Raw genomic sequence first — 54,690 nt, forward strand, 5'->3', positions numbered from 1 at the left:
TTGGAGGTACTCAGGCGGCCTGATTATCAAATCACGGAGAAAGAATTGCTGGCGGCCTGGGTATTATTCGCCAATCAGTTGCTCAAATATGGCTATGCTATGGCTGATTTATGAGGGGATCCTTCAGGGTTCTGTGCTCGAATCGATATTGACTGCTCGTTTAGCAGCATCTAAATTCCTTGAAACAAATTTAGATGCCGATTTACAGCAGGCGCTGATGGCTATTGATTTAGCTAAGGGAGAGCGTCTTTCTGCCTTAAAAACTGTGGCAATAGATCTAGATGCACAATCAAAATTATTACAATTTACCAGCAGCATTGACAATTATGCGTCTTCGTTAAAGTCAGTTTATAGCACTATTAGCGAAAGAAACGATATTGTGCAAAATCAACTCGACCGTATCGGTGCTGATGTTGCGCGCCAAACTGAAGATATCAAATTAACCATCCAAAAAAGGCAAGATGCCCTTGGTCCTATTGTTAAAGCACAGAATGAGCAGACCCTTACCACTGTTATTAGTGTATCTATCGCCGCTATTTTGATCGGCATTTTCTTGGCATGGTTTTTAGTGAAGTTAATTAAAAAACCGTTGGGCGGAGAACCTCGTGATATGGAAACGATTGCGCGCGCAATCGCTAACGGAGACTTAACGGTAGAGCTAAAACAGCGTGAAAATGCGACGGGGGTTTATAAGGCGATGATTGATATGATTGATAGTCTTACTTCTGTGATTGCTCAGGTTCGAAGTGGTGCAGATAATTTGTCTAGTGCTTCTTCACAGGTCAGTAGTACCGCTCAAAGTCTAAGCCAAGGAGCAACAGAGCAGGCTGCTAGTGTCGAAGAGACGACCAGTGCCGTTGAAGAGTTAAATGCATCTGTCCAGCAGAACTCCGAAAATGCTAGGGTTACCAATAATATGGCAACGGTAGCCGCTGAAGAAGCACGACAAGGTGGAATAGCGGTAGAACAAACCGTTGCCGCAATGAAACAGATTGCGGCGAAAATTAGCCTAATAGAAGACATTGCATATAAAACTAATCTATTAAGTCTCAATGCGGCCATTGAGGCGGCCCGTGCTGGTGAACATGGTAAAGGCTTTACCGTTGTCGCCTCCGAGGTTAGAAAATTAGCTGAAAACAGCAGCTTAACGGCACAAGAAATTAATAAACTAGCCAGTGAAAGTGTTGGTATTGCTGAAAATGCTGGCCGTTTGATCGCTAATATTGTGCCTAATATCCAAAAAACATCTGATTTGGTTCAGGAAATTAGTTCCTCCTCTGAGGAACAAGCTATTGGGATCAGCCAGATTAATGACTCTATGTTACAGCTTGATAAAGCCACACAGCAGAATGCATCTGCGTCAGAAGAGTTAGCCGCGACATCAGAGGAGTTAAACGGTCAGGCTAATCAACTACTTGACGCAGTAGAGTTTTTTAAACTTGCCATCAGTAGTGAAAGATCTCATCAAGGTAAATCAACAGTAATGGCAGCTTCTGGGCGTAAGACAGCCAAAGCTAAGCAACATGTTGAACGTACCGATTTCGAACGATTCTGATAGGGGCCTATCATGAATCAATTAGTGAATGAGATAAAGGCCAATTCAGTGGGAGATATTACCCAATATCTTACCTTTCAGTCAGGGAATGATACCTTTGCAATTGGTATTTTAGATGTAAAAGAGATCATTGAAATTGAAGGCATTACGCGGGTGCCTATGATGCCAGAATTTTTGTGCGGTATTATTAATTTACGAGGTAAGGTCGTTCCTGTTATTGATTTGTCAAAAAGGCTAGGGCGTCTGACAACGGTCATCTCAAAAAAAAGTTGTATTGTATTGGTAGAAGTCAGTCACGAAGATGAGCAGCAAACCATTGGGATGTTAGTGGATGAAGTGAATGAAATCCTTGAAATTGATGATGAACATACACAGCCGCCACCGGATTTTGGTGCCGATCTCAGAGTTGACTTCATTCGCGCAATGGGGCGAGTTGGCGAACATTTTATGATATTACTTGATATCAATTATGTGCTGTCGGTGGCCGACATTAGTGCAATTAGCCAACTCAATTTTCATGCAGCTGATGCCACTGATGAAGCACTATGAAGTCCTCACCGTTGCAGCTTGAACATACCGCCTTAACGCAAAGGGAATTTGAACATATCCGGCAATTTTTGTATGAGGAGGCCGGTATATTCTTGAGCGACATTAAAAAATCATTGGTGGCTAGTCGATTATGTCGACGCCTAAAAGAAACCGGTTATGAAAACTATGGAGATTACTTTGAGTTCGTCAAAAAACACTCTGAACATATTGAATATCATCATTTTATAGATGCTTTGACGACCAATGAAACGTTCTTTTTTCGTGAAATAGAGCATTTTGAATTTGTTAAACACCTAATAAAAACACATCCACAAAAAAAAAGCTGGCAGGTATGGTCAGCAGCTTGTTCATCTGGAGAGGAGGCTTACAGCTTAGCCATGCTGTTGGCGGATCATTTAGGGATTGATGGTCACTGGCAAGTGCAGGGGTCTGATATTAGCCAGCGGGTGCTAGCGAAGGCTGAAATGGCACATTATCCCCTTGAACGTAATGACGCCATCGGCTTTGAGAGATTACAGAAGTATTGCTTAAAGGGGGTGGGTAAGCAAAACGGTACATTTTTAATTGACCAAAGCTTAAAGAGTAAAGTTAGCTTTTTTGCGATGAATCTGACTCAATCCTGTGAAAGTGTCGGGATGTGCGACTTAATCTTTATTCGTAATGTAATGATTTATTTTGATGCTGAGTCTAAGCAAAGGGTCATAAACCATGTAATAAAGCAGTTGAAAGTCGGTGGTTATTTGTTTATTTCACATACCGAATCCTTGATGCACGTAAAACATGGGTTAAAGCAGATTAAACCTTCTATCTATCAAAGGATTTGATGTGGAAAAGATAGCCTTAAATCAAAGAACAGTAATCATGATTGGCCCTGGTGAGCATTATGTGACGGCGAAAAACGAAGTCATAAAGACATTATTGGGCTCATGTGTGGCAGTATGTTTATTTGATCCCAAGGCTCAGGTCATTGGAATGAATCACTTTTTATTGGCTGCTGATCGGCGCAAGCTTACACATTTTCTTGATTCTCGCGCAGGTTACTATGGTGTTCATGCCATGGAGATCTTAATCAATGCCATGCTAAAGTTAGGAGCACAGCGGCAATATTTGCAGAGTAAAATATTTGGAGGCGCGAATGTTTTATCTTTGTGTGCTGACAATATCCTTAATCACTATGATATTGGCGGGATGAATATTGATTTTGTTAGACAGTTTCTACAACGTGAACGAATCCCTGTTATTAGTGAAGATCTTGGAGGCCATTCTGGTCGAATAATTTATTTCGATCCGTCGGATTATTCGGTGTATCGCAGTTTAATCGAGAATAAATATGAAGAAATTGCGTCACTTCAGGATGAAGAATACCGATATTTTAATAAAGCGAGTGAAGATATGCGTACCTCTAATAACTCGGTGGTGATTTGGTCGGATTAACAAGACTTAAGGGGGCTTTGTGATTAATGTCGCCATAGTCGATGACTCAGCAGTTGTCAGACAAGTGATCAGCAGCATGTTAGCTAACCAGCCTGATATTACCTTATTAGGCTGTGCTCGGGATCCGTTGTTTGCGCTTAAATTATTTGAACAGCAATGGCCCGATGTCATTATTCTTGATATTGAAATGCCAAGAATGGATGGCATTACTTTCTTAAAAAAAGTGATGGCTGAAAGGCCAACCCCTGTCGTGATTTGCTCAACACTCACTGAGCAAGGTGCTTCAGTGACTATTGCTGCACTTGCCGCGGGAGCGGTTGATATCATTACTAAACCTAAATTAGGATTGAAGGGATTTTTGGAGGAATCACAAGCCCGTTTACTCCAGTCCGTGCGTGCTGCAGCTAAAGCATCAGTATCAAAATTGCGTGTTAATACCCCCACAAAAATGCCTGTCGCCGCGAAACATAACGCCGATGTAGTGTTAACATCAACAAACCATGCGCTACACCAAACCACGGATCGGGTTGTTGCACTCGGAACTTCAACGGGTGGAACCCATGCACTTGAGTGCGTGTTAACGGCATTGCCACGTACAAGTGCCGGTATTGTTGTTGTCCAACATATGCCAGAGCATTTTACGGCGGCCTTTGCTAGTAGGTTAAATAGTTTATGTGAAATGGAAGTGAAAGAAGCCGAAGATAACGATAGAGTGATGCCGGGTCTTGTGCTCATTGCTAACGGCGGCAAGCACATGCTGCTACAACGTAGTGGTGCTCAATATCGTGTTCAGCTTAAGGACGGACCGTTGGTCAGTCGGCATCGCCCCTCGGTTGATGTGTTGTTTCGTTCAGTCGCTAATGCTGCGGGTAAAAATGCCCTAGGCATAATTATGACTGGTATGGGGGACGATGGTGCTCGGGGTTTGCTAGATATGCATCATGCTGGAGCCACAACATTGGCACAGGATGAAGCCAGTTGTGTGGTTTATGGTATGCCAAAAGAGGCTGTGAAGCTCGGCGCAGTCAGTCGGCAGGTTGCTTTAAGCAATATTGCTGAGGAAATTATTGCATTTACCAAAGAATAAAAAAGCCAGTGCGGACACTGGCTTTCTCTGACGAAAAAAGGCGGTTATACGCGCTTTTTAAATTCGCCAGTACGGGTATCGATTTCAATCTTGTCGCCAACTTTCACAAAGTCAGCCACGCTGATAGTGCCGCCACCAGTGATAGTTGCTGGCTTCATTACTTTACCTGAAGTATCGCCACGAGCTGATGGCTCAGTGTAGATCACTTCACGTACGATAGTGGTTGGCATTTCTACAGAAATTGCTTTGCCTTCGTAGAAAGTCACTTGGCAAGTTTCTTCCATACCGTCAACGATGTAAGCTGCTGCATCACCTAAGTTTTCAGCTTCTACGTCGTATTGGTTGTATTCTGCATCCATGAATACATACATAGGATCAGCAAAGTAAGAATAAGTACAATCCAGACGATCTAGGATAATATCGTCTAACTTATCTTCACCTTTAAAAGTGGTTTCAGTACCAGAGTTAAGCAGTAAGTTTTTCAGCTTTAACTTAACGATGGCAGCGTTACGGCCAGAACGAGTTGTTTCTGTTTTCTGTACAACCCATGGGCTGCCTTCAAACATGATCACGTTACCAGGACGGATTTCATGAGCAGTTTTCATTACACAATTTCCTATATGTCGATTTTCTATATCAGCGCAGCATCTTAGCTTTTTTTCACAAATTGGACTAGCCGAGTTGCAAGATCTGCAGCATTTATTGCGTCAATTGGCCATTCTTTAGCATGTTGTAAGAGTGGCAAACAGACTGGATTTAGGTTTTGCCAGTGAGTTTTCACGGCGGATTGCTCTCCTTGGTTAAATGCAACGTTCAATTTAGACCAAGTGTCAGCAATATCAGGGGGCAGATTATCGCAGTAAAGTCGAATAAAAGCTTCTAATTTTATTAGATGATAATCATCTTCTTGCGGATAAATATGCCAAATAAAAGGTTTTGCCGCCCATTGGGCCCGTAAGAAGCTATCTTCACCGCGGACAATATTAACGTCGCAGCTCCATAGCAGGCGGTCAAATCCCTGTTGATCGGTCATCGGCAAGATATGCAGGGTTAAATTCCCCAGTTTAATTTGCTGCCCAGGTATTAATTCCTCTATAGGGCAGGGCAATATGTGCTGCAAACTGTTTAAGCTGCGGCCTTTGGGGATAAGGGCGTGAATTTTTCCATCGCGTTTGGCCGTGGCTTGCCAGAGTTCACATATGGCAGGGAGCGACTCGGTTTCATAACTAAAGACGCTATAGACAGTATCTTGCGCTTCAATATCCTTAAGACCAAGACGCTCAAATAATTGCAGCTTATTGGCGCTATCCTGTTGCCATGAATCGCGCTCGGCAAATAGCTCCCGCTCACAAATCAGTCCACCCGTCTTAGGTGTAAAGCCCGGGAAAAAGAAATACTTTCTAATGCCGCTTGCCTGCATCGAGGGTAAACCATGGCAGCCATCGACCCAATCTTCAGCGCTTAAATACTCTAAATTAAGCCATAAAGGCACAGATTTTGGTGTTTTAATATGCAGTTCAGCAAGTTGTTGCTTCACTACATCGGGTAATTCGCAGGCGAAGGCTTCAATTAACACTTCGCCTGGCTCATATACCAAAGGTAAGGGCGTAGTCCAATGAAGGATAGTCACGCCATGAAAAATCTGGCAAGTGAGGTTAGAGTCAAGGGCCGGTAAAATATGCGAAAAACTGTTTAAGTCATCGACCCAAAGCTTAATAGGGATCTGATATTCATTGACTAACTGTTTGGCTAAACGCCAAGTAACGCCAATATCACCGTAGTTATCGACGACAGTACAGAAGATATCCCAGTGGGGATGTTGGGGAGCTACCATTGGAAATATCGCTTTAATTTACGTGGAGAACAAATGTAAAAAAAGCGGCATTGGGCCACTTTTTTTACACAGCTCACTCGATGAAACTAGGCTTAGTCTTCGAGTTCTGCTAAACACATTTCTTCGTAGATTTGTTTGACCCAAGCATCAACACGCTCTTCGGTCAGCTCTGGTTGACGGTCTTCGTCAATCCCTAAACCGATGAAGTGATCGTCATCCACTAAGCCTTTAGAAGCTTCGAAGTTGTAACCTGCAGTAGGCCAATGTCCAATGATAATACCACCACGGGCTTGAACGATATCGCCAATCATGCCCATGGCATCGAGGAAATATTCCGCGTAGTCTTCTTGATCACCACAACCGAAAATAGCAACCAGTTTGTCTGTAAAATCAATCTGTTCTAACTCAGGAAAAAAGTCATCCCAGTCACACTGTGCTTCACCATAATACCAGGTTGGGATACCGAACAGCAGCAGGTCGTATTCTGCGATCTGTTCTTTGGTACTTTTGGCGATATCTTTCACCTCAACCATTTTCTTACCCAGTTTCTTCTGGATCATCTTGGCGACAGCTTCGGTGTTGCCTGTGTCGCTACCGAAAAAAAGACCTACAGTTGCCATTGTCTATCCTTTATGTCTAGTTCACTTATACGTTAATCTTGCTGCTATCGATTGCTCAGCATTCTATTTTTTGCTGAAGAATTAATTCGATTAACTGGCTTCGGCTGATGTTACTGGCCAATGCCCGCTCATTCAAGGCGTCATATAAATCTTGTGACACCTTTAACTCTATTCGCTTTAATCCTTTGGCTTTATCCCGCTGGATCTGGTTGCGCTTATTGACCTTAAGTTGCTGGCTACGGGACAAAGGATTGCTACGTGGGCGTCCCCGTCGCTTTTCATTGGCAAAAAGGTCAATGGTCGTTCTATCTGTTGCTTCTTTTGCCATGTTCTTATTGTTTAACCGATGCCTGAACCTTCCCAAGACATCTGGATAATACCTTTTGCAATAAACCCGGCGCAGCCGAGAAATAACACTAACCAAACAATAAATCGACCGAATTTCGGTACGTTACCTTGTTTTAGCACATCGTGGATGGCCATGCCGATAAAGAAAAATATCGCGGCAAAAAACAGGTTCAAGCCGATGGTCTCAATTTGTTCCATGTACTGAGATAACATACTTTCTTAGTCCTCTAGAGTGTTCTAAGGCTAAAAGAGGCGCGAATATATCACATCAACAAGGTGTCGGCTATATGATTTAGGTCGAGAATCGTTGTCATTTACACCGTGTGTTTGTCAATAAATTCAGACACAATCCGGTTAAAAATGGTAGGTTTTTGCGCATGTAACCAATGGCCACACCCTTCAAGGGTTTTTGCTTGTGCCAATGGGAATTGTGTCATGATGGCATTTCTATGTTCACCAGTGACATAGTTTGAGTCTCCTCCGCGGATAAAGAGGCTGGGGCCGTGGTAAGTTTGGCGCTTTTCTTCTACAAGATTATGCCAACCAATAATATTGGGATAACACGCTTTTAAGCCGCTTAAATTCATTTTCCAACGAAAGCCTGTCTCAGTCCGTTGCAAATTTTTGAGAAGAAATTGGGCTGTCGCTTCATCAATGCCGCTATGGGTTAAATGGGCCAAGGCAAAACGGCGATCGGTGTGGCCTTCAAGTGGCAAACTTTCGAGTGCGGCAAATACCGCATCATGGCGTGGCTGATAAGCAACTGGGGCAATATCAGCGGCAACCATGCTGATGATGCGTTCTGGATAGGCTAGGGCCGTTGCCATGGCAATTTTCCCACCCATGGAATGTCCCATAATATGCACGCGCTCAAGCTTGAGATCATCGAGTAAATCCACCATCGCTTTCGCTAAGCTTGGGTAATCCATCTGTTGCCAATGTTCACTTAAGCCGTGATTAGGTACATCAACGCGGATGACTTGATGATGGGTTTCGATAACTTGACCTAAGCCTTTAAGATTATCTAAATTGCCAAAGAGACCATGGATAAGGAGGACAGCTTCTCCTTGACCAGAAGATACAAAATTCATGGAATAGCCTGTGCTATGGTACCTAACGTTGCGCGAATTGTGCCTTCAATGCGTTAAGTTTGACAAGTCTTGTGGCGGTTTTGAAATTAAGAACCTTCAACTTGCTGGCTTTTTCAGCGATTAACATCGTTGTGCTAATTTGATGTGCGATTTCACGCATTTTTAGATTAATGATGCTTTATCAGATTGATAGAGATAGATACACTGAGGCAACGATCGCACAGATCCTTTGCTAGGATCGCCTGTGGTGCACTTTTTCGGTAAGCCTATCGAATAACAAAGGATAATAAGGTTATGAAATACATCGAAGTGGATGAAGAGCTCTATCGTCATATTGCCAGCAAAACGGAACGTATTGGTGAGAGTGCCTCTGATATTCTCCGTCGATTACTCGGCCTGTCCGTCGATGCGGTTGAACAGTCACAGCCACAGTCGATCAGCCAACCGAGTTTAGAGGTGGTAACGCCTGAGCCACAGAGCGTTCCGCAAGTAGAAAGCTTCGAGTCTGTCATCGATTTTAATCAATTGGTTGATGAACATAAGTTAGAACAACAAAAAGGCGCGGTGGGCCGCTTCTTATTTTTGCTCGAGAGCTTGTATCAACTTAACAAAGCCCAGTTTTCGCAAATTTTACAGATCCAAGGGCGCGATCGTCTCTACTTTGCGCGCTCTCGTGAGGAGTTACTCAAGGCTAGCGCCACCGCAAATCCGAAGGAAATCGGTAATACCGGATTTTGGGTAACGACCAACAACAATACTGCAAAAAAACGGACAATTTTAGCCGAGGCCTTGGTGCAATTGGGCTGTGATGCCCAAATCGCCAACGGCATTGCCGAACGCGTATAACGACTTATCGACGCCGCAATGATGCGGCGTTTCCATTTAATAACCGATTTTCCAGTAGGAGAGGATCAGGTGGCAATACATCAACGGGCAGGACAAACCGCGAGTCAGACGGATCTGGTGAATATTCCAAAGCTGATGAGCCATTATTACAGCATCAAACCCAATGTGGATGCTGCCGAGCAGCGTGTGACATTCGGGACCTCAGGCCATCGCGGAACTGCATTTCAAGGGAGCTTTAACCAAGACCATATTTGGGCGATTACCCAAGCCGTTGTCGATTATCGCCAATCGGTGAATATCGAAGGCCCGCTGTTTTTAGGTATCGATACCCACGCTTTATCTTATGCGGCTTACGTGTCGGCGATTGAAGTGTTAGCGGCCAATAAGGTGACTGTGCATATCCAGCAACATGATGGTTTTACGCCAACGCCTGTGGTGTCACATGCGATTATTTGTGCAAATCGCGAGGCGGCACTAAGTGGTGCCGCGTTAAGCGATGGTTTGATTATTACGCCATCCCACAATCCACCGCAGGATGGTGGGATTAAATACAATCCACCCCATGGTGGCCCTGCTGAAGGTAATATCACTGCGTGGATTGAGTCCCGCGCAAATGATTACCTGCGCGCAGCGCTCAAGGGCGTTAATAAGCTCGCTTATGCAGATGCATTGGCTTCGGGTTATGTGCATGCCATCGATTTGATCTCCCCATATGTCGCGGATTTAGTCAATGTGGTCGATATGCATGCTATCGCTAAGGCTAAACTTAAGCTGGGTGTCGATCCATTAGGCGGCTCCGGTATTCATTATTGGGCACCGATTGCCAAGCACTATGGCATTGATATCACTTTAGTTAACGATAAGGTCGATCCAAGCTTCAGCTTTATGTCATTGGATAAGGACGGCAAGATCCGCATGGATTGCTCTTCTCCCTATGCGATGGCAGGTTTACTGGCCCATAAAGAATCCTTCGATTTATGTGTGGGTAACGATCCTGACTACGATAGACACGGCATCGTGTGTCCGGGCACCGGGCTGATGGACCCCAACCACTATTTAGCAGTAGCGATTGATTATCTGCTAACCCACAGACCAGAGTGGAGCGATAGCTTAGCCATTGGTAAGACATTGGTATCGAGCGCGCTTATCGATAAAATCTGTGCCTTCCATGGCAAAAAATTACTCGAAGTCCCCGTTGGCTTTAAGTGGTTTGTCGATGGATTAGCTGAGGCAACCATTGCCTTTGGCGGTGAGGAGAGTGCGGGCGCCGCGTTCCTGCGCCGTGATGGCACGACTTGGTGTACTGACAAGGACGGTTTTATTTTAGTGCTGCTCGCAGCCGAAATGCTTGCGGTCACAGGTAAAACGCCGGGGCAACGCCATCAAGAATTAGTGGCGCAATTTGGTCAAAGCTTCTACAAGCGTATCGACAGCCCAATTAGCCTTGAGAACAAAGCCAAATTTGCCAAGCTTAATGCCGAGACCTTAAACGCCACTACGCTGGCGGGTGAGAACATTGAGGCTGTATTGACCCATGCACCTGGCAATAATGCTTCAATTGGTGGCATTAAAGTGACCACGGCCAATGGTTGGTTTGCTGCGCGGCCATCGGGCACTGAGGCGTTATTCAAGATTTACGGTGAGAGCTTTATCAGTGAGCAACATCTTGCCGATATCATTAAGGACGCACAAGCCCTGATCGATAAGGCCCTCAGCGCCTGATTTAGCGTTTACGCATTCTTTTTACCGATAAAAAAACGCACTCATTGAAATCCTATGAGTGCGTTTTTATTTGCAGCGATTGTAAGATCAAATTATTCAGGTTTGAGCTGAATCGCTAAGCCTAGTACTCGATATGGCAACTCGGTAAGTTATTCTTATCGATATAGTTTTGATGATATTCCTCTGCCACATGGAATTGCTGTAACGGCACAATCTCAGTGACGATATGACGCAATCCCCAACGACCTGAACGGGCAAAGGCCAGTTTTGAGGCTTCTGCCGCCGCTTTTTGCTCACGATCATGGAAGAAAATGGTACTGCGGTATTGAGTACCAATATCGCCGCCCTGCATATTGAGCGTGGTCGGGTTGTGGTTTTTCCAAAACACATCCAGTAACTCGTCGTAGCTGACAATCGCAGGGTCAAATTCTACTTGCACGACTTCAGCATGGCCTGTCTTACCTTTTTTGACTTCCTCATAGGTGGTCGCTTCGTTATTGCCACCCATATAGCCGCAGGTCGCGTTGGTCACGCCGTTGACTTGTCTAAAGAAATACTCCACGCCCCAAAAACAGCCGGCACCGAAAGTTGCTAACGCCATGATAAATCCTGATAGAAGTCTAGATGGCTAAGGATTGTGATAAAACTCATGCCTAAAAGCAAGTGTGTCGACAAAATTAATCCTATGTCGACCAAATGCGGCTAAGATGCTGTTGTTTTGCCGCGAAATGCGCTTGTTTGACCAGAATGACGGAGTAACGGCCCAAAAACTTGTGTTAGTATGGATGCGCTTTTTAAGGCGGGTAGCGATAAGTGCCATGAAACAGGCAGTTATTGCCATCACTCCCGTCTTTAACACGCTATTATAAGGAGAATTCTGTGTTACAAGCTCTGTTAGATTCGAAGGATTTTCTCGCGCTGACCCTCGCTAATCCTGAAACCCTCGGAGAGGAGTTTAGTTTCGCCTTAGGGGAACATACTCGAGTCGAGGTGTGGGACACGGGCGTCATCGTTTTTGAGCCTGCACAAGCCCAAGGTAAGGATGTCATTCTCTCCTGCGGTGTCCACGGCAATGAAACCGCCCCCATCGAACTCTGCAATACCTTAATCAAACAGCTTCTCCAACAAAAAATCATCGCCAAACAACGCACGCTCTTTCTTATTGGTAACCCTTTAGCGATTAATAACGGCACTCGCATTATCGACGAGAACATGAATCGTCTGTTTAGTGGCGAGCATTCAAATCCACCGGGATTAGTGAATCCTGAGCGGGTGCGGGCGAAAAAATTAGAAGCCTATGTTGACCGCTTCTTTAAGGGCGCAGCCTCAGGGCGCCAGCGAATTCACTACGATTTACACACGGCGATGCGGGCGTCAAAACACGAAAAGTTTGCGATTTATCCCTATCGTCCCGGCCGTGCTTACAGCGCCGAGCAAATCATGTTTTTAGCGGCCAGTGGCGTCGATACTGTGTTATTTCACCATGAGCCGACAACCACCTTTAGCTATTTTTCCTCCGAGCAGTATGGCGCCGATGCCTTTACCATTGAATTAGGTAAGGTGTATCCCATGGGCCAAAACGATATGACGCGTTTTATTGCCGCCCAAGAGATGTTTATGCGCCTTATCACAGACAAACCCTTAGCGCTTGAGCCATTCTCAGCGGATAAGGTGAATCTGTATCAAGTGTGTCGGGTGATTAACAAACATTTTGATGATTTTGAATTTACCTTCGCGACCGATGTCGAAAACTTCCGAGCTTTCCCTAAAGGCTTTGTATTGGCCCGAGAGGGTGGACAGGAAATTAAAGTCGAACAGGAATTTGAAGCGATTGTCTTCCCCAATGCCAAGGTGCCCATCGGCAATCGCACTGTGATTTGCCTGATCCCTTCAGTCGCGCCAGATGTTCGCTAGTTTTGTAAAGCATTATATACATGCCCACAGGGGATTAGTTGTCGTTTGAACTGTGCCAACGGTTGATAGGTAGTTTACGTTAACGTAATGTTCATCCGGCATATTCGTATAAATTAGGCGCAGTGGTTCTTCTGCTGCGTAACGAGATAACAAGAGCACAATATGAGCAAAGCAACACTCAACACTGATACAGTGCACCGTGTCGGCTTCTTGGATAAGGTATCGCTTCACATTCCTATCCTTCGAATTCTACAAGCAGATGGCACTACCTATGAAACCGCGGTTTTGCCTGTAATAGATGAAGCCTTAGCCACCAAAATTTACGATACTTGCGTATTCACGCGGGTACTCGATGAACGTATGCTTGGCGCACAGCGTCAGGGACGGATCAGCTTCTATATGACCTGCACCGGTGAAGAAGCAGCGATCGTCGGTAGCGTGGCCGCACTTGATCAAGAAGATGTGATCCTCGCGCAATACCGTGAACATGCTGCGCTACGTTATCGCGGCTTTACCACTGAACAGTTTATGAACCAAATGTTCAGCAATGAGAAGGACTTAGGTAAAGGTCGCCAGATGCCAATCCACTATGGCAGCGCGGCGTTAAACTACCAAACCATCTCATCGCCATTGGCCACGCAAATCCCGCAAGCGACAGGTGTCGGTTATAGCCTGAAAATGCAGGGCAAACGTAATGTTGCTGTCTGTTATTTCGGTGAAGGCGCTGCGTCTGAAGGCGATTTCCATGCCGGATTGAATATGGCGGCGGTGTTAAAATGCCCCGTGATTTTCTTCTGCCGTAACAATGGTTATGCCATTTCTACCCCAACGGAAGAGCAATTTGCCGGTAACGGTATTGCCAGTCGTGGCGTGGGTTACGGCATGCACACCATTCGCGTCGACGGTAACGATATGCTGGCTGTTTTGGCCGCAACTCAACAAGCGCGTGCCTATGCGATTGAGCACAATGCCCCCGTGTTGATTGAAGCTATGACTTATCGTCTTGGCGCCCACTCATCTTCTGACGATCCTTCGGGTTATCGCTCAAAAGAAGAAGAGGCGAAATGGCAACAACACGATCCAGTCAAACGCTTTAAGTTGTGGCTGATTAATAAAGGCTGGTTAGCCGAGGCTGATGATGCCCAGCGTTACGAAAAGTACCGTGAAGAAGTGTTAGCCGCCGTTAAAGTCGCGGAAAAATTACCTATCCCTATGCTGGATGAGATTATTGAAGACGTGTACGACAAGCCAACGCCAGCGCTTAAAAAGCAACTGAGCGATCTTAAAGAACACATCAAAAAATATCCGCAATCCTATCCCAAAAGTGCAGGGAGGCTATAAGCCGTGGCAGAAATGAATATGTTACAGGCCGTCAATGAGGCCTTGTCAATCGCCATGCAAGCTGATGAGCGCATGGTGGTGTTTGGTGAAGACGTTGGCCACTTTGGCGGCGTGTTTCGCGCAACTTCTGGTTTGCAGGAAAAGTTTGGTCGCAGCCGCTGCTTTAACACGCCACTGACTGAGCAAGGTATTGCGGGTTTTGCCAACGGGTTAGCCTCTAATGGTATGACTGCCGTAGCGGAAATCCAGTTTGCTGATTACATCTTTCCAGCGTTTGACCAGATCGTAAACGAGTCGGCTAAATTCCGTTACCGCAGCGGTAATGAGTTTAATGTGGGAAGTCTAGTGTTCCGCACACCCTATGGTGGCGGTATTGCGGGCGGCCATTATCATTCACAATCGCCAGAAGCCTATTTTACCCAAACCCCAGGCTTAAAAGTGGTTGTGCCGCGTAATCCTGCTCAAGCCAAAGGTTTATTATTAGCCTCTATTCGCGATAAAAACCCGGTGGTGTTCTTCGAGCCTAAGCGTTTATACCGTGCTTCTGTGGGAGAAGTCCCTGCGGGCGATTATGAAATCGAGCTGGGTAAAGCCGAAGTGGTGCGTGAAGGGAAAGATATCACCTTAGTCGCTTGGGGCGCACAGATGGAAATCATCGAAAAAGCGGCCGACATGGCAGCAAAAGAGGGGATTTCCTGCGAAATTATCGACCTGCGTACACTCGCGCCTTGGGATGTAGATACCGTTGCCGATTCTGTGAAGAAGACAGGCCGCTTACTGATCAACCATGAAGCACCATTAACGGGTGGTTTTGCGGGTGAAATTGCGGCCACCATTCAGCAGGAGTGTTTCTTGTATTTAGAATCACCCATCAGCCGTGTATGTGGTCTAGATACCCCATATCCACTGGTCCACGAAAAAGAATATATGCCCGATGCGCTCAAAACTTTTGAAGCCATTAAGGCATCAGTGAACTTCTAGGAGTCCGGTATGATTAAAGATTTTATTTTGCCGGACATTGGTGAAGGCGTTGTCGAGTGCGAACTCGTCGAGTGGTTGGTGCAAGAGGGCGACACGATTGTGGAAGATCAGCCCATCGCCGATGTGATGACCGACAAAGCCTTAGTGCAAATTCCGGCGCCTTTTGCAGGAGTCGTGACTAAGTTGTATTACGCCAAAGGCGATATTGCTAAGGTGCATGCACCGCTGTATGCCGTGCAGGTTGAGTCTGACGAAGCTGCGCCTGTTGCTGCGTCTCAACCTGAAGCACACACATCTACTCAAGCATCTGCAAGCCAAGCCAGCGTGGCGGGTACCAGCGTCGAAGAGTTCCTGCTGCCCGATATTGGTGAAGGGATTGTTGAGTGTGAACTGGTCGAATGGTTAGTCCAAGAAGGCGATACTGTGGTGGAAGACCAACCCATCGCCGATGTGATGACTGATAAAGCCTTAGTGCAAATCCCCGCCATCAAAGCGGGCAAAATTGTCAAGTTGCACTACCGTAAGGGCCAGTTAGCGAAAGTACATGCGCCACTATTTGCGATTGAGGTTGAAGGTGGCGTTAGTGCGCCGGTCAGCCATGCACAGGAAGCAAGCGTCGGCGCTGCGAATACCGCTCCAGCAGCTTGTTCGAGTGCAAGTGTGGTGCAAGAGTCTGCTCGCCAAGGTAAAGCCTTAGCCAGCCCAGCCGTTCGCCGTATGGCACGTGCCTTAGATATCGATTTAAGTCGCGTACCTGGTAGTGGCAAACATGGCCGTGTGTATAAGGAAGACATTACTCGCTTCCAAGCACAGGGCGGCGCTGTGCCTGCCGTTGCGCCAGTGGTTGTAGCACCGACTCAATCAGGTGTGACTCAATCAACCGTCTCTAACGTCGTGGCAAGTTCTGCACGGGGTGACATTGTTGAGCCTATCCGTGGCGTGAAAGCCGTGATGGCGAAAATGATGGTCGAATCGGTATCAACCATTCCACACTTCACCTATTGCGAAGAGTTTGATTTGACAGACTTAGTCGCACTGCGTGAAAGCATGAAGGCCAAGTATTCCTCCGACGAAGTTAAGCTGACCATGATGCCATTCTTTATGAAGGCCATGTCGTTAGCCTTAACGCAGTTCCCTGTGCTTAACAGCCAAGTGAATGCCGATTGTACGGAAATCACCTACAAGGCACGTCATAACATAGGTATGGCGGTCGACTCTAAGGTGGGATTATTGGTACCAAACGTCAAGGATGTACAAGATAAGAGCATCCTTGACGTTGCGGCCGAGATCACCCGCTTAACCAATGCCGCCCGTAGCGGCCGTGTTGCGCCGGCGGATCTTAAAGACGGCACCATTTCGATTTCGAATATTGGCGCCTTAGGTGGCACAGTCGCAACACCAATTATCAATAAGCCAGAGGTGGCGATTGTTGCGCTTGGTAAGTTGCAAACCTTGCCGCGCTTTAATGCGAAAGGTGAAGTCGAAGCGCGCCAGATCATGCAAGTGAGTTGGTCTGGCGATCACCGCGTTATCGATGGCGGCACCATTGCTCGTTTCTGTAACCTTTGGAAACAATACCTTGAGCAACCGCAGGATATGCTATTAGCCATGCGTTAGTCGGCTGTCAGCCAATACTTACAGCCAATCCGGCAAAAAAGGACGCAATTTAGCGTCCTTTTTTATTCGCAGGCCATAAATGGGTTAATCTTTTGATCCCAATTACGTATAATTCGCGAACGTTGTTATCCTGATGGATTTGTTATGAGCCCCAGCCCATTTGCCCCAACAATCGAAACTATTGATTATCCGTTTCCGCCTAAGCCAATTCCTCTGTCCGATGCCGAAAAGGCGGACTACAAGGCACGTATCAAGCAGCTGCTGATTGAAAAGGATGCGGTATTGGTTGCCCATTATTATACCGACCCTGAAATTCAAGCGTTGGCTGAAGAAACTGGTGGGTGTGTTTCAGACTCACTTGAAATGGCGCGCTTTGGCCGCGATCATCCCGCAAAGACGTTAATCGTCGCTGGGGTGAAGTTTATGGGTGAAACTGCCAAAATCTTAAGCCCAGAAAAAACCATTCTGATGCCAACCTTGGAGGCGACCTGTTCATTAGACTTAGGTTGCCCCATCGATAAATTCAGCGCCTTCTGTGATGCGCACCCAGACCATACCGTGGTTGTTTACGCCAACACGTCTGCGGCGGTAAAAGCCCGTGCCGATTGGGTGGTGACCTCGAGTATTGCCCTTGAAATTGTTGAGCATTTAGACAGCGAAGGCAAAAAAATCATTTGGGGCCCAGACCGTCACTTAGGCAGCTATATTGCCAAACAAACGGGCGCCGAGATGCTGATGTGGCAGGGCGACTGTATCGTTCACGATGAGTTTAAAGCGAATGCCCTGCGTGATCTGAAAAGCGTTTATCCCGACGCAGCAATTTTGGTACACCCAGAATCACCCGCGAGTGTGGTGGCGATGGCGGATGCTGTCGGCTCCACCAGTCAGTTGATCAAAGCTGCGCAAACCATGCCTAACGAGCGTTTTATTGTCGCGACCGATCGCGGTATTTTTTACAAAATGCAACAAGCGGCGCCGGGTAAAACATTGATAGAAGCGCCTACTGGTGGTAACGGTGCCACCTGTAAGAGCTGTGCCCACTGTCCTTGGATGGCAATGAATGGCTTAAAAGCCATTGAAGCGTCATTAAGTGATAGCGACAAAACCACCCATGAGATCTTTGTTGATGAAGACTTGCGAGTGAAAGCGTTAATCCCGCTGACCCGTATGCTCGATTTCGCTAAAACGCTCAATATGAAAGTGAAGGGTAATGCCTAAGCGCTTTTAGTCGCACATCGAGTTTCAACATTAATATCCCCGCTTTGCGGGGATATTTTTTTAATTGCAGTTGCCATACGGAAAATAACAAAAAGCCCTGCATTTGCAGGGCTTTAGCTAAATCGCTAATCGAGATTATTTAGCGTTCATTAACGTAACCGCGTTATCTAACATACGGTTACTGAAGCCCCATTCGTTATCGTACCAAGCCATTACTTTGACTAAACGGCCGTTAACACGGGTTTGCGTCGCATCGAAGTTAGATGAAAACGCATTGTGGTTAAAGTCGATAGATACCAATGGCTCTTTGTTGACGGCCAATACTTCGCTCAGTGGTGCTACGCTTGCTGCACGCTCGATGATGGCGTTAACTTCTTCAACGGTTGTGTCACGTGATGCAATGAAAGATAAATCCACTAAAGACACGTTAACAGTCGGTACACGTACCGCTAAACCATCGAATTTACCTTGTAATTCAGGCACAACTAAACCTACTGCAGCCGCAGCGCCAGTTTTAGTTGGGATCATCGACAGTGCCGCTGCGCGGGCACGGCGTAAATCTGTGTGGTATACGTCAGATAAACGTTGGTCGTTGGTATACGCGTGGATGGTGGTCATCAGACCTGATTCGATACCAATTTCGTCATTTAACGGCTTAGCGAAAGGCGCTAAGCAGTTAGTGGTACATGACGCGTTAGAGATAACGGTCATATCCGCGGTCAACACATTGTTGTTCACACCGTAAACGACGGTTGCATCAACGTTTTTGCCTGGTGCAGAGATAATCACTTTCTTTGCGCCAGCGGCTAAATGCGGTTGAACAGAATCTTTAGAAGTGAAGATACCGGTACATTCAAATACCACGTCTACTTGTAGGTCGCCCCAAGGTAATTTGCCTGGATCGCGCTCTTGGAAAGTGAGGATCTTGTCACCGTTAACATAAATTGCTTCAGCATCATGTTCAACTTTGGCATTGAAACGACCATGTACAGAATCGTATTTTGTCAGGTGAGCGTTGATTGAAGCGTCGCCTAAATCGTTGATGGCAACAATTTTGATTGGGTAAGCTTTTTCGCTTTCGTACAGGGCGCGTAATACGTTTCTACCGATACGGCCGTAACCATTTATTGCAACACGGATAGTCATCTTATATCCCTCTGGTGATTATAAAATTCAACTGGTAGTAAAATTACCAAACTGACAGCTATCGTCAAGTTAATTCGGCTATTTTGCCGGGATTTGGTTAACAAATTAGGTGTTTTTTTTACATTGCTCGCGAAAACACCTTTTTTAGCACTGCATTTGGATAAAAAATTACAAGATGGCAAACATTTTGCCGACGTTACTTAAGGCCCAAGCTTTAAGGCGAGTTTGGCTTCTCTGGTTCGACGGGAGTTGCCGCTGGCGGTGTTATCTCTGTCTGAGGTGGAGCAAGCCAGAGCGCAACCGGACTAGTCGAATAGAGGCCATCTTCTAACGCATTGATCAAGTTCTGGGCGTATTCATCTAATCTTGTCGCCAGCGTTTTGTTGCCACCGATTAAGGCTAGCATCTTATCTTCAGAATACTTCTGCTGCGTAAGTAGTAAATTGGCTTTTGTCAGCATGTAAGTTTTTTCTAGCGCTTGGGTTTGGCGATAGGCTGCAGCGAGCCCAAGCAACCAATTTGGATCAAAGTCAGCGTATTGGATCTCTGCAAACACAGTAAGGTAGAGTTGTTGCGCTTTGATGGCATTACGGTTGCTGTAGTAGGTGGCTATTTGCGCTAAAAGAAATGGCTCAGTGACTTCGCCAGCATTTTCTTGTGCCAAGAGTCGGTTTAATGCATCCGTGTCACCAAAACGTGTCCATTGATAATAAGACATAAACGGGTCTTGGCGCTCGCGGGTTTCATCCTGCAACTGACTCAAATTTTGTGTACTTAGTCGAAAGGCTCTTGCTCTATCAGCTGTGCGGCTTGTATGGATAATATGCTGAACACCCGAGGCCAATTCAATACATCGACTATAGTCCTCGAGGTAAGTTAACTGTTGATAGAGTTGCTTGCCTGTTGGATTTTTATTGTCCTTTAGGTCGTATCGACTTTGGATCAACTTTGTTTTTTCGGCTAAACACCAGCCATCCTTATGCAAATCGGCACAAATTTCAGGATTATTTTTACAAATCGTTTCGATTTTTCGGCCATTATCACAACCGAAAAGGCTTATCGCGAGGGTAAATGATGTAATTATTACTAGATTTTGTCTCAAAATACGCTCCAAAATGCAATTTTCTCTAATAAAATTACAGATTTACAGAAAATATCTTACTAGCAAGCTGGGTCAGTTTTCATTACAATGGCGCCGACCAAAACAGAGGGTTTTCCCTAAAACCTACATAAGATTATTGGTCTTTTCGTCATGTTACTCAAACCTTTCAATATATTTTATTGAAAAGTGAGATAAAGGATCTGTAAATGAGCGCTGATAAACACCTACAAAGTTGGCAAGAACGTTTTGAAATGGCAGAGGCAATGCAACCTTTGCTGGGCAAGTTATACCGTAACCAAGGCGTCGAAGTTGTGGTTTATGGTAAGCCATTACTCAATGCTTCTACTATTGAGATTATTAAAGCGCACCGTTTAGTTCGTCGTCATGTCGGCGAGAAATTACGTTTACGCGAGAGTTTCCCGTTTGTTCAAGCCTTAAGCAGACTCGCTGTTAAACAATGTAAAGTGGATATTGGTAAGCTTGCTGTCAAATACTGGGCTGAACATACCGATACCAACGAAATTGAAAGCTATATGGCACGCGAATTAGCGGCTGCGATTGATCATGCTGATGATATCGCTCCGCGTGATGTGGTGTTGTATGGTTTTGGTCGTATTGGCCGCTTATTAGCGCGCTTACTGATCGAACGTACTGGTCGCAGCAACAAGTTAAGACTGCGTGCAATCGTATTACGTGGTGGTAAGAAGGGCGATTTAGAAAAACGCGCAAGCTTACTGCGTCGTGACTCTGTTCATGGTCCATTTAACGGTTCTGTTGAAGTGGATGAAGAGAACAACGCTATCATCGCTAACGGTACTTATATCCAAGTGATTTACGCAAACTCACCAGATGAAGTGGATTACACTAAATACGGTATTACAGATGCCTTAGTGGTAGACAACACGGGTATTTGGAAAGACGAAGCAGGCCTTGGCTTACACTTGAAGAGCCCTGGTGCAAGCAAAGTGTTACTGACAGCACCAGCAAAAGGCGCCATCAAGAACATCGTTTACGGTGTGAACGAAGGCGACATTACGCCAGAAGACATCATTGTGTCTGCAGCGAGCTGCACCACTAACGCCATTACACCAGTACTGAAAGCGGTAAATGATAAGTACGGTATCGAGAATGGTCACGTTGAGACGATTCACTCATATACAAACGATCAAAACCTGATCGACAACTACCACAGTGCTGACCGTCGCGGTCGCAGTGCACCATTAAACATGGTGATCACTGAAACGGGCGCAGCGAAAGCCGTCGCTAAAGCTCTGCCAGTATTAGCGGGCAAACTGACAGGCAACGCGATTCGCGTGCCAACGCCAAACGTGTCTATGGCAATCATCAGCATGAACTTAAATGCTGAGACCAACAAAGACGAATTGAACGAATACCTAAAAGACACGGCGCTGCAATCACCCTTGCAGAACCAAATCGACTACACAGACTCAACTGAAATCGTATCGAGCGACTTAGTCGGTTCTCGCTACGCGGGTGTGGTTGATTCTCAAGCGACCATCGCCGAAGGTAAACGCGCCATTCTGTACGTATGGTATGACAACGAATTTGGTTACAGCTGCCAAGTAGTCGGTGTGATGCAAACGATGTTAGGCTTAACAACGCTGTCTCTGCCTGCTTAATTGCGACAGACAGAAGTACAACAGAGAAAGCGCCTGAGAGGGCGCTTTTTTATACTTCAATTATGTTGAATAACAATTTATCTGGACATTGTTATTGAGCAAATCCGTGAATTGTTGATTCTATCGGCAAGTTTATATCGCTATGGCTGAATATTGGGCAAACAGTGTGGTTAAGCGCAATATTTCAAATTTGTTGATTGACTCTGAAGGTTAAATCGGTAGAATGCCAATCCGCAGTCAGGGGAAAGCGTAGTAACGTTACTCTATGACATCGATGCGACATTAGCTCAGTTGGTAGAGCGATACCTTGCCAAGGTATAGGTCATCGGTTCGAACCCGATATGTCGCTCCAACTCTTTACGAGTTTGGAAATTTGGCGCGATGGCAGAATGGCTATGCTGCGGATTGCAAATCCGTCGATCTCGGTTCGACTCCGGGTCGCGCCTCCATAGATTAAAGTATTAATGATACGATTACTGTCGTTAATATAAAGAGTTTGCCCGAGTGGTGGAATCGGTAGACACAAGGGATTTAAAATCCCTCGCTGGTAACAGCGTGCCAGTTCAAGTCTGGCCTCGGGTACCATAACATAAAAAAGGCCTAACATTTGTTAGGCCTTTTTTATTGGCAATAATTTCAAGTTCATAACTTTAAAGCCACTCTTGAAGCGATAGTGAACTGCCTCTAAAAAATCATATTTTTCAAAAAATTCAGCTTTCACATAAATGATCTCTCATTTAGTTGTTATTTATTTTAATCAATCCATAATAGCCAAACTATTTCCTTAAGAAGCGGTAATAGGCGCTATTACCTCTCTTAAGACAGTGGTATAAATAAGCCGAATTTTCCCCCTACACGTGAACATTTAGGATAAGTAGTCATGATTTTCTCTCAGGTAGTACTCGCACCCGCCGATCCCATACTTGGTTTAACCGATACATTTAAGGCCGATCCGCGCCAAGATAAAGTCAACCTTGGTGTTGGCATTTATAAGGATGAAGCAGGGCAGACTCCAGTATTACAATCAGTGAAGAAAGCTGAAGCCCTATTGCTTGAGCAAGAGAAAACTAAAAACTATTTAGGGATAGAAGGGGTTCAAACCTATAATCGCGTAGTACAAGAGCTGCTATTTGGTGAAGGTAGTGATCTCGTGACTTCTGGCCGAGCAGCAACGGCCCAAGCGCCTGGTGGTACAGGTGCACTGCGTATTGCTGCCGAGTTCTTATTGCGTAATACCCCATCGCGCACTGTGTGGGTAAGTAATCCAACTTGGGCAAACCATCAAAATATTTTTGAAACTGCGGGTTTGACGGTTAAAGAATACGGTTACTACAACGCCAGTGCCCACGATATTGATTTTGATGGCATGATGACAGATCTCGCCAATGCACAGGCGGGTGACATTATTCTACTGCACGGTTGCTGTCATAACCCAACGGGTATTGATTTAACGTTAACCCAATGGGAATTAGTCGCTAATCTCTGTGCGGACAAGCAATTAGTTCCATTATTCGACTTTGCATACCAAGGTTTTGGTGCTGGTATTGAAGAAGATGCAGCTGGTTTACGCTTAGTTGCGTCAAAAGTACCAGAACTATTAGTGGCAAACTCATTTTCTAAAAACTTTGGTTTGTATAATGAACGTATCGGCGCCGTGACTGTGGTTGCACAAAATGCCGATGAAGCGGTGCGTGCATTTAGCCAAGTGAAACGTACTATTCGTGCAAATTACTCAAATCCACCAGCCCATGGCGCGTTAATTGTGAGTACGATTCTGAGTGATGCATCATTGAAAGCCCTTTGGGTACAAGAGCTGACCGAAATGCGTGAACGTATTGCCGAGATGCGTACTCTGTTCGTACAAAGCTTAAAAGATGAAGGTGTGACTCAAGACTTTAGCTTTATTTCCCGCCAAAACGGTATGTTTAGCTTCTCTGGCTTAAACAAAGCGCAGGTTGCCCGTTTGAAAGACGAGTTCGGCATTTATATCGTTGGCTCGGGTCGCATTAGTGTGGCGGGTATGACCAAAACTAATATGCCTGTGATCTGTAAGGCGATTGCTCAAATCCTCTAACTTAAAAGAGGCTTACGAAAAGGACAGCTTAGGCTGTCCTTTTACTTTTATGCGGTCGATAAACTTAAGTATTATGGTTTATCAGTATAGAGAACAATTACGAAGCTAATGTTTCTAAAGGTAATTCTGACTTTATCCGCAGTATGGCGTTAAGCGCATCACGCAGACTAGCCTGATCATGCAATTGCGGATTATGACGATTTTTTAAGGGAAAATAATTAACTAGGGTGCCTAAACGCACTTGTTCCGAATGTCGCAGCACTTTAGTGATCACGGGTTTACCAATTACTTGATGGCACCAGGCTATGCGCTGCTCAATACTAAACTGGCCTGCTGGCGAAGTTTCTTCATTAAGATTATCGATAAAGACTACGGGCGCGGTTGTCATTGCTAATGCTTTAGCAAAGCAGGGTAATAAGAGAGGTGGCATCACACTCGTAAGAAAACTGCCAGGTCCCAAGATAATCAGATCCGCGCGGCAAATGGCTTCACAGGCTTCGGCTGTCGCATCAACTTGTGGCTCAAGGCATAGTGCAATGGGAGCTTCATTCATCTTGTCGACATTCACTTCACCAAACACTTTTGATCCGGACGCTCGTAATGCCACCAAATGGGTTGGTTGCTCCGACATCGGAATGATATTGGTCTCAATTTTAAGCATATGCCGAATAAGATTGACGGCTTCGAGGGGCCTAACGCACAACTTATCTAAGGCGAGCAACATCAAATTACCTAGATTATGACCACTGAGTTCAGTTTCGCCTTGAAAGCGATACTCAAATAATTGTGAGCCGACAGAAGGACGATGAGCAAGTTGGGACAAACAATTGCGCAAATCACCCCAAGCAATGCAGTCCTGCTCGGCTCTTAATCGACCTGTAGAACCACCATTATCCGTCGTAGCAACAATACCTGTGAGACGATTGCCTAGAAAATCGAGTGATGAAAGTACACGTCCAAGACCGTGACCGCCACCGATTGCCACTACATGATTGAATTGGTTTAAGATTTGCTGCATGAGGCTTCCTTCCTGAATACCCGTAAAATCCTATCCTGTTATCAACTCGGATAAACTCAGTTTGTTACTGCCGAGGCTAACGGAACCTTAGTATAAAAGCTCAGTCAAAAGCATGCACTAAAAATTCTCACGCATTCTAATACTTAAGCGCCAGATCGCATTTTAGATATGTGTGAATGCAGGATTGGGAAGAATTGTTGTTTTTGCATCCAAATTTCGTGAATTTCAAGATATGACATATAATCTGGCGCTTATTTTGCCACTAGTAACTCAACATCGAAGGTGACTTATTGAAAACTGGTAGAATTGGTTCGTTTACACTCGCGTTAGCCCTAGTGATCTCGGCGATTTTTTCGTTGAGATTGTGGCTCATTCCTACAACGAATGAGCCTGAATCTATTGTTAACCAATTGGAAAACGCCGTTGAGCCTGTTACACAAGTTCCTGACTTTTCTGCCATCAGTGATGTAGCAGAAAAAAAACGTGCTTTTTTTAACTTTTTGAGGCCGATTGTTCAACAACAAAACGCCATTATTGCCACTGAACGTGAATTTATCATTGATATGTTGGCAGTATTAGATAATGGCAATACGTTGTCCGAATCACAGTTAGCGCAGCTCAATCAATTATTTGATAAATATCAATATGCTGCCCGCAGTGTCGATACTAAATCCCTTAACAGCCTACTCAAACGGGTTGATATTATTCCAGAATCGATGGTGCTGATCCAAGCGGCTAATGAATCTGGGTGGGGCAGTTCTCGTTTTGCTCGTGAAGGTTTTAATTTCTTTGGTGAATGGTGTTTTAGTCATGGCTGCGGCATTGTGCCTTCTTCGCGAGGCTCAGGTAAAATACACGAAGTAGAAATATTTCCATCGGTAGACGCTTCAGTTTCCTCCTATATGCGTAATTTAAACTCGAACACAGCATATGCCTTGTTTCGCTCAATTCGAGCCGATTTACGTGCTCAGGAGGCCGAATTGAGTGCCGACCAACTTATCTATGGATTAGTGAATTATTCTGAAAGGCAAGAAGCTTATATCGATGAATTACTCGATATGTTACGTCATAATGAAAAATATTTGGTGAAGGCGGATGTATAAAAAATGGTTGTTAGTGGGAGTTTGCTTGTTTGTATCAAATGTGCAGGCAGAAACAATTTCCCTTGAATATAAAGGGTTTTATGACAGATTAAAGCAGGTCAATAAGGGCAGTTATCAGTTAGTCGAAGTGGCCTTTAGTGTACCAATGCTGCCTAACTGCCATATTCAGAGTGGTACCATTTCGAGTGAATTAAATTCAACGCCACTCACTTATACATCTGCGCAACGTTTGTTTATTCCCTTTGATGATGCACTGAAAGACCAGCGGGCATTAGTAAATCTAGAGTTTGAGGGTAAGGCTGAAGGCTGTGGAATTGCGATGCAAGTGCGCTCGAAGCAAACACAAGTTCAATATGATCAAGAACGCTTACAGCAAATTGCTAATGAAATGGATGACTTACTAGGGGCTATGCAGGGCTTCCCGATGCGTTACTTTAAGGATCCTATTGCAGGATTAAATTTTGAATTTGCTCAAGATCAAACTGTTACCGTGACGCTCGATGGGCGTGAACAACAGGTGAATACCAGCTTTAAGCTGAGCGTTGAGCAGATCAATAGTTTGACATCATTGCAATTTAGCCATGTGCCGACCGTATTAAGTCCTTGGGTTAAGTAACAATAGATTGCTATAAAAAAGCCCACGTCAGTGGGCTTTTTTATGCTTGTCGCATTTACGCTTCGTACACGTTGACGATATTGATGCGTTTTGCCGCATCTAAATCGATATGGCCGTTGTTAGCAATATCGAGAAAATCAAAGGCGGGCAGTTCGGCTTCGGCCACATCCCCCTTCATTGGCGCATTGGGATTGCGTTTCAACGATACAAAGTCAAATTGGTCACGGTCAACACCCTGTGAAGGAGCTGTATTTTGCATAGCAGTGAAAATGGTTTCAATACGGCCAGGATATAGTCTATCCCACTGATTGAGCATGTCTTTCACCGCTTGACGCTTGAGGTTTTCCTGCGAACCACAAAGGTTACAGGGAATGATCGGGAATTTTTTCAATTCCGCATATTCTTCTAAATCCTTTTCGCGGCAATAGGCGAGTGGACGAATAACCACGTTTGCGCCATCGTCCGAGAGCAACTTAGGTGGCATTGCTTTCATCTTGCCGCCGTAGAACATGTTGAGGAACATGGTCTCAATAATATCGTCTCTGTGGTGGCCTAGGGCGATTTTGGTTGCGCCAATGCGCTGGGCAAAGCCATAGAGCGTACCACGACGCAGGCGAGAGCACAGCGAGCAAGTGGTTTTGCCTTCAGGGATCTTTTCTTTCACAATCGAGTAAGTGTCTTTCTCGAGGATGTGATAGGGAATATTTAAGCTGTCTAAATAGGCTGGCAGTATATCTTCAGGGAAACCTGGCTGCTTTTGATCTAAGTTAACGGCAATAATTTCGAACTCTACGGGCGCGCGCTGCTGTAGATTAAGCAGAATATCCAGCATGGCGTAACTGTCTTTACCGCCACTTAAGCAGCACATGACTCGGTCGCCATCTTCAATCATGTTGTAATCGGCGATGGCACTACCCACTTCACGGCGCAGGCGCTTCTGTAATTTATTCAGACGGGTAATTTGTTTTTTTGATAATTCTTCAGGCATTTGACTCGCCGTAACTTCAGACATAGCTTCCAACATAAAAAAAGCGCCCAGTAACTCAGTTTCAGGGCGCGTATTATTCCAGCTATCGACGGCGGGGTAAAGAGCGGCGTGCGTTATGCCTCTTCAAGCGGCGATTTATAACCATCGGGTTTGATAGCTAATAAATCACAATTGATACTATCGATAACATGTTCAGCTGTGTTGCCAATGAGTGCTGCTGAAAAGCCTGTACGACCGACTGTACCTAAAATAACTAATTCAGCATCGAGCTGCTCAGCAAGCTCAGGGATCACATCCTCTGGCAAGCCTTCTTTTACGTGGCAGTGCAGGGTATCGATACCATAGGCATTGGCAAGGTATTGCACTCGTTGCTCATGTTGCATGCGAATGGTGTCGTTATAGGTTTGTGCATCGAAATCAGGCAGTTCAATGGCAAGATTCACCGGTGTGCCGGGATATCCATTGACTAAGTGCACTTCGGCGGCAAATTTTGCGGCTAAATCCTTGGCATGTTCAATAATCTTGCCGTTTAGCATCTGATGATCGGTGTCTTCGGTTGCCACGTTGACGGCGCAGAGGATTTTACCCGCTTCAGGCCAATCATGATCTTTAACCATCAACACAGGCACTGGCGCTTTACGCATTAAATGCCAATCGGTTGGGGTAAAAATGACGGCCTTTAACTTGTCGTGGGCGTGGGTGCCTTTGACGATCAAATCATATTGCCCTGCAATCGCATGGTTGATGATGCTTTCAAATGGGCGATTGTGCCAAATAACTTGAGTATCAATATCGAGTTGCAGGTGGTTATAGGCGGTCAGCAGATCTTGGATCCACGCCAGACGCTGATCAATCACACCTTGGCGCATGGCTTCGCGCTCTTGGCTCGATAGAATCGATGTCATTTCGTAGGAGAAGTCAAAAATAGAGAGAAACACAGTCACATGGGCGTTACTTTTACTGGCCAAGGTCACCGCTCGGGCGAGTGCAACTTGATGCTCTGTCGTGGGGTCGACTACTACCAGTATTTTTTGATAATCCTTCATAACATGTTCCTTTAGTCATAGGCTCATGTTCATCATGAGCCTTTGGCAATTATCTGTATTGTTCTAGATCAAAACTCTTTTCAAAACCAGTGCCTAGCGCATTAATTACGAATATTAAAGCACAAACGCAGGAAGGTGTGACTTATCTGGCGATCCTGGCATTACCTGCCAAGAGATTCAGTTCGTGGTGGTCAAGGATAGTGATGTACTTGCCTTTTACTTCAATCAAACCTGACTTTTGGAAACGGCCTAACAAGCGGCTGATGGTTTCTACGGTTAAGCCAAGGTAGTTACCAATGTCACCACGGGTCATGGTTAAACGGAATTCTTTCGGAGAAAAACCACGGTTGCCAAATCGGTTAGCAAGATTGCTGATAAACGCGGCGAGGCGCTCTTCAGCGTTTTTCTTGCTCAGCAATAAAATCATTTCTTGATCGCTCATGATTTCATTGCTCATTAAGCGCATGATTTGTTGGCGTAACTTGGGCATGCTGCCTGAAAGCTCATCGAGAATATTGAAGGGGATTTCACATACCATGGAGGTTTCTAAGGCTTGGGCAAAACTCTGGTGGGATTGAGCGTGAATACCGTCAAAACCAATCACATCGCCCGCTAAATGGAAACCGGTGATCTGTTCATCGCCTTGTTCGGTGATCGTGTAACTTTTTATGGTGCCTGAGCGGATCGCAAAGAGTGATTTTAAAGGATCACCCGATTTAAAAATCTGTTCGCCTTTTTGAATAGGTTTCTTACGCTCAATAATGTCATCGAGTTGATCGAGTTCATTTGCATTGAGGGTGAATGGGATACAAAGGGTTCCCATACTGCAATCGTGACAATGAATTGCGCACCCACTGGCGGCGGGACGACGGTTTTTATTCTGCTCTATTGTCATGTCGGTTCTCAAGTTAATCCACTGCAGCCATGTTAAACCAATTCATTCGCTTGGGCTAGTTTAGCTGCGACAGGGCGATATATAAAGTTTGTGCACCAAAGGCAATTAAAAGTAAGCCACTCAATAATCTAACGGTTTTTTGCTGTACCCAATTGGCTAAGCGTTTGGCCGCCAATCCTGCACTGAGTAGTGCAGGGAGTGTACCCAAACCAAATGCCAGCATAATCAAGGCGCCTTGACTGGCAGAACCTGCCGCTACAGACCAAGTTAAGGTGCTATATACCAGTCCGCAGGGCAGCCATCCCCATATCAATCCCGCGGTGATGGCTTGCATTGGCGTAGTGATTGGCACCAGACGTTGTGCTATGGGTTTCAAATAACGCCACAATACCTGACCAAGGCGTTCAATTTGTACTATTCCGATCCAAATTTTTGCAATGTAAAGCCCGGTTGCAATCATCATGACGCCGGCGATGATCCGGAGAATTAATAGGTAGCTATCTAGCTCAAATAAGTGCCCAAGCATGGCAGATGAACCGCCGACTAAAGCGCCCGCGAGGGTATAACTGACAATCCGCCCAAGGTTATAACTTAATAAGTAAGTGAGTTGATGGGCTAAGTGGTTTCCTTGCTTAGGATTAGCAAGCTGAGAGGAAAAGGCGCCAACAAGGCCACCACACATGCCAAAGCAGTGAGCGGCTCCCATTAGACCAACGAGAAACGCACCCATTACATTGTATTCAATCACAGTGCCAGTCACTGAGGCATGCCTTTGTCTTGAGATTCCTGTTGCTTGATGCTCGCAGGATTAGGTTTGTCGGCATCTTCATCGAATAGAATTGAGACACTTTGGCGGTCTAAATCATCGAATTGTTCGGATTTTACCGCCCAAAAGAACACGGCTACAGCGATCAACACAAAGATCATCGCAATAGGGATAAGTACATAAATGATGCTCATTAGCTAAGCCTATTTTATTGTTATATTTTAATTCGTAATAATCTCAAACTGTTACCCACAACTATCAGTGAGCTTGTCGACATACCGATAGCGGCAATATAAGGTGCAACATGGCCGGTTACCGCTAAAGGTAAAATGAGCGCGTTGTAACCTAATGCCCAAGCGAGATTTTGGCGAATAATGTGTGTGGTCAGTTTAGCAACCCTCACCGCTTGGGTGAAGCGGGAGAGGTGATCGCCAAGCAAAATAAGATCGGCACTGTTTTTGGCAATTGCACTACCGCTGCCCATGGCCACGGATAAATCGGCGCCAGCGAGTACTGGTGCGTCATTTATGCCATCACCGAACATCACCACAGGATTGGATTGCTGTAACTTATTCACTAGCGAGAGTTTATCGGCCGGTGTGAGTCCACTGTGTACATCCGTAATGCCGAGCTCTTTTGCCAATTGATGCACATGCCCAGAGCTATCCCCGCTGGCGATACTGACCTTGCAACCTTGTTGCTTCAGTATGTCGACAGTTTCTTTGCTATCGATACGAATATTGTCTTTGATCTCAATAGTGGCGATAACCTTTAGTTGGTCATCATTGGCACGAGCAAGCCAAATCTGTTGATTGATAAACTCTGAATTGACTATTGCGCCAGTAAAGTGAGCATTCCCAATGCGATATTCAGCGCCATTGATAATGCCTTTAACCCCAAAACCCACTTCATGGTGAACCTGATTTGCGACGACATCGGGTGTCAAATAAGCAGCAAATGCAGCAGCAATGGGATGACGAGAGCCCGTTTCTAACGCTGCGGCAATCGCTAGTACTTGTTCTTTACTAAAATCACCATGACATTGCACCTTGGCTATCGATAGCGTGCCGCAGGTGAGGGTGCCGGTTTTATCAAATACTACATGCCTGATTTGAGGCAGTTTTTCAAATACACCCGCCTTACGGGTAATGATCCCAAGACGGGTAAAAATCGCGGTCGCGCAGGTCACTGCGGTAGGCGTCGCCAGCGCAAGGGCGCAAGGACAGGTGGCCACTAATACTGACAAGGTCACCCAAAAGGCGTCTTCGGGGGAGATTTGTAGCCACACCAGATAGGTGATTGTCGCTATGGTTAAGATAGTGCCTGAGAAATAACGCGACAGTTTATCGGCTAGCATAGCGACGGCAGGTTTAGTGTTTGAGGCTAATTCCTGCAAGCGAATAATTTCAGCAACCAATTGGTCTTGCCCAAGAGCGGTGACTTTTACCTTAATGGGTTGGTCTAGGTTTATGGTGCCAGCAAATACTTGGCTATCGACGGGCTTTTCAATAGGCATTTGCTCACCGGTGAGCATGGCTTCATTGATGCTGGTGTGGCCGTCAACCACGATTCCATCGGCGGCGACCATTTCACCGGGTTTAATGAGGATAATATCCCCAAGACATAATTTTTTAGCGGGGATTTCTTCTTGCCCCTGCGCCGTGACCAGATGTGCCGTTAACGGCACTAACTTGTGGAGATTACTGGAGCTAACGGAAGCTTTTTGTCTTGCCTTCTGCTCGAAATAACGTCCCAGCAGCAGGAAGAAGGTAAACATGGAAACGGATTCAAAATAGACTTCGCCCGTGCCGTTAACGGTCGCAAAGCAACTGGCGATATAGGCGCCGCCAATGGCGATAGAGACCGATACGTCCATATTGAGTTTGCCACTGAGCAGGGTGCGAATCGCGCTAAAATAGAAGGGCTGCGCCGAATAGAGCACCACGGGCGTGGCGAAAATCATGCTCACCCAGCGGAAATAATCCCGATATTGCACATCCAAATCAGTAAAGTAACCGGTATAGAGGGCGAGGGCGAACATCATCACTTGCATGGTGGCAAAGCCCGCCAAACCTAAACGCAGTAAGAATTTACGGCTATTTTGCTTGGCGGTCAGTTCTTGCTCATCCACTTGATAGGGTGCAGCTTGATAACCGATACGGCTAATTTGCCCCAAAATATCACTGAGTTTAACTTGCTGTTTATCCCAGCTGATCAGCGCCCTTTGGGTGGTGGAGTTGACCATCACTTGGTTTACGCCAGGCAGTTGCTTCACTTTATGTTCAATTAACCAAGCGCAGGCCGCGCAGGTAATGCCATCAATGGACAGCGACACTGAGTCGCTATACTCCACTGAGTGGACAAAGTCCTGCTGTACCTCGGGCAAGTCATAGGCACTAAACTGATTTAATTCATCAGGCACAAGGGCCGTCTGTTTATTACCTGGCTCAGTTCTAAACTTGTAATAGCTTAATAAGCCTGCATCAACAATGGCTTGGGATACCGCTTGGCAGCCCGGGCAACACATGAGTTCATCGCGATCATTAATACGAGTGACAAACTGCGTGCCGGTGAGTACAGGTTCATTACAGTGAAAACAACTTGGATGTGTCATAGCAATATTCATTCAACCACAATTAGTTCAACCACAATTGGACGCTGTCTTTTAATTCGACACGTTGATGAATACGCCATTTACCGTCAAAACCTTCGAGGCGAACTTCCCAAGCGCCCGTTAACACATCGGGCAGAGTAATGCGATACACATGATTGGCATCGGCGGTGACAGTGGCCTTAATATCTCTTTCGGCAATCGTTGGGTGATAAAATTCGACTTTCAACGCAGCTTGATAGGCTGGGCCGCCGTGCTGAGTGAATAGGAGTTCATGGTTATTCTGTTCAAGTTGCCATTGCATGCCAAGCTGTTTGGCATATTTGACTTTACTCAAGTCCATGTTGATGGCTTTGCCTTCTTTGTAATAATCCTCGGCAACCAGAGAGTCAGAGTTTGAGAGGGCAATTTTTAGCGTGGTAAAACTTGCGACGACGGCACATAAAGGAAGAATAATTAAAAACCAAGGCCAAAACTGCTTATACCAGGGTTGTTGTTCGCTCATGTTAAATACCCATTATAAAAATTTGCGCCATTTTACCGTTAAAAGGTGGCTTTAGCACTTTAAAAAAAAGGCCTCGACGTTATCGAGGCCTTAGTGTTACTCATATCTAATTACTTGTTTGACAAGCTATAAACATAAGCTGCGATCACGTGGACTTTCTCTTCACCGAGAACGTCTTTCCATGCTGGCATCACGCCTGCACGGCCGTGTTTGATCGTTTCTTCGATCACACCACGGCTACCGCCATATAACCAAACATCGTCAGTTAAGTTAGGTGCGCCCATGAGTTTATTGCCTTTTGCGTCCATACCGTGACACGCAAAACAACCTTTCATGAATGAACCTTGACCAAGAGCTGCGAGTTTCTCGTCGTGTTCACGACCAGATAACTTAACCACATACTCGGCTAGACCAGCAATTTCGCTATCGTCGATTGGCAAACCACCTTTTGGTGGCATCATGCCATGACGACCGCTCATGATGGTGGTTTTAATCGTGGCTAAATCGCCACCGTATAACCAATCACTGTCGGTCAGGTTAGGGAAGCCTTTGCTACCACGTGCGTCAGAGCCGTGGCACTGCGCGCAGTTTTGTAGGAACAAACGGCCGCCCACTTTCAACGCTTCTTGGTTTTTCACTAACTCTTCGAGTGGTGTTGCCAAGTAAGCCGCGAAGATTGGGCCATATTTTTCGTTAGCGTGTTTAACTTCTTGGTCGTACTGAACGTACATGCCTTCTTTTGCCGCCAGCTCAATCGCGGCTACAGAATCGGCTTTAATACCTTTCTCTGTACCAATGCTTTGGTTAGAGCTGGTCCAGTTCAGTAGACCTTTGTAGTTACCTAAACCTGGGAACAGGGCTAAGTACACTAGGCCAAACACGATAGTGATATAGAACATATAACTCCACCATTTTGGCAGTGGGTTATTGAGTTCTTCGATACCATCGAAACTGTGACCCATGGATTCGCCTTCTTTGACATCCGTGGTGTTCTTTGAACACACACGTAGCAACAGAAAACATCCTGCGATCACAATTAACGAGAGTACGCTAATCCAAATACTCCAGAAGCTACTCATCACTTATTCTCTCCTGAGTCCTTCGATTCCTTGCTGATTTCCTCATCGGAAAACACAAGATTGGCTGCTTCATCAAAGGATTTTTGACGACGCGAGCTATATGCCCAAGCAAATATACCGACGAAGGTCAGCATCACAATGATGGTTAAAATACCTTGTAATGTGCCGTAATCCATATACTGCCTCCTTATTTGAGTGCGTGACCCAAAGACTGAAGATATGCAATCAAGGCTTCCAGCTCTGTCTTACCTTCAACAGCTTTCTGCGCGCCTGCGATTTCTTCATCGGTGTAAAGATCCTTACCTTTGTAACCGCCTTTGTGCATGTTACGCAGAATAGTCATCTTGTCGCCGGTTAACTTGCCGTCTAACTTGTTTTCGGCAAGCCATGGGAAGGCTGGCATATTCGATTGAGGGACCACAGCACGAGGATCGATTAAGTGAACTTCATGCCATTTATCGCTGTAGCGACCGCCAACACGGGCCAAGTCTGGACCAGTACGCTTAGAACCCCATTGGAATGGGTGATCCCAAACAGACTCACCGGCAACAGAGTAGTGACCGTAACGTTCAGTCTCTGCACGTAAAGGACGGATCATCTGGCTGTGACAGTTGTAGCAACCTTCACGCACATAAATGTCACGGCCTTCAAGTTGCAGGGCAGTGTAGGGTTTCAAACCTTCAACAGGCTCAGTGGTATCTTTTTGGAAAATCAGCGGCGTGATTTCAACCAAGCTACCGAAGCTGATAGCGATAACAGTGAATATCGCTAACAAACCGATGTTTTTTTCAACTATCTCATGATTAAATTTCATCGAGTTTGCTCCTTAAGCCGCTTTTGCTTCAGCCAGTGCTGGCAATGAATCTTTAGAGGCTTTCACAGTACGGATCACGTTGTATGCCATGATCAGCATACCGGTTAAGAAGAAACAACCGCCGAGGAAACGTACGAAGTAGAAAGGATAAGAAGCTTCCAGACTTTCAACAAAGCTATAAGTCAAAGTACCGTCAGCGTTAACTGCACGCCACATCAGACCCTGCATTACACCTGAAATCCACATAGACACGATGTAAAGAACAGTACCGATTGTCGCTAACCAGAAATGCACGTTAACTAACTTGATGCTGTACATACGGCCATGGCCGAACAGTACTGGGATCAAGTGATACAGAGAACCGATAGATACCATTGCAACCCAGCCTAGCGCGCCGGAGTGAACGTGACCTACTGTCCAATCTGTGTAATGAGATAAAGCGTTAACTGTCTTGATGGCCATCATCGGACCTTCGAAGGTCGACATACCATAGAAAGACAGAGAAACCACTAAGAAACGCAATACTGGGTCAGTACGCAGTTTGTGCCATGCGCCAGATAAGGTCATGATACCGTTGATCATACCGCCCCAAGATGGTGCGAACAGGATCAGTGACATCACCATACCTAAAGACTGAGTCCAGTCAGGCAGGGCAGTGTAGTGTAAGTGGTGAGGACCTGCCCAAATGTACAGTGCGATCAGTGCCCAAAAGTGCACAATCGACAGACGATATGAGTAAACAGGACGACCCGCTTGCTTAGGAACGAAGTAGTACATCATACCTAAGAAGCCTGCGGTTAACAGGAAGCCTACCGCGTTGTGACCATACCACCATTGCACCATGGCATCGACCGCGCCACTGTACATAGAGTATGACTTAAACAAGCTAACAGGAACGGCCATTGAGTTCACGATGTGAAGCACGGCAACCGTAATGATAAATGCACCAAAGAACCAGTTCGCTACGTAAATATGCGATGTTGTTCGTTTGATAATAGTGCCGAAGAACACTATTGCATAGGATACCCAAACGATCGTAATAGCGATATCGATTGGCCATTCTAATTCAGCATATTCTTTACCGCTGGTATAACCCATTGGCAGAGTGATGGCTGCTGACAGAATGATGGCTTGCCATCCCCAAAACGTAAATGCAGCTAATTTAGGTGCAAATAGTCGGGTTTGACAGGTGCGTTGTACGACATAATAGGATGTTGCAAAGAGGGCTGATGTTCCGAACGCGAAAATTACCGCATTGGTGTGTAATGGTCGCAAGCGACTATACGTAAACCAAGGCGTATCGAAGTTCAGATGTGGCCAGATTAACTGAGCCGCAATTAAAACACCGACTGACATACCAACAATACCCCACAAAACTGTGGTTAAGGCGAATTGGCGGACAATGGTGTAATTGTAATCAGCGCCTGTTGGCTGGGAATGGTTCATCATAATGCTTCCACTGCTTATTACTTTTACTTTTAGTAAAGACTAGCTTTACCTGTTATATATGACACAAAGCTCATGTCCCTATAAGGGTTATGAAGCCATGTCAATGCGTTACCCTACACATTTGTGCTCAAATATGAGGTTTCGCAATGATACTTGAGCCATGTCAAAAAAGATACCAAAGAAGGGGGACGGAAAGTTGATCTAGATCAACCTACGCCATAGAATGTTAACATCTTGCATCACAAGGTTAATTTTTGTGCTTAATCGCAAACGTCTCCCGCTTTACATCATGTTAATTGCGTTGAATCTTAGCGCTTGTGATAAAAAAGCCGAGCAACAGGTAAAAATACCGCCTACAGATCCCACTCTTTGTGTGTTTACTCAGGGAGATTGCATTAAAAAGGTCGGGGATATAGTGCTGAGCATCAGCCTTTCGCCTGATCGTGCGCCAAGTGAAAAACCATTAACATTGAAGCTATTATCTTCTGATGTACTTGATAATTTACAGGTCCGTTTAGAAGGTAGAGATATGTTTATGGGCATTATCCCTGTCAATATTCGTCAACTCGATAAAACAACCTATGAGGGGCAGTTGATTTACGGTTCCTGTAGCAGTGGATATATGGTGTGGCGTGGTTTTATCAGTTTTAGTCGAAATGGTGTCGAGCAAGCCGTTATTTTTGACTTTCTTGCCGATAATCCGTATTAAGTTTATGCAGTTCGCCGGATAAAGAGCTTGTTAACAATATTAACTCCCGCTCCTTATTCATATGACCGATTATCATAGGTGGATGATTGATTATGAATGCTTTTTTGGCTATTCATCATGATCCTTCCAGTTTTCCTTTACCTGTACAAAAATATCGATGTTATTGATAAACAGTTCGAGTAAATCAGGATCAAAATGTTTACCTGCACCTTTACGCATTTCATCGATAACCTCTTCCAGTGGCCAAGCTGCTTTATAGCAACGTGCATGGGAAAGAGCATCGAACACATCTGCAATTGCAACAATACGGGCAAAAATGTGAATTTGTTCTTGTCTTAAATTGGCTGGATAGCCTGAACCATCATACTTTTCATGATGTTGCAAGGCTATAATCGCTGCGGCTTTTAGGATAGGCCGCTCGGAATTAGCGAGGATCTGGTAGCCAATAGTAGGGTGCTGACGCATAACCGACCATTCTTTATCGTCTAACTTACCAGGCTTAAGCAACACAGCATCGGGGATCGCTATCTTACCAATATCATGCATAGGCGATGCTCTGCGTAAAAGTTCAGCTTCGGTCTCTGATAATCCAGCAAGTAGTGCCAGTTTGGCACAATATTCTGCCATACGTTTTACGTGGTTTGCCGCCTCTTTTGAGCGGCTTTCAACGACATCCCCTAAACGTAGAATAAGTTCAGACTGGGTATCTTCGACCTCTTGATTTAGAAGTAGGTTCTCAAAGGCGATACCCACATTTATTGCAAAAATATCAATAAGTTTTTTATCTAAATCGTCGATTTTATCAATCCCATCCATATAAAGCAGGTTGATAAGCCCGCTCTTCGTTGGGAAATAGCCAACGAAACAGTTATCTTCATATAAACAACGCTTTTGTGCGAGAGCTGTGCGTAATAACTTATCAATATGCATTGGTAACACTTTGTTCGCAGGACTCTCGGCAAATTGTCCCGTCCCCGCCAAAATCTTAATCTCAGCAGATTCCATATGGCCGCTTATCGCATCCATGGCATTGCAGGTTAGCAGCAGTGTTTCGGAATCGAGATTCAATAGGGTTGCAACTTGGGTCAGCAAGCCATCAGCGAATCGATAGAGCGTTCTGAGTTCAAATAATCCTGAGGTTGCCTCGAGCACTCGCTCTAATCCTTTTCGATGATTCAGCTGCGCACGCCTTGCTTGTTCGATTTCCATAATGTCGCGGTAAGAACGCAGTGCCGAGTAGACACTTGTCATTAACTTGCGTGAATCGAGTTCAGATTTTGCCTTATAGTCATTGATATCGTAGTTGACGATAACATCTTCTTCAGGAGCTTGGCCTGGTTGTCCTGTGCGCAAAATTAGGCGGATTGTTTTGTTTTTATGTTCCTCACGGATCCACTTTACTAACTCCAAGCCAGCATGATCGGTTTCCATAACAACATCAATAAAGGCAATTGCCAGATCTTGTTCATTTAAAAGAAATTCTTTAGCTTGCTCAGCACTATAAGCGTTAATAAAGGAGAGGGCACGACCATCGAGTTTAAAACGAGAAAGTGCAAGTTTAGTGACCGTGTGTACATCAGGCTCATCATCAACAACAAGAATTTTCCATGGCGCAGAAAATGCAGAAGTTTCTATGGTTTTTTTCCCTGAAAAGAGCGGCTTTTTCTTTGTAAGATCAATCACCATCCGAGACCTCATCACTTAATTTATGTCGCACAGTTAGAGTGTAGTAGAAGCTTGTCAAATCAGTAAAAATAATTCTGCAGCGGGGAAGGTCGCAAATTTAACAGCTCGTTATTGATAACTATTATCATTTGTGTATTATCAAAATAGATAACTCAGCAGGGATTTATATGGCATATATGGCAGAAAGGATCAATTTATCAATATCAGAGGAGAAACTTGCGCAACTCATTCGTGAAGGAAGTCTATGTGCAGCGGATTTTTCATGTCTAGATAGTCAATCAAAACGAAAAGTCTGGCAACTTTGCCTTATCTGTTGCCAAAAACGCATAGGCTGCCAGCAATGTTCACAAACAAGTTGTCCGCAAATTGAAAGACTCATTAATGCCGATAAATAACGTTATCGGCATTTGCATTTAAGTATTATCATGCATTAAACACTTAAATTTAAAAGTTATTATGCAGCTTCCTCCAGTATTACCTTTATTTGATTCAATTGAATTCATACAAGATGGGAACGGTGTGGTGAATCAATACATTACCCAAGTCAGTCTAACGGATGTGCCTGATGCAGGTTTAGTAATGGAACATGCAACAGATTGGTTGTTTGAACAAAAACACAGTGAAAACAACTATAAAGCCTATCGGAGTGAACTCACTACATTCCTGCATTGGTGCTTTGATGTCGCCAAAATGTCACCCACACAGGTGCTACGTAAGGATATGAGTCGGTATGTGGATTATTGTTTGGCGCCACCCTTAGCGCTGATTGGTTACTTTAACGTGCCACAGTTTAAACTCGATAAACTGCGTGATGAGCGGGTTCCTAATAGTCTTTGGCGGCCATTTGTCGGCAAGAAACTGTTAGGGCAAGTTCAACCTTATGTGCTTAGTGACAATGCATTAAAAACCAAGATTGCTATTTTATCCTCGTTTTATAGCTACTTAATGAGTGAGGAGTTTTGTGAGCGCAACCCCGCGCAAATTTGGTTGAATCATAGCCGCTTTGGCCAAAACAAGCAGTATCAAAGACAAAGCGAGGAAGATGAAAACAACTTGGCTTTCACAGAACTACAGTGGTCCTATGTGATGAGCACAGTTACTCGATTGGCTGAAACGTCCCCCGAATTGCATCAACGTAGTTTATTCTTGATTTCATTGATTTATTCCTGCTATTTACGCATCTCTGATGTATCTGCACGGGTTGGCTATTCACCGGTAATGGGCCAATTTAGGCAAAATTCACAGACTGGCATTTGGAGTTTTCATATTCCACTGAGTAAAGGTGGTAAAAAGCGTAGCGTGGCGATGTCAAAGGCGTTACTGGACGGCTTAGTTAAATATCGACAGTTTTTAGGTCTTACTGACTATCCAAATCAAAGTGAACCACATCCGTTATTTGTTCGACATAGAGCAGCTGGTCGCGGCCGAGATGCGGGTGTAGTGAATGCCAATCTTGGGATCCGTCAAATCCGGGAAGAAATCCAAGCGATTATTAATCTTGCTGCGGATAATGCTCAAGCTGATGGCTTTCACCAAGACGCGGCACAAATGAGAAAACTCACAGCACACAATATCAGACATACTGGGATTACCCATGACATTAATATTAACCGTAGACCGTTGTCACATGTCCAAGCCGATGCAGGCCACGAGAGTATCGACACCACATCGAAGTATTTACACACCACACAAATAGAAAGACATGAAAGCGCCTTTAATAAGCCGTTAGACCATTTGCAAGGTATTAACTAGGATGTTATCGGCATCCCAAATCCCTCTCACACAAAACTGCGCACAATGTATATTATGTTAAATTGTGTTTTGGGGAAAGAAACAGTTCTCTATGGATTTACGTTAAAGTACTTTCACTTCTGCTGATTCTGCTTGATTGAGGATTTATTGGTTTAAGGAAGAAATGCTATTGCTTATATCGCGTTGCTACGTGAATGCTTGCAGAGATTACTCCACATACAGTGCTAAAGAATTCACATAGCATCGCGTTTTATATCCTGATGTTGGTGTTTATTATTACTTGGATCGACTTTTGATTTTGCCAATCAATCTCTTCATTTGCCTACGGTCAAATCTTAAAGCCCGACCACAGCTGGTTGTGACAGTTGGCTTCCTTGAAGTCGATAGCCATGATTATAAATATTTGCTCGACCATCACGGCAGAAACCGACTAAAGTCACATTGCTTTGCTCCGCAATCTCAGTAGCCAACGCCGTCACGGCTGACATAGCAAACAGAATTTGAATACCGACACTTGCCGCCTTTTGTACCATTTCAAAACTGGCGCGGCTGGTTAACAATACCGCAGCGGGTTTTGCTGCATACCGTACAGACATCGCCCCGATCAATTTATCTAAAGCGATATGTCGGCCAATATCTTCAAATAGATAAATCACCTCCCCGTTTTCATTTACACCAATTGCAGCATGGGTTGCACCAGTTAAAGCAAAAGTCTGTTGTAGTTGTTTGACTCGGACTAAAATCGGGTCGAGATGGGCAATGTTGAATCTGATATCGGATCCGACGACTTGAACTGGTTTTACAGCATCTTTAAGCTGTGCAACACCACAGAGACCACAGCCAGTGCGTCCCGCCATGCTACGGCGATGCTCCTTTAACTCATTGAAACAGCGTTGATTAATCTCTATCTTAATGATCACGCCATTAGAAACATATTCAAGTTCAATATCTTTTATATCATTAATGGTTGAGACAATTCTTTCCGAAAGCGTAAAACCTATCGCAAACACTTCCAAGTCCTGTGGGCTTGCCATCATGACTGTGTGCGCCAATCCGTTATACACCAACGCCACTCTTACCTCATTGGCGAGTAATTCAGTTTGTTCAACATTCCCTGCCGTGCTAAATCGAGTCACATCGGCTGTAACAACTGAATTAGGGAAAGAATTATCAGCAACCATCAACGCATCTCCTGTTAACTACGTTTTCTAAGCTTCATGGGCCAGCAATAGCGGATTGACAGTTGTCGCACCATAGCCCTTTGTATTGAGCTCGGCATCCAATCCCATCGATGCGATATCATCCGCTGCCGCATCTAACAATGGCAAACGATTGATAAACAACATCTTAGTATATCCTTTACACGCCTCGCAGCTCTCAATCCGTACGGCAGCCTTATGATCTTCAAACGACCAAATAGACATCTCACGGGATTGTTCGCAGCAGGTACAATGGGCGCGCACATAATGCCACTCAGTTTCGCACAGACTGCAATGCAGATAACGCAGCCCTTCGCGGGGTTTATCGACAATCATGCTGGCGACAGGATGACTGCCGCATACAGGGCATAAACTGGACTGCTTAACCCTATTGGTATCCATACGCGCAATCACCATGGGCGCCCAATGGGACCAATAGAGTGACAAACCCGCCCAAATAAATAAGCTAAACTGTGCGGGTACGGCACTAAACTGCCCTTGTCTCAGTTGATTGCTCCACTGGAGCAATTGGACTGGCGATTGCTCCAGTAGCTCCTGGAGAACAGGCACTAAATGTGCGGGCACTTGGGATTGCAATTCTGTCAGCAATGCTTGCAATGGTTGTAACCAATCCTGAGCCGTTTGAGTTTGGCTTAGGGACAACGGATATGGCGCCTCAACGTCAATCATTGGTGCTGGGCCCATATCCGTTGCCGCCAGTTTTTGCTGCGCAGACACTAGGATTTGGCAGAGCTTAAGATAATCCGCCAGCGGAGAATCCTGCGCTAATTGGGCTAAACGACGTGCTCTATGTTGATAAATTTTTTCAGGATCTGCTGCTTTTAGCGGTTTCAAAGCTAAGGGAGATTTATCAACAAAACTTAACGGGATATCGCTGGCCATCTTCATCGCTATTATTCCTCGTGTTCTTCTAACATGGCTGGGTGGTGCTTACGAGCCCAAGCCTTAGATACTTTGCCGTAGAGCATCCCAGTGATAGAGCCTTCAATCCAGCAGGCCATCCATACGTGTACCACTAGGGATAACAGCATTAATATGCCGCAGGCCGAGTGGACTAAGGTGGCCCAATTGACGGCTTCTGCCGAGAACATGGGGGCAAAATAAGGTTGCCACATCATGATGCCGCTGATCAGAAACGCCAGTACAAAAACCACAAAGGCGCGGAATAACATTTTCTGACCTGGGTTGTAGTGGCCCACGGGTGGAATGTTCTCTTCTTTTTGCAGTAATACCCACACCACGGCTTTCATCCAGGGCAAATCGTATTTATTCCACTTATTGTGCTGGTAGTAGCGGATTAACATCACCGCCAGCAGCAGACACATGGCAATTCCAAAGAATGGATGCATCACTTTTGCCAGTTGTGGTGTGCCAACAATGCCACTGAGCCACTGGAACGAGGGATAAAAAAACGAGAACCCCGTTAGAAAGGTCACTAGGCCAACAAAGACTATGGTCCAGTGACACAGACGATCAACGAGCTTATGGCGCACGATCATTTCTTTATGACTCATAGTTTTTCCTCCTCTTTGACGCCGGCATCAATATAACCAGGCTGATCTTCCTCGACGATGTTGCGCCCTACCGCAATGCGGTGCATCAGGGCGAACGCCGCCGTTGCGAGCAAGCCTGCGGTGCCCAACGGTTTGAGCCAATCTTGACGCCATTCGGTTGCCGCAGGGATTTGCGGATCCTTGGGCATGCCATAGCTTTCGGGTTGCGTGATGTCGTGGAGGATCATCATCATATGCGTTCCGCCAACGCCCTCTGGGTTATAAAGTCCCGCCTTGCTGAAGCCACGTTCCTTTAACTGCTCGACGCGTTTTTCGGCATAGAACAACATGTCTTCGCGGGTACCAAAGCGCAGTGCTCCCACGGTGCAGGTTTTAACGCAGGAAGGCTCGAGGCCAACGGCGAGCCTATCTGAGCACAGAGTGCACTTATAGGCTTTGTTATCTTTGGCGCTGATCTTAGGCACATTGAAAGGACAGGCACTGGCGCAATAGCCGCAGCCAATACATTTGTTCGAGTCAAAATCCACTGTGCCATTGGCATGTTGCACAATCGCTCCGCTGGTTGAACAGGCTTTTAAACAGGCTGGATCGGCGCAGTGCATACAGGCAGTGTGGGTAAATTGCCAACGCAACTTATTGTTATCCATCACTTCGTGATACTGCATTATGTTCCAGCTTTCCGGTGACAGTGTCATCGGGTTCTGGTAACTGCCTTGGAAAGTACCGACATCTTCACGAAGGTCATTCCATTCGGAGCAGGCAACCTGACAGGCCTTACAGCCGGTACATTTCGTCGCATCAAACAGCTTAGTCACCTGCTGGACCGCTCCAATGCGTGCTTGAGACGCTGGGGTGATGTCCGTGGTGCCTGAGATGCGGATAATATCTTGAGAAGCCATAATTAGAAGCCCTCCGCTTTGGCAATATTCACAAGGAATGCTTTGTATTCAGGGGTTTGGGTATTGGCATCGCCCACAGATGAAGTCAGTTCGTTAACGATATAACTCTTCTGCGTCAAGGCCTCGTAGCTGCCATGGCGTGGAATACCAATGGTATGGACTTTTTTGCCCTGAACCATCATGGGTTGGAGCCGTTTAGTGACATAGGCCTTAGTGACAATATGCGAGCGCTTAGAGCTCACCTTGACCCAATCACCGTTATTGATGCCCTTTTCCGCCGCCAAGGTTTCATCGATTTCGATAAAGTGCTGTGGCTGGGTAATCGCAGCAAGGTGACAATGTGTGGTCCAGTTGTTGAAGTGCTCCGTCATTGAGTAAGTGGTGCCAACATAGGGGAATTCTTCATTGGTACCAAAGCTTTCACGTAAGCCTTTGAACATCCGCGCCACCGGGTTATTGGTGACCTTAGGATGTAGCGGGTTACTCGCCAGTGGTGATTCAAACGGCTCGTAATGCTCTGGGAATGGGCCATCTTTTAAGTCACGCAGCGCAAATAAGTGGCCAACGCCATCGGCTTGCATGATGAAAGGATGGGCCGATTCTTCGGCATTCAATTTGGCATTAAAGTCTGGCACATCAATGCCCTGCCACTTGTTGTCTTTATACTCGAGCAGTACACGGCTTGGATCGCGCGGCTTACCTTGCACGTCGCAGGAGGCGCGGTTGTACAAGATGCGCCGGTTTGCTGGCCAAGCGAATGACCAATTTGGGGTAATGCCTTTGCCTGATGGATCGCTATTATCGCGACGCGCCATCAAGTTGCCCGCTTCGGTCCACATGCCTGAGTAAACCCAAACACCACATGAGGTTGATCCATCGGCTTTTAACTCGGAGAAACCATTGAGTAACTTACCGGTAGTGAGATCATAACCATTCATCTCCCGCGCGATTTCCTCTGAACTAGGTTCATGTTCGATCGCATAGTCCCATTTAATGGCTTCAATTGGCGCAGGTAAACGACCACCCTCTTCACGGTATAAACGTTTTAATTCCAGCATGATGCCAGAAAGAATTTCAGGATCAGACAACGCTTCGCCGGGTGGATTTGCGCCCTTAAAGTGCCATTGTAACCAGCGGCTTGAGTTGGCAATTGAACCACTTTCCTCAGCAAAACAGGTCGTGGGTAAGCGGAAGACTTCAGTTTGAATACTGGCGGTATCCACATCGTTAAACTGACCTGCATTGCGCCAGAAAGTGGAGGTTTCGTTTGCAAGTGCATCCAGCACAACTAAGAACTTCAGATTCGATAAGCCCTTAGACACTTTTTGTTTATCGGGCTGAGAGTTAAGCGCGTTGATGCCTTGGATAAAGTAGCCATTGACCTCACCGTGAACCATCATGTCGATTTGCTTGTTGATATCGTACTGTTGGTCCCACTTTGGCAGCCAGTCATAGCCATAATCATTCTCTGCCGTCGCATGTTCACCGAAGAAGGCTTTTAACAACGACACGGTAAAGGCTGGGTAATTGTGCCAATAGTTGGTTTGGTTTGGTCTTAAGGCTTTTGGGGTGTAATGGGTTAAATAGTTTTGTAAATCAACATCTTTATCTTGAGGTAATTTAAGGTAACCCGGTAAGGCTTGGCACAATAACCCTAAGTCCGTTGCGCCTTGAACGTTTGAGTGACCACGCAGTGCATTCACGCCGCCGCCCATGATCCCCATATTGCCAAGCAGCAATTGGATCATCGCCATGGTGCGGATGTTTTGCGCGCCGACGCTGTGCTGTGTCCAACCGAGGGCATACAGGAAGGTGGCGGCTTTATGGTCAATATGGGTTGCCCCAATTTGCTGACACACTTCAAGATAGGTTTCTTTAGGCGTCCCAGTGATACTGGAAACTGTGTCGGGATCGTAGCGATCAACGTGTTTTTTCAGCAGGTTAATCACGCAACGAGGATGACTTAAGCTAGGGTCGACCTTAGCGTAGCCCTCTTCATCTAACTCATAGAACCAAGTAGATTGGTCGTATTTATGGTTAGCTTCATCGTAGCCACTGAATAAACCTTCATTAAATTCAAAGTCTTCCCGCACGATAAACGAGGCATTGGTATAGGCTTTGACATAGTTAAGGTTGATTTGCTGGGTTTCGAGCAGGTAGCGGATCATGCCGAGTAGGAAGGCAATATCGGTGCCCGAACGAATAGGCGCATATAAATCGGCGACGGCAGCACTGCGGTTAAAGCGCGGATCGACCACAATCAACTTGGCATTGTTGTGCTCCATCGCTTCTGTCACCCAACCAAAACCGACGGGATGCGCTTCAGCAGCGTTACCGCCCATCACAATGGCCAGATCGGTATTTTTCATATCTGCCCAGTGGTTAGTCATAGCGCCGCGGCCAAAGGTGGGCGCCATCGCAGCAGGTGTCGGAGCGTGACAAACGCGGGCGATGTTATCTATGCCTAACATGCCAATGGCACGGCCAAATTTATGGGTAATGTAGCAGCCTTCGTTTGCTTGGGCCGATGAAGTCATCATGCCTAGACTGACTAAGCGGTTAACGGTTTGACCCTGGGCATTTTTTTCAACCAGATTGGCATCACGCTCGTCTTTGATAAGTCTTGCGATACGCTTAAAGGCCTCATCCCAGCTAATGCGCTGCCATTTATCCGAACCAGGTAAACGCACTTCAGGATATTTTAAACGGTGCGGGCTATTCACATAGTCAACCAAGCCAGCGCCCTTAGGACACAGAGCTCCACGGTTAATTGGATTATCGGCATCGCCCTCGATATGAAAAATGCTCTGCTCCGCATTTTTCCCATTACTGCTCTGGCTGTACATCAACAAACCACAACCCACAGAGCAGTAGCAACAATTGTTACGCGTCTCTTTTGCGCGTAGCAATTTAAAACCTCTGACGGATGCAAATGCCTTTTCGGACATCAACCCCAGTGCAGAAATAGCAGAAGTCGCGGCTCCCACAGCACAGAGTTTAAAAAACTGTCGTCTATTCATTGTCATTTCACACACTCTCTTTTATGTGCTCACAAGTTGCAGCGAATACGCTGCATGCTTGAGTAGAGAACTTAACCCTACTCAAGGTGCGAGTATAAAAAAGTGACTAATAATGACAATTTCCGACAGGTGATCGAAATCACATTAAGCTTTCAATGGAATAATATCCTGATATATGTAAGTTTTATTGTGATTGTTGAATTAATATTTTTAAATAATGTTATTTCTCAGGATTTAACTATTTTATTGATATGGACATTTTGATTAGTCATTTTGTCCACTTTGTACCAATTTCTGATAGCCGTAAATCTTATTGTTGATGCGCGTCACAAAGATGGCGTTAGTTGCTCAAATTATGAGTGAAAATACCGATTAGCCGCTTTTTGAGCAAGATCACAATTTAAGGTAAATGATTGGGGCGATAAGCGGCGATTTTGCCTGAAAGCGCGGTAAATCGTTTTTGACTAAGGGATTGGTGAGTGGATTTGATAACAAAATTTGCGCTAAAAACGCTGATGTTTACTTAGATCTAACCGCAAAAACGTGGGGCGGTTACGCCATAAATACCCTGTAATTGATAGATAAACACATCCCCCGCTTGCGGCTCTTGAGCTAATTGCGATGCGTCAAGTGAGTGTTTAGCACTGGTCACGATAAGTAAATCTAATTTTGCGCCGCCAAAGGCGATGCTGGTTGGGTTTGTAACGGGCAATTTGAGGATAAGACCGACTTTACCGTCTGGACGATAGCGTACCACTTGGCCACCGCCCCACTGGGCATTCCAAAGATAACCCGCCGCATCGACATCGGCGCCATCAGGGAAAATGTGATGGCTCGTGCTCGCAAAGAGGCGCTTACGACTCAATAGCCCCTGCTCAATATCAAAATCATATTGATAGATTTGGTGTTTTGGCGAATCAGCATGGTAGAGCGTTCGCCCATCCACGCTCCAGCATAGGCCGTTGGAGATTTCGAGATTTGAGAGGCGTTGGTGGCAATGCCCATTCTCATCCAGACAATACAGGGCTGCCGTTTGTTGCAAAGTATCGCGTCGCTCAACCATAGTGCCCGCCCAAAAACGCCCTTGCCTATCGATGCGACCATCATTAAAGCGATTGCCGGCAAAATGAGATTCTGGCTGCGCCAACCATGTCAGGCTTTGATCTTCAATATTATAAGTCGCAATACCGATATCGAATGCGACGATCAGTGTTGTAGGCTTTGCCGTGAGGCCAAAGGAGCCGACGCGGTGCGGCATGGAGAAAGTATCTAGTGTGCGGGTGGCGAGAGTAAAACGATAAATCACAGAGGAGAGAATGTCAGTCCACCAAATGGATTGGTGTAATTCATCCCATAATACGCCTTCTCCAAGGAGGTTTCCTACTGGGAGCGTCATCAACAGCTCGCCAACCGTGACCGTTTGCATTGCGTTACTCAGAAATAAACTCTGTAATCAAGAAAGGCTTAATCTTAAACAACTTATGGGATGAAGCAAGGGTAAAACGTGAATATAGCTTGTGGTTCTTTTAGCTACCGGCTTATCGCGATAATAGTCGATAAATGACCTTCATAATCGCCAAGGTTTAAATATCTTAAGACATTGATTTAAAGCACCATTGAGAGTAATGCCAATCAGTTAAGAGCTGACAGGCCTTTTCTTTTGACTGGGTATTTCCTTGGTTTCGCTATGACACATCGAGGATAAACCCTTAATTCTCGTTGTATCGGTAGTTTATGCTGCTCTGTTTCTGCGATTAAACTATCAATCCTTTTCGGAATGGTTCCGGCCAGTGCAAACGCGGTAGTGAGTTGCATAAAAAAATCCGATGACGAATGGTCATCGGATTTTGAGCTTTTGAATGGGATCGTCAAGCGATCTGGCTTAACTGATCAGTTATTGATTAGATTCGCCAAATAAATCAGCCACATCTTGTTCAGTAATCGCTTCGTCATAGAACTTGATTTCATCGATTGCCCCTTTGAAAGGCGTATCCCAGAAGTTGACCCCGACCGCAAACTTAGTGGTCGGTACTGAGAATACGTCCGGGAAGTTAGCGCCGGTAAACTTCAATTCACCATTGATATAAACCTTCACATCGCCGCCATTCACTGTGTACGCAAGGTGCGTCCATTGGGATTTTGGCATCACAAAACCGGTTCTACCGTCGTACCATGCTGTGCCTGACCATAACACCATGCGCTCATAATCATTTTGACCGCCAGGTAAGACGCTGGTCCAGCTAGAATCGGTCGCATAACCAAACAAGGCTGTAGTGTACTTATTCAGCTGCTCAGGATTGAGCCACATCGACACTGAGTAGGTGTAGTCTTTGATAAGGTTATTCGGCAATACAATACCAGAGGCACCATCAAAGACCGCCGCCTTACCTACCGCGCCGTCCATATAGCTGATTTTACCGCCTTCGACACCAATCAGGTTACCCACTAAAGTGCCCGCACCGAAGTTAGCGGTACTGTCGTTAAGATTATCTTCGAAACTGTAAACCGCTACAGGTGTTGGTGGATTCTTAGCTTTTACGGTTGCGGTGAAGACTTTGGTTTGAGTCGCATTACCCAGTTTTAAGGTGGCCGTTAAGGTGACCACCTTGTCTTCTTCACCACGTGCAGGTTGCGTTACGCTTCCATGGGTATCAATAGTCGTTGGATCTGAAGATACCCAAGAAATCGCCGCAGCATAAGGACCCGTTACTGGCAGTTCGATATTTTTACGCACCGCCGATAAGTCGCCTAGCTCCAGAATGGCCGTTGCTGAGGACAAGAGTTCACTGTCGGCTAACTTGTCGATATCGAGGGCTTTGACTTCTTCAGCCGTTAATGCCGCTTCATAGATTTTGAGTTCATCAATGAGGCCGTTGTATGGCAGATCCCAGTAGTTAACGCCAAGACCGAAAACGCCCTGTGCGCCCGTAAAGTAGTTCGCAAGGTTACCGCGGCTAAAGCGCTCAACCCCGTTGATAAAGACTTTAACTAGCCCTTTATTGACGGAGAACGCCAGATGCGACCACGTGTTTTCAGCGATGCGCTCGCCGGTTACACCATCAAACCAACTTTCAACCGCGGCACTGCCGCTGGTATCAATATTGTGACTCCAGAACATGGTATTACCGTCCCAACCCTGTGGCAGCATGCTGACCCAAGTATTGGAGAACTTGCTACCATCTTCAGCGGTTTGCTCGTTAACTGCGCCGAAGAATGCCGTGGTAAACCCTGTAATAACCGCAGGACTTGCCCAAAAAGACACTGTGTACTCGTAGCTGGAGATAATGCCCGATGGTAGTAACACCCCGTGGGTACCATCGAGTGACAGGGCTTGTCCTTCAAAGCCTGTGGCGTAGCCAATGGCATCGCCCGCTTTGAAGATCCTATCGCCAGTGGGTTGGCCATCACCAAATAAGCCCAAGGAGTCCTTGAGGTTATTCTCGAAGCTGTAGTGGGCAATACGGTTATAGGTTTTATGGGCAAATACGGTAATTTGGAAGGTTTTAGTCACCTTCTTTCCATTGACCATAATTGTCGCGGTTAAGGTGACGACCTTATCGCCCTCGCCAACGTTGGGTCGGATAATGGTGCCATCGGTTCTGATCACTGACTCGTCGCTCGATTGCCACTCGATAGTTGATCCACGGGTACCTTGTGTCGGTAAGGCGATTTTACCTTCGGTAGCTTCGGTCGGCAGGCTAATGCCGTTTGCCGATGCCGTTAAAATTTCCTCAGTGGTTTTATCGGTGAGCTTCACGCCCCAAATACTTACCCCATCATTAGAAATGGCGCTAAATGTCGGCATGAGTTTGTTTTGCTCAGGATCCCATTGCCAAGCGAGTACTCCTTCAAAAGTGCCTAAATTGTCTAGCATTAAGGTGATTTGGTTGTCATCGCCCTGCTGGTAAGTACCAGTCACATCGCCAGATACATTGCCTTTATTGGTCCAAGTACGGGATAACTTAATGTGCAGGGAGGTGTGCGCCGCCGTATTGATATCTTTTGCGTGATTAATGAATTGATAATCACCAGTGACATCGATTTCATCGACAATGTTATCGCCGTTGATCGGTGCATAACGCTGTGGTGAGGCAACTAACCAACCATCGCTGTTGAGAAATAGCTCATGCACGCGCACGCTGTGACCTTCGCCGGTATCGGGGAAGCGCGTATGGAATACTAAGAAGTATTTGCCCGTTTGTGCATCATAAAAAGCGGAGTTGTGGCCGGGTGACAGGTAACCGTGATCATGACCCACATCGCCCGGGTGGGCAACAAATTGGAAACCGCCCATCAGTTTGACGCCATAATCGGCGATATTGCCTGCGGCTGTTGCGCCAATCATGTCCAGACCCGCAGCATCCACATAGGGACCGTTAGGATTTTTAGAGCGAGAGATACGAATGTTGTAACCGTCTTTTTGGGCGAAGCCACCAAAGGAGGTAAACATATAATAGTATTCGGATTCAGGGCTATAGATAACATAAGACCCTTCAATCGCACTGTAATTGCCGCCCATGATCTTAGTGCCATAGCCCTGATCCGCTAACGGTTTACCCGTTGCTGGATCTAACTGCATCACCCAGATCCCGCCGGAATAGGAACCATAGGTCATCCATAGACCGCCATCTTTATCGTAAAACACGGCTGGATCGATAGCGTTAGGGTCGACAAAACCATTGTAGTTTTGACCATTGGCACCGGGGTTTTCGGCTCCAACCTGTCCAGACTTTAAGATCAAGCCTTGGTTAACATAGGGACCGAGAATATTGTCCGAGGTGGCCATCCCCAAATAGGAGCGCGATACGCAATCAATCTTATCGGGGCCGCCACAGAAGTCGTAATAGAAATGGTACTTACCGTCGGCAAGCTTTATCACATCCGGTGCCCACGAACCAACAAAGCCACCCGTCCATGCGGTGCCTTCCGCGATTTCTGACGCATAGGTATTGAACAGGCTGCTCTCGGGTACACCATCTGAGGCAATTTGTGTCCAGTTCATTAAATCCGTAGAACTGGCCACTGCCAAATGGGAGCCGAAAACATAATAAGTGCCATCGGTATCTTTAATGATGGAAGGATCATGAACTACTGCGTTTTTGTAGCTCACCTCACCTGCCACTGTCGGATCTGCCGATGTCATAGGAGGGGGAAGTGTAAAGGTATTTGTGTCGTCTGCACTGTAGCTGCTGTCGTCCCCACCACAGGAGGCTAGTGCCATGATCAAGCTTGCTGACACGAATGAGCGTTTAAGCACCATGAGCGTCGTTCCTTTTATTGTTGTGTTTGATAATTAGGTTAGCGTTTATCAATGTACCAAATCCAAAAGTAATACAATACTACTGTAACACTAAAATTACATTAGCATTCTGGGGATAGAAGTAAATATCTTGTGACAGAGATTTGTGAGATTTTGCAAAACATTTGACGTTAAGGTCAGCTTGCTGGGTCTGTTGTGCCTATTCAACTCAGGTCGTGTTTTCACCATCAAACCATCATTATTTTAAATTAATTCATTTTATTTCATATAGATAACCGTAATTCATCCCTTTTTCCGCATTTTAACGAAATGTGATCTTGCTTTCCTATTGCGTCAAACAGTGAGTTGACATGCAATATAGTCATACAATATGATTTTAACAGTTATGATAAATTCTTAACCTCGCCCGTTGGAGCGTAATTGACTTAATGCGGCGCACTATACGCTACAAAATAGGCAACAAAATTCTAAATTTTCAGGGACACTGTGGGGATGTCCGTGACTCTGAAGTGGAATAAAAAAGACCGGGACGTCAGATGGTGTCTTAGGCTACCGGGTCAAATAATAAAACTACCGGAGATTAACTAGATGTTTAAACAGACTTATTTGGCAAGTGCTATTCTGCTTGCTCTTGCTAGTCAAGCGACGTATGCGGCAGAAGCTGAAGCGACTCAATCGCCTCAGGCGGAAGAAACGGCACAGCCCTCTTCTGGCGGTAAAGCGCAAAATAACGAAGAGATGGAGATCATTCAGGTTCAGGGGATCCGCGGTAGTTTAAATAAAGCGGTAGAACTTAAACGCCAAAACATTCAAGTTGTCGATGCCATCGTTGCCGAAGATATTGGCAAATTCCCAGATAATAACGTGGTTGAAGCCTTACAACGGGTAACCGGTGTTCAAGTGACTGACCGCGCGTCTGGTGAGGCGAATGTTGTCAGTATTCGTGGTTTAACGGATGTGACGACCACAGTGAACGGCCGTCAAATCTTCACCGCAACAGGCCGCTCAGTTGCTATCGCCGATATTCCCGCCGCACTGCTTGGCAGTGTTGAAGTCTTTAAAACCCGTTCTTCTTCTCAAGTCGCCAGCGGTATCGCAGGTCAAATTGACATTCGTACCCATAGACCTTTTGATTTCCAAGAAGAAAAAATTTCGGTAGCAGCCAAAGGGATTTACTCTGATCAGCCTGACACTATCGATCCTAATTTCAGTGCCTTAATTAGCGACCGCTGGGATACCAGTATTGGTGAAGTGGGCGCATTAGTTAACGTCTCTTACATCCGCACCAACTATAACGATCAAGTGGTTTCACCTGGGGCATCCTTACCCTATTACGCTGAAACTGGTGTACAAGTTGACGATGCTTATTGGACTCGTGGTTTAGCCCATGGTTTAGATACCAGTGAAGGGGCCTTACTCAACGGTCAAGAATATCTGCTCATGCGCGACGCCGTATTCCAAAATATGAATAACGGTGAGCGTGAACGTCCAGCACTGAAGAATCCCCTGATGATTTACAAATAAATCATCAAATTAGGGTGGAAGCGCATCTTGTTGCATGATCAAATGGTTTCGCTAAAAACTACACTTGGACAACAAGATGCGCGAAGCCAATATCCTA

Annotated in this window: 49 protein-coding genes and 3 tRNA genes; 23 read left to right on the plus strand and 29 right to left on the minus strand. The window is 45.7% G+C overall.

What is annotated here, in order from left to right:
- Positions 1-88 precede the first annotated feature (88 nt).
- From AEA42_RS12945 to AEA42_RS12965, 5 genes are read left to right on the plus strand one after another with little or no spacing between them, the layout of a single operon-like run.
- On the plus strand, positions 89-1,555 hold the full coding sequence (locus AEA42_RS12945; protein ID WP_231640392.1) for a methyl-accepting chemotaxis protein: 1,467 nt from the start codon (positions 89-91) through the stop codon (positions 1,553-1,555).
- A 12-nt stretch (positions 1,556-1,567) separates the two neighbouring features.
- Positions 1,568-2,104, plus strand: a complete 537-nt coding sequence (locus AEA42_RS12950) for a chemotaxis protein CheW (RefSeq protein ID WP_055647942.1) — start codon at positions 1,568-1,570, stop codon at positions 2,102-2,104.
- A complete protein-coding gene (locus AEA42_RS12955) occupies positions 2,101-2,928 on the plus strand; it encodes a protein-glutamate O-methyltransferase CheR (RefSeq protein WP_037429776.1) in 828 nt (275 codons plus the stop codon). The genes AEA42_RS12950 and AEA42_RS12955 overlap by 4 nt, the downstream gene beginning before the upstream one ends.
- A gap of 1 nt (position 2,929) precedes the next feature.
- Entirely contained in the window at positions 2,930-3,538 is a 609-nt protein-coding gene (locus tag AEA42_RS12960) for a chemotaxis protein CheD (protein ID WP_055647943.1), read from the plus strand.
- A 19-nt stretch (positions 3,539-3,557) separates the two neighbouring features.
- A complete protein-coding gene (locus AEA42_RS12965) occupies positions 3,558-4,625 on the plus strand; it encodes a chemotaxis response regulator protein-glutamate methylesterase (RefSeq protein WP_055647944.1) in 1,068 nt (355 codons plus the stop codon).
- Between the two features lie 44 nt (positions 4,626-4,669).
- Here AEA42_RS12965 and efp read toward each other — a convergent pair whose 3' ends face one another.
- The 6 genes from efp to AEA42_RS12995 form a co-directional block, all read right to left on the minus strand.
- Positions 4,670-5,230 carry an elongation factor P gene (gene efp / locus AEA42_RS12970; RefSeq protein ID WP_037418480.1) on the minus strand — a complete coding sequence of 187 codons (561 nt, stop codon included), beginning with the start codon at positions 5,228-5,230 and terminating at the stop codon, positions 4,670-4,672.
- Positions 5,231-5,274: 44 nt separating this feature from the next.
- Positions 5,275-6,459 carry an elongation factor P maturation arginine rhamnosyltransferase EarP gene (gene earP / locus AEA42_RS12975; protein ID WP_055647945.1) on the minus strand — a complete coding sequence of 395 codons (1,185 nt, stop codon included), beginning with the start codon at positions 6,457-6,459 and terminating at the stop codon, positions 5,275-5,277.
- Between the two features lie 92 nt (positions 6,460-6,551).
- Positions 6,552-7,079: a flavodoxin FldA gene (gene fldA / locus AEA42_RS12980; RefSeq protein ID WP_023265275.1), complete on the minus strand. Its 528-nt coding sequence runs from the start codon at positions 7,077-7,079 to the stop codon at positions 6,552-6,554.
- Between the two features lie 55 nt (positions 7,080-7,134).
- Positions 7,135-7,407: a LexA regulated protein gene (gene ybfE / locus AEA42_RS12985; protein WP_011072323.1), complete on the minus strand. Its 273-nt coding sequence runs from the start codon at positions 7,405-7,407 to the stop codon at positions 7,135-7,137.
- Between the two features lie 11 nt (positions 7,408-7,418).
- Positions 7,419-7,640 carry a DUF2788 domain-containing protein gene (locus AEA42_RS12990; RefSeq protein WP_007648263.1) on the minus strand — a complete coding sequence of 74 codons (222 nt, stop codon included), beginning with the start codon at positions 7,638-7,640 and terminating at the stop codon, positions 7,419-7,421.
- Positions 7,641-7,741: 101 nt separating this feature from the next.
- The gene (locus AEA42_RS12995) at positions 7,742-8,518 is read right to left on the minus strand and encodes an alpha/beta fold hydrolase (RefSeq protein WP_037429771.1); all 777 of its coding nucleotides are present in this window, start codon (positions 8,516-8,518) and stop codon (positions 7,742-7,744) included.
- A 294-nt stretch (positions 8,519-8,812) separates the two neighbouring features.
- Here AEA42_RS12995 and seqA point away from each other — a divergent pair, with 294 nt between their 5' ends.
- Complete coding sequence (gene seqA / locus AEA42_RS13000; RefSeq protein ID WP_037418499.1) at positions 8,813-9,364, plus strand: replication initiation negative regulator SeqA; 552 nt, start codon at positions 8,813-8,815, stop codon at positions 9,362-9,364.
- A gap of 69 nt (positions 9,365-9,433) precedes the next feature.
- Entirely contained in the window at positions 9,434-11,086 is a 1,653-nt protein-coding gene (gene pgm, locus AEA42_RS13005) for a phosphoglucomutase (alpha-D-glucose-1,6-bisphosphate-dependent) (RefSeq protein ID WP_037429770.1), read from the plus strand.
- A 121-nt stretch (positions 11,087-11,207) separates the two neighbouring features.
- Here pgm and msrA read toward each other — a convergent pair whose 3' ends face one another.
- Positions 11,208-11,687: a peptide-methionine (S)-S-oxide reductase MsrA gene (msrA, locus tag AEA42_RS13010; RefSeq protein WP_037418505.1), complete on the minus strand. Its 480-nt coding sequence runs from the start codon at positions 11,685-11,687 to the stop codon at positions 11,208-11,210.
- 278 nt (positions 11,688-11,965) lie between these two features.
- On the opposite strand from msrA, the gene astE reads away from it, so the two are divergent.
- The 5 genes from astE to nadA all read left to right on the plus strand — a co-directional run bounded on the left by astE (position 11,966) and on the right by nadA (position 18,157).
- Positions 11,966-13,000 carry a succinylglutamate desuccinylase gene (gene astE / locus AEA42_RS13015; protein WP_037429768.1) on the plus strand — a complete coding sequence of 345 codons (1,035 nt, stop codon included), beginning with the start codon at positions 11,966-11,968 and terminating at the stop codon, positions 12,998-13,000.
- 162 nt (positions 13,001-13,162) lie between these two features.
- Positions 13,163-14,341, plus strand: coding sequence for a thiamine pyrophosphate-dependent dehydrogenase E1 component subunit alpha (locus AEA42_RS13020; protein WP_055647946.1), 1,179 nt, complete (start codon positions 13,163-13,165; stop codon positions 14,339-14,341).
- Between the two features lie 3 nt (positions 14,342-14,344).
- The gene (locus AEA42_RS13025; RefSeq protein WP_037418512.1) at positions 14,345-15,322 is read left to right on the plus strand and encodes an alpha-ketoacid dehydrogenase subunit beta; all 978 of its coding nucleotides are present in this window, start codon (positions 14,345-14,347) and stop codon (positions 15,320-15,322) included.
- 9 nt (positions 15,323-15,331) lie between these two features.
- Complete coding sequence (locus tag AEA42_RS13030) at positions 15,332-16,939, plus strand: dihydrolipoyllysine-residue acetyltransferase (protein ID WP_055647947.1); 1,608 nt, start codon at positions 15,332-15,334, stop codon at positions 16,937-16,939.
- A gap of 144 nt (positions 16,940-17,083) precedes the next feature.
- The gene (nadA, locus tag AEA42_RS13035; RefSeq protein ID WP_037418516.1) at positions 17,084-18,157 is read left to right on the plus strand and encodes a quinolinate synthase NadA; all 1,074 of its coding nucleotides are present in this window, start codon (positions 17,084-17,086) and stop codon (positions 18,155-18,157) included.
- Between the two features lie 135 nt (positions 18,158-18,292).
- On the opposite strand, the gene gap is transcribed toward nadA, so the two are convergent.
- Both gap and AEA42_RS13045 read right to left on the minus strand, forming a co-directional pair.
- A complete protein-coding gene (gap, locus tag AEA42_RS13040; protein WP_055647948.1) occupies positions 18,293-19,303 on the minus strand; it encodes a type I glyceraldehyde-3-phosphate dehydrogenase in 1,011 nt (336 codons plus the stop codon).
- Positions 19,304-19,517: 214 nt separating this feature from the next.
- Positions 19,518-20,405 carry a DUF2989 domain-containing protein gene (locus AEA42_RS13045; protein WP_055647949.1) on the minus strand — a complete coding sequence of 296 codons (888 nt, stop codon included), beginning with the start codon at positions 20,403-20,405 and terminating at the stop codon, positions 19,518-19,520.
- A 206-nt stretch (positions 20,406-20,611) separates the two neighbouring features.
- On the opposite strand from AEA42_RS13045, the gene AEA42_RS13050 reads away from it, so the two are divergent.
- The 5 genes from AEA42_RS13050 to AEA42_RS13070 all read left to right on the plus strand — a co-directional run bounded on the left by AEA42_RS13050 (position 20,612) and on the right by AEA42_RS13070 (position 24,119).
- Positions 20,612-22,045, plus strand: a complete 1,434-nt coding sequence (locus AEA42_RS13050) for a glyceraldehyde-3-phosphate dehydrogenase (protein WP_023267065.1) — start codon at positions 20,612-20,614, stop codon at positions 22,043-22,045.
- Between the two features lie 276 nt (positions 22,046-22,321).
- Positions 22,322-22,397, plus strand: a tRNA-Gly gene (locus tag AEA42_RS13055).
- A 23-nt stretch (positions 22,398-22,420) separates the two neighbouring features.
- Positions 22,421-22,494 (plus strand) — tRNA-Cys (locus AEA42_RS13060).
- Between the two features lie 49 nt (positions 22,495-22,543).
- Positions 22,544-22,630, plus strand: a tRNA-Leu gene (locus AEA42_RS13065).
- Between the two features lie 295 nt (positions 22,631-22,925).
- Positions 22,926-24,119 carry an amino acid aminotransferase gene (locus tag AEA42_RS13070; RefSeq protein WP_037418524.1) on the plus strand — a complete coding sequence of 398 codons (1,194 nt, stop codon included), beginning with the start codon at positions 22,926-22,928 and terminating at the stop codon, positions 24,117-24,119.
- 97 nt (positions 24,120-24,216) lie between these two features.
- Here AEA42_RS13070 and AEA42_RS13075 read toward each other — a convergent pair whose 3' ends face one another.
- Entirely contained in the window at positions 24,217-25,137 is a 921-nt protein-coding gene (locus tag AEA42_RS13075) for a YvcK family protein (RefSeq protein ID WP_037418527.1), read from the minus strand.
- A gap of 290 nt (positions 25,138-25,427) precedes the next feature.
- On the opposite strand from AEA42_RS13075, the gene AEA42_RS13080 reads away from it, so the two are divergent.
- Both AEA42_RS13080 and AEA42_RS13085 read left to right on the plus strand, forming a co-directional pair.
- Positions 25,428-26,240, plus strand: a complete 813-nt coding sequence (locus tag AEA42_RS13080) for a glucosaminidase domain-containing protein (protein WP_055647950.1) — start codon at positions 25,428-25,430, stop codon at positions 26,238-26,240.
- A complete protein-coding gene (locus AEA42_RS13085) occupies positions 26,233-26,856 on the plus strand; it encodes a DUF2987 domain-containing protein (protein ID WP_055647951.1) in 624 nt (207 codons plus the stop codon). The genes AEA42_RS13080 and AEA42_RS13085 overlap by 8 nt, the downstream gene beginning before the upstream one ends.
- A gap of 55 nt (positions 26,857-26,911) precedes the next feature.
- Here AEA42_RS13085 and ttcA read toward each other — a convergent pair whose 3' ends face one another.
- The 11 genes from ttcA to ccoN all read right to left on the minus strand — a co-directional run bounded on the left by ttcA (position 26,912) and on the right by ccoN (position 37,009).
- Positions 26,912-27,880: a tRNA 2-thiocytidine(32) synthetase TtcA gene (gene ttcA / locus AEA42_RS13090; protein ID WP_055647952.1), complete on the minus strand. Its 969-nt coding sequence runs from the start codon at positions 27,878-27,880 to the stop codon at positions 26,912-26,914.
- Positions 27,881-27,957: 77 nt separating this feature from the next.
- The gene (gene uspE / locus AEA42_RS13095) at positions 27,958-28,890 is read right to left on the minus strand and encodes a universal stress protein UspE (RefSeq protein ID WP_011622779.1); all 933 of its coding nucleotides are present in this window, start codon (positions 28,888-28,890) and stop codon (positions 27,958-27,960) included.
- Positions 28,891-29,032: 142 nt separating this feature from the next.
- Complete coding sequence (etrA, locus tag AEA42_RS13100) at positions 29,033-29,785, minus strand: electron transport transcriptional regulator EtrA (protein ID WP_055647953.1); 753 nt, start codon at positions 29,783-29,785, stop codon at positions 29,033-29,035.
- A 55-nt stretch (positions 29,786-29,840) separates the two neighbouring features.
- Positions 29,841-30,533 carry a sulfite exporter TauE/SafE family protein gene (locus AEA42_RS13105; protein ID WP_037430494.1) on the minus strand — a complete coding sequence of 231 codons (693 nt, stop codon included), beginning with the start codon at positions 30,531-30,533 and terminating at the stop codon, positions 29,841-29,843.
- 8 nt (positions 30,534-30,541) lie between these two features.
- Positions 30,542-30,745 carry a cbb3-type cytochrome oxidase assembly protein CcoS gene (ccoS, locus tag AEA42_RS13110; protein WP_037418545.1) on the minus strand — a complete coding sequence of 68 codons (204 nt, stop codon included), beginning with the start codon at positions 30,743-30,745 and terminating at the stop codon, positions 30,542-30,544.
- A gap of 20 nt (positions 30,746-30,765) precedes the next feature.
- Complete coding sequence (locus AEA42_RS13115) at positions 30,766-33,165, minus strand: heavy metal translocating P-type ATPase metal-binding domain-containing protein (RefSeq protein ID WP_055647954.1); 2,400 nt, start codon at positions 33,163-33,165, stop codon at positions 30,766-30,768.
- 22 nt (positions 33,166-33,187) lie between these two features.
- The gene (locus AEA42_RS13120; protein ID WP_055647955.1) at positions 33,188-33,667 is read right to left on the minus strand and encodes a FixH family protein; all 480 of its coding nucleotides are present in this window, start codon (positions 33,665-33,667) and stop codon (positions 33,188-33,190) included.
- A gap of 110 nt (positions 33,668-33,777) precedes the next feature.
- Complete coding sequence (ccoP, locus tag AEA42_RS13125) at positions 33,778-34,746, minus strand: cytochrome-c oxidase, cbb3-type subunit III (protein WP_037430481.1); 969 nt, start codon at positions 34,744-34,746, stop codon at positions 33,778-33,780.
- The gene (locus AEA42_RS13130) at positions 34,746-34,922 is read right to left on the minus strand and encodes a CcoQ/FixQ family Cbb3-type cytochrome c oxidase assembly chaperone (RefSeq protein WP_011072349.1); all 177 of its coding nucleotides are present in this window, start codon (positions 34,920-34,922) and stop codon (positions 34,746-34,748) included. The genes ccoP and AEA42_RS13130 overlap by 1 nt, the downstream gene beginning before the upstream one ends.
- A gap of 11 nt (positions 34,923-34,933) precedes the next feature.
- Positions 34,934-35,560, minus strand: a complete 627-nt coding sequence (ccoO, locus tag AEA42_RS13135; protein WP_023265294.1) for a cytochrome-c oxidase, cbb3-type subunit II — start codon at positions 35,558-35,560, stop codon at positions 34,934-34,936.
- 12 nt (positions 35,561-35,572) lie between these two features.
- Positions 35,573-37,009 carry a cytochrome-c oxidase, cbb3-type subunit I gene (gene ccoN / locus AEA42_RS13140; RefSeq protein ID WP_011072351.1) on the minus strand — a complete coding sequence of 479 codons (1,437 nt, stop codon included), beginning with the start codon at positions 37,007-37,009 and terminating at the stop codon, positions 35,573-35,575.
- Positions 37,010-37,232: 223 nt separating this feature from the next.
- Between ccoN and AEA42_RS13145 the strand changes: the two genes are divergently transcribed.
- A complete protein-coding gene (locus AEA42_RS13145) occupies positions 37,233-37,718 on the plus strand; it encodes a hypothetical protein (protein ID WP_055647956.1) in 486 nt (161 codons plus the stop codon).
- Positions 37,719-37,826: 108 nt separating this feature from the next.
- Here AEA42_RS13145 and AEA42_RS13150 read toward each other — a convergent pair whose 3' ends face one another.
- Positions 37,827-39,404: a DUF3369 domain-containing protein gene (locus tag AEA42_RS13150; protein ID WP_055647957.1), complete on the minus strand. Its 1,578-nt coding sequence runs from the start codon at positions 39,402-39,404 to the stop codon at positions 37,827-37,829.
- 176 nt (positions 39,405-39,580) lie between these two features.
- On the opposite strand from AEA42_RS13150, the gene AEA42_RS22925 reads away from it, so the two are divergent.
- Both AEA42_RS22925 and AEA42_RS13155 read left to right on the plus strand, forming a co-directional pair.
- On the plus strand, positions 39,581-39,799 hold the full coding sequence (locus AEA42_RS22925; RefSeq protein ID WP_037418604.1) for a hypothetical protein: 219 nt from the start codon (positions 39,581-39,583) through the stop codon (positions 39,797-39,799).
- 61 nt (positions 39,800-39,860) lie between these two features.
- The gene (locus AEA42_RS13155; protein ID WP_055647958.1) at positions 39,861-41,156 is read left to right on the plus strand and encodes a site-specific integrase; all 1,296 of its coding nucleotides are present in this window, start codon (positions 39,861-39,863) and stop codon (positions 41,154-41,156) included.
- A gap of 335 nt (positions 41,157-41,491) precedes the next feature.
- Here AEA42_RS13155 and fdhD read toward each other — a convergent pair whose 3' ends face one another.
- From fdhD to AEA42_RS13190, 7 genes are all read right to left on the minus strand, one after another.
- A complete protein-coding gene (gene fdhD / locus AEA42_RS13160) occupies positions 41,492-42,337 on the minus strand; it encodes a formate dehydrogenase accessory sulfurtransferase FdhD (protein WP_082389649.1) in 846 nt (281 codons plus the stop codon).
- A 27-nt stretch (positions 42,338-42,364) separates the two neighbouring features.
- Complete coding sequence (fdhE, locus tag AEA42_RS13165) at positions 42,365-43,264, minus strand: formate dehydrogenase accessory protein FdhE (protein ID WP_055647959.1); 900 nt, start codon at positions 43,262-43,264, stop codon at positions 42,365-42,367.
- Between the two features lie 5 nt (positions 43,265-43,269).
- Entirely contained in the window at positions 43,270-43,890 is a 621-nt protein-coding gene (locus tag AEA42_RS13170; protein WP_037430467.1) for a formate dehydrogenase subunit gamma, read from the minus strand.
- Positions 43,887-44,789, minus strand: coding sequence for a formate dehydrogenase subunit beta (gene fdxH / locus AEA42_RS13175; RefSeq protein WP_047539941.1), 903 nt, complete (start codon positions 44,787-44,789; stop codon positions 43,887-43,889). The genes AEA42_RS13170 and fdxH overlap by 4 nt, the downstream gene beginning before the upstream one ends.
- A 2-nt stretch (positions 44,790-44,791) precedes the next feature.
- Positions 44,792-47,809 carry a formate dehydrogenase-N subunit alpha gene (gene fdnG / locus AEA42_RS13180; RefSeq protein ID WP_082389650.1) on the minus strand — a complete coding sequence of 1,006 codons (3,018 nt, stop codon included), beginning with the start codon at positions 47,807-47,809 and terminating at the stop codon, positions 44,792-44,794.
- 529 nt (positions 47,810-48,338) lie between these two features.
- Positions 48,339-49,235, minus strand: a complete 897-nt coding sequence (locus AEA42_RS13185; protein WP_055647960.1) for an SMP-30/gluconolactonase/LRE family protein — start codon at positions 49,233-49,235, stop codon at positions 48,339-48,341.
- A gap of 468 nt (positions 49,236-49,703) precedes the next feature.
- Positions 49,704-53,069 carry a LamG-like jellyroll fold domain-containing protein gene (locus AEA42_RS13190; RefSeq protein WP_055647961.1) on the minus strand — a complete coding sequence of 1,122 codons (3,366 nt, stop codon included), beginning with the start codon at positions 53,067-53,069 and terminating at the stop codon, positions 49,704-49,706.
- Positions 53,070-53,657: 588 nt separating this feature from the next.
- Here AEA42_RS13190 and AEA42_RS13195 point away from each other — a divergent pair.
- Positions 53,658-54,593, plus strand: coding sequence for a TonB-dependent receptor plug domain-containing protein (locus AEA42_RS13195; RefSeq protein ID WP_055647962.1), 936 nt, complete (start codon positions 53,658-53,660; stop codon positions 54,591-54,593).
- The last annotated feature ends 97 nt before the right edge of the window (positions 54,594-54,690 follow it).

It is taken from the genome of Shewanella sp. Sh95, from assembly GCF_001308045.1.
GTDB lineage: Bacteria > Pseudomonadota > Gammaproteobacteria > Enterobacterales > Shewanellaceae > Shewanella > Shewanella xiamenensis.

What these genes read in the sequence shown, in the direction of transcription:
- AEA42_RS12945 (WP_231640392.1), top strand. Translation starts at nt 89, where the DNA reads ATGGCTATGCTATGGCTGATTTATGAGGGGATCCTTCAGGGTTCTGTG.
- AEA42_RS12950 (WP_055647942.1), top strand. Translation starts at nt 1,568, where the DNA reads ATGAATCAATTAGTGAATGAGATAAAGGCCAATTCAGTGGGAGATATT.
- AEA42_RS12955 (WP_037429776.1), top strand. Translation starts at nt 2,101, where the DNA reads ATGAAGTCCTCACCGTTGCAGCTTGAACATACCGCCTTAACGCAAAGG.
- efp (WP_037418480.1), bottom strand. Translation starts at nt 5,230, where the DNA reads ATGAAAACTGCTCATGAAATCCGTCCTGGTAACGTGATCATGTTTGAA.
- earP (WP_055647945.1), bottom strand. Translation starts at nt 6,459, where the DNA reads ATGGTAGCTCCCCAACATCCCCACTGGGATATCTTCTGTACTGTCGTC.
- fldA (WP_023265275.1), bottom strand. Translation starts at nt 7,079, where the DNA reads ATGGCAACTGTAGGTCTTTTTTTCGGTAGCGACACAGGCAACACCGAA.
- ybfE (WP_011072323.1), bottom strand. Translation starts at nt 7,407, where the DNA reads ATGGCAAAAGAAGCAACAGATAGAACGACCATTGACCTTTTTGCCAAT.
- AEA42_RS12990 (WP_007648263.1), bottom strand. Translation starts at nt 7,640, where the DNA reads ATGTTATCTCAGTACATGGAACAAATTGAGACCATCGGCTTGAACCTG.
- AEA42_RS12995 (WP_037429771.1), bottom strand. Translation starts at nt 8,518, where the DNA reads ATGAATTTTGTATCTTCTGGTCAAGGAGAAGCTGTCCTCCTTATCCAT.
- seqA (WP_037418499.1), top strand. Translation starts at nt 8,813, where the DNA reads ATGAAATACATCGAAGTGGATGAAGAGCTCTATCGTCATATTGCCAGC.
- msrA (WP_037418505.1), bottom strand. Translation starts at nt 11,687, where the DNA reads ATGGCGTTAGCAACTTTCGGTGCCGGCTGTTTTTGGGGCGTGGAGTAT.
- AEA42_RS13020 (WP_055647946.1), top strand. Translation starts at nt 13,163, where the DNA reads ATGAGCAAAGCAACACTCAACACTGATACAGTGCACCGTGTCGGCTTC.
- AEA42_RS13030 (WP_055647947.1), top strand. Translation starts at nt 15,332, where the DNA reads ATGATTAAAGATTTTATTTTGCCGGACATTGGTGAAGGCGTTGTCGAG.
- nadA (WP_037418516.1), top strand. Translation starts at nt 17,084, where the DNA reads ATGAGCCCCAGCCCATTTGCCCCAACAATCGAAACTATTGATTATCCG.
- gap (WP_055647948.1), bottom strand. Translation starts at nt 19,303, where the DNA reads ATGACTATCCGTGTTGCAATAAATGGTTACGGCCGTATCGGTAGAAAC.
- AEA42_RS13050 (WP_023267065.1), top strand. Translation starts at nt 20,612, where the DNA reads ATGAGCGCTGATAAACACCTACAAAGTTGGCAAGAACGTTTTGAAATG.
- AEA42_RS13070 (WP_037418524.1), top strand. Translation starts at nt 22,926, where the DNA reads ATGATTTTCTCTCAGGTAGTACTCGCACCCGCCGATCCCATACTTGGT.
- AEA42_RS13075 (WP_037418527.1), bottom strand. Translation starts at nt 25,137, where the DNA reads ATGCAGCAAATCTTAAACCAATTCAATCATGTAGTGGCAATCGGTGGC.
- AEA42_RS13085 (WP_055647951.1), top strand. Translation starts at nt 26,233, where the DNA reads ATGTATAAAAAATGGTTGTTAGTGGGAGTTTGCTTGTTTGTATCAAAT.
- ttcA (WP_055647952.1), bottom strand. Translation starts at nt 27,880, where the DNA reads ATGTTGGAAGCTATGTCTGAAGTTACGGCGAGTCAAATGCCTGAAGAA.
- uspE (WP_011622779.1), bottom strand. Translation starts at nt 28,890, where the DNA reads ATGAAGGATTATCAAAAAATACTGGTAGTAGTCGACCCCACGACAGAG.
- etrA (WP_055647953.1), bottom strand. Translation starts at nt 29,785, where the DNA reads ATGACAATAGAGCAGAATAAAAACCGTCGTCCCGCCGCCAGTGGGTGC.
- ccoS (WP_037418545.1), bottom strand. Translation starts at nt 30,745, where the DNA reads ATGAGCATCATTTATGTACTTATCCCTATTGCGATGATCTTTGTGTTG.
- AEA42_RS13115 (WP_055647954.1), bottom strand. Translation starts at nt 33,165, where the DNA reads ATGACACATCCAAGTTGTTTTCACTGTAATGAACCTGTACTCACCGGC.
- AEA42_RS13120 (WP_055647955.1), bottom strand. Translation starts at nt 33,667, where the DNA reads ATGAGCGAACAACAACCCTGGTATAAGCAGTTTTGGCCTTGGTTTTTA.
- ccoP (WP_037430481.1), bottom strand. Translation starts at nt 34,746, where the DNA reads ATGAGTAGCTTCTGGAGTATTTGGATTAGCGTACTCTCGTTAATTGTG.
- AEA42_RS13130 (WP_011072349.1), bottom strand. Translation starts at nt 34,922, where the DNA reads ATGGATTACGGCACATTACAAGGTATTTTAACCATCATTGTGATGCTG.
- ccoO (WP_023265294.1), bottom strand. Translation starts at nt 35,560, where the DNA reads ATGAAATTTAATCATGAGATAGTTGAAAAAAACATCGGTTTGTTAGCG.
- ccoN (WP_011072351.1), bottom strand. Translation starts at nt 37,009, where the DNA reads ATGATGAACCATTCCCAGCCAACAGGCGCTGATTACAATTACACCATT.
- AEA42_RS13145 (WP_055647956.1), top strand. Translation starts at nt 37,233, where the DNA reads ATGTTAACATCTTGCATCACAAGGTTAATTTTTGTGCTTAATCGCAAA.
- AEA42_RS13150 (WP_055647957.1), bottom strand. Translation starts at nt 39,404, where the DNA reads ATGGTGATTGATCTTACAAAGAAAAAGCCGCTCTTTTCAGGGAAAAAA.
- AEA42_RS22925 (WP_037418604.1), top strand. Translation starts at nt 39,581, where the DNA reads ATGGCAGAAAGGATCAATTTATCAATATCAGAGGAGAAACTTGCGCAA.
- AEA42_RS13155 (WP_055647958.1), top strand. Translation starts at nt 39,861, where the DNA reads ATGCAGCTTCCTCCAGTATTACCTTTATTTGATTCAATTGAATTCATA.
- fdhD (WP_082389649.1), bottom strand. Translation starts at nt 42,337, where the DNA reads ATGGTTGCTGATAATTCTTTCCCTAATTCAGTTGTTACAGCCGATGTG.
- fdhE (WP_055647959.1), bottom strand. Translation starts at nt 43,264, where the DNA reads ATGAAGATGGCCAGCGATATCCCGTTAAGTTTTGTTGATAAATCTCCC.
- AEA42_RS13170 (WP_037430467.1), bottom strand. Translation starts at nt 43,890, where the DNA reads ATGAGTCATAAAGAAATGATCGTGCGCCATAAGCTCGTTGATCGTCTG.
- fdxH (WP_047539941.1), bottom strand. Translation starts at nt 44,789, where the DNA reads ATGGCTTCTCAAGATATTATCCGCATCTCAGGCACCACGGACATCACC.
- fdnG (WP_082389650.1), bottom strand. Translation starts at nt 47,809, where the DNA reads ATGAATAGACGACAGTTTTTTAAACTCTGTGCTGTGGGAGCCGCGACT.
- AEA42_RS13185 (WP_055647960.1), bottom strand. Translation starts at nt 49,235, where the DNA reads ATGCAAACGGTCACGGTTGGCGAGCTGTTGATGACGCTCCCAGTAGGA.
- AEA42_RS13190 (WP_055647961.1), bottom strand. Translation starts at nt 53,069, where the DNA reads ATGGTGCTTAAACGCTCATTCGTGTCAGCAAGCTTGATCATGGCACTA.
- AEA42_RS13195 (WP_055647962.1), top strand. Translation starts at nt 53,658, where the DNA reads ATGTTTAAACAGACTTATTTGGCAAGTGCTATTCTGCTTGCTCTTGCT.